The following is a 57,421-nucleotide window of genomic DNA, read 5'->3' on the forward strand; positions in this document are numbered from 1 at the left end:
CGGAAGCGTCGGCGCGGCGGACGAGTCGGGCGCCGGGTCCGGAGCCGGGCCGGTTCCAGGGCCGGAGCCCGGGTCGGGCGGCATCCCGGACTCGGCCCGGGGCACCGCCAGCCCGCGCAGCCCGGTGTCCAGCCGGGCCGCCGCGTCCTGCCAGTGGGCCGCGGCCGCGTCCCAGCGCTCGGTCGCCTCCCGCATCCCGTCGACGGCTTCGTTCGTACGCCCGGCGCTGTCCACCAGTGCCTGCGAGGCGCGCTCCGTGGCCTGCGCCACCGCCTCCGACTTCGTGGCCAGCGTCTGCTGGGCGGCGGCGAGCGCCTTGAGGGACGCCTCCACCGTGTCGCCCGCCGATTTGACGCGGTCGGCGATCCGGCCGGCCGCGGCCTGGTTCTCGGCACCCGCCCGCATGGTCGCCGCCTGACCGCCCCGTACGGCCGCCTCGATACGGTCCGCCACCGTGCCGAGCTTCGGCAGCTCGCCGGTCAGCGCGACGGCGGCGTTCTCCAGCGAGGTGGTCGCGTCCTCCAGCGCCTTCGCCGAGGTGACCAGCGAGTTGTGACTGCGGTCGGCGCGGGACGCCAGCGACTCCATCCGGGTGGCGGCCTTGCTCAGCCCCGCCGTGAACTGCTGGGGAGAAGCGGCGCGATGAGGCACGAGCGTCAGCTGGATCCGGGTGAGCAGGGACGCCAGCCGGCCGAGCAGATACTCCTGCTCCCCGTTCAGCTTCGCCTCCGCCCGGTCGCCGCGCGAGCGCGCGCGGGCGTGCCACACCGAGAGCACCACCAGCAGGCTGATCAGCACGACCGCCATCAGCGCCACGTTCTCGAACCGGCCCGACGAGGAGAGATGCCCGCCGAAGCCCGTCTGCCACAGCTGGAGGAACGGCCGGGTGGCTTCCTTCGGATTCTCCTGGCTCAACTCACCGTAGGCGCGCACCGCTTCCCGCAGTCCGAACCAGGTGATGAGCAGCGGGACGAACACCAGAACACCCAGCAGGGCCTCCAGGGAGCCCTCGCGGACGGGACGCCGGCGCATCTCCTCGCGCACCGTCCGTACGACTGCCTTGGCGCCGGACTTCGCCGCCAGTGTGGTCCGGAGCTGTGTGTGGAGCGGTGCGCGGTGGGCCGCGGGCGGCTGGGCCAGACTCTCCGGGCGTACGTAGGACCCCACCAGGTCCACGTCGGCCCAGCGGTCGAGGCGGGTCCGCTGCTCCAGGTCTTTCGCGAGGTCGATGAGTTCAGCACTGCGCAGTTCGAAGGCGGGCTCGGCGGCGAGAGTCCTCAGCTCCGCCGCCAGTTTCCTCTGCTCTGGGTCCGCCTGCGCCGTGTTGGGTGATACCTGTGCCAACCCTGTTTCCCCCTGAATCGGGTGTTCCCCGTGTACGTGCACCGTCGTACGGCCCGGCGGCCCACCTCGCCGCGACACCTCATGGGGGGACGCCCCCGAGGTGGCGGTGGTTCCTCGCGTTGTGGCTGGTCGTCGCGAAAGCGTATCGCCCAGGCCGAGTTGAGGATCCCACAGCCGTGATCTCCACCGTGCGCCCCTCCCGCCCTGCCGCCGTACCCGCCGTTGACAGCGGCACAGGGCGGACCTACTTTCTGACAGAAAGCGCTTACTCGGCTGGCCCGAAGGGGGAGTGTTGACGACGTACAGCACCGGCTCATCCGCACACACGGGTACAGGGGCAGCCGCGGACACCGGCGCGGGTGAGACCACCACCCCCGGTCCGGTCTCGGGTTTCGCCGGGCTGCCCGGCGCCGTCGCCGTGTCACATCTGACCGTGTACGACTGGGAGGCCGCCGACGGACTCGACGGTGGCACCCCGCATCTGCATCTGACGTGCTCCGAGGGGTATGTGGTGACCGCCGGACGGGGCGCGGTGCAGACCCTCACCGCCGAAGGGTTCGGGAGCACCGCGCTGGAGCCGGGCGCGCTGGTGTGGTTCACCCCGGGCACCATTCACCGGCTCGTCAACGAGGACGGTCTGCGGATCGTCGTACTGATGCAGAACAACGGGCTGCCCGAGGCGGGGGACGCCGTGCTGACCCTGCCGCCGGAACACCTGACCGACCCGGAGACCTACGGCCGCGCCGTACGGATCCCCGGGGGCACCGAGACGGAGCAGGCGGCGTTCGCACGGCGTCGGCGGGATCTGGCGGTCGAGGGGTTCGCGGTGCTGCGCGCGGCGTGGGACGCCGGGGACGAGAAGCCGCTGCTGGACTTCCACCGGGCGGCCGGGGCGCTGGTACGCCCGAGGCTCGACGACTGGCGGGCGCGCTGGGAGTCCGGCGCGGCGGAGGCCACGCGGCAGACCGGTGCCCAGCTCGGCCGGCTCGCCGAGGGGGACGTGTCCCACCTCGGCGACGCGCGGGTACACGCCCGACTGCCCGAGGCCCACGGCAAGTTCGGGATGTGCGGGCGGCTCGACACGTACGAGGTGTGAGAACGGCCGCGGGATGAACGGCCGCGGGTGAACGGACGGCGTGGAGCGGTCCGTGCGGAGAGTGGAGGACGGTGCGGTGCGCCGGTCGGGCCGGCGCACCGCACCGCGTCGGACGGATCAGTCCGCGTAGACCTCCAGTTCGGAGAGCTGCGCGGCCGGCCAGCCCGTATTGCCGGTCACGGTCACCCGTACGTACCGGGTCGACGTCCCGGGCAGGTCGACGGTGGCGGTGTTGGCGCTCGACGGGTTGAAGGTGACGCCCGCCGATGCCTTGAGTGAGGTGTAGGTCGAGTTGTTGGTGCTGCCCGAGACGCTGAGTGTCTGCGTGCGGGTCTGCCACGCCGCGGCCGGCGGAAGCTTCAGCACCAGCCGGTCGACGTTCTTCGCCGAGCCGAGATCCACGGTGATGGACTGCGGGAAGGCGTTGTTGGTGCTCTCCCAGTAGGTGTTGGCATTGCCGTCGACGGCGTTCCCGGGACCGTACGTCTGCGCCTGGCCGGTCGCGGTGACCGGACGGCCCTCGGCGAGGTTGCCCTCGTCACCCGGCGGGTCGGTGGGGGGATCGGTCGGCGGGTCCGTCGGGTCCTCGGGGTCCACCGGCCCGCCGGGCACACCGCCGTTGGTCCACTCCGGCGCGGGCCACACACCGGTGCAGGCTGGCGGATTGGAGTACCAGCCGGAGTTCCCGCCGCCGACCTGGGTGATCTGGAATCCGGCGCCCACACAGTTGTGGATCTTGTTGGACTGGGCGATGTTGGTGGCCTTCACGTTCTCGAAGGTGGCCCTGCCCGGTGCCTGGATCTGGAGCGCGTAGGTACCGGCGCCGTCGATCTTGATGTTCTTGAAGTTCAGCCCGTTCGTCGCACCCTCGATCAGATGGATCGCGGCGTAGGAGCTGTCGAGTATCTCGGTGTCGGTGATGTTGATCGTGGCGTTGTTGATGGGTTCGTTGAGCCCGCTGAACCACACCGCGCCGACACCGAACTGCCAGTTGAAGTCATTGTTCCCGGCCCGGATGAGCGTGTTGCGCGCGGCGGTGTGGGTGCCCGAAACAGCCGTGCCCTGACCGGAGTTGACACCCGGATAGCGGTTGGCGATGTGCAGGCCGCCGCCGTTGGTGATGGTGTCCGACATGACGTTGTCGGAGATGGTGATGTCCTTGCCGCCGTAGGTGACGATGTTGTTCGCCAGGATCGGCAGGATCACGGTGTTGAACGTGAACTTGTTGTTGACGTTGGGGATGTTCTCGGCCCACATCGCCAGACCGTCGTCACCGGTGTTGCGCACGAAGGTGTTGGTGACGGTGGAGTTGGTGACGCCGTAGTGGAAGTTCACACCGTCGGCCGTCTGGTCCAGGATGCGGCTGTTCTTGATGGTGAGGTTGTTCATCGGACCGTCCACCCAGACACCGCACTTGGTGTGCTGCATCCAGATGTTGTCGATGACGGAGTTGGACAGGGCGCCACCGATGGCGTTGACCTGGTCGTTGTCCACGCGCTCACGGATGTCGCCGATGATGGCGAAGTCCTTGAGGGTGACGTCGCTGCTGCCGCCCTGGTTCGCGTACTTGCCGTAGACGCCGACCGCCTTGCTGCGGTCGGTGGGGTGCCGGCCCTTCAGGACGCTGTACCAGGGTCCGGCGCCGGCCAGTGTCACCTTGTCGACCACGATGTGGTCGCGGATCTCGAAGTTGCCCTGCGGGATGTAGACGGTCCTGTTCTGCGCCTGCCCGGCGGCCACCGCCGCCTGGAACTTGGCGGTCGAGTCCGCGGCGCCCGTCGGGTCGGCGCCGAAGTCGGCCACGACGTCCAGCGCGCCGGAGGGCTTGCCGATCGGAGCGGCCACCTGCTCGAAGTCGGCGAGGTCGATGGTGAAGGTCGGTGACTGCGCGGTCGACGACACCTGGAGCCGGACCTTGGTACCGGTCGCCAGGGTGGAGCCGAACATGGTGCGCGTCTCGTCGTAGAAGTGGTGGGGGTTGGTGTCGCCGGGGTTGTTGTTGAACGGGTAACCGCCGTAGTACCAGCCGTACTTGGAGGTCACCGGCACGTTCTTCAGCTGGTTGCCGTTGACCCGCACGTCGATCCCGGCGTCCCGGCCGGTCCCCGCGGAGTTGTCGGGCAGCGAGTAGCGGAAGGTCATGGCGTTGGCCGGCCTGGTGAGGGTGAACTCCACGTACTCACCGACCGCGTCGAGTGTCACGGCCTGACGTCCGGAGGCCTCCGACGGAAGCGATCCGTACAGCCGGTTGGGGCCTATCAGGGTGCCGTTGGTGGCGGCGTACTCGGCCTCGTGCTCCACGAAGGGCACGGTGGCGCCTCGGCCGGGGATGCCGACGGGGGAGGGCGCGGGTACTCCGGCGGCGACGGCTGCCGGGGCGGCGGACATGACGACGGCGGCGGCCGTCCCGGCCACCGCCGTCGCGAGGGCCAGGGTGGCGGAGAGTGAGGCGGATATGCCGCGGCGGAGCAGGCGGCGTCTCGGGGGAGGTGTCACAGACATACGTCCTTGCGGCTCGTGGGGACTCTGCGGACGCGAAAAGGCTAGGAGTGGTTCCGCAGGAAGTCTATGAATCTGCGCAAGAAATGGATGCTTGGTCAGGATTCTTGTGCGCCTTCTACTGCTCTTTCCCTTTCATATATGCGCAAGTTGGCCTGGGGGTTGATCCAAGATCCGGTCAACTCTGGTGATCGCGGGGGTAGTTCGCGGTCCGCGCGACCGACGTCACGCCGCAAAACTCTTCCTGTTCGAAGCAAGAAGCAGAGTCACGGTATGCGTTCCGTCCGGCGCCCCGCGCACCTCTTGTGAGCCCTCCCGGATCGGCCCTACGATTCTTGACACGGGACATGAAACGATTCAATCAAAGGGGCTGGCATGGGCATGGGCTGGACACGAAGAGGTCTCCTGGGCACTTCCGTCGTGGGCGCCGGCGCCGGAATCGTCTCCATCGCCGCGGGCCCGGCGGCCTCGGCCGTCACCCCGGCGAAGGGCCACGAGTCTCCGCACGGCCGTGGGTTGCGGGTCGTCGCCGCGAAGGTCGAGTACGCCGAACACGTCCTCGGTACCGACAACCCCACCCCTCTCCTCTCCTGGGAGCTGACGGCCGACGGCCACGGCGCCGAGCAGCGCGCGTACCAGATCAGGGCCGCCACCGACCCGCGCGACCTCGCCAAAGGGCGCCAACTCCGTTGGGACACCGGCAAGGTGACCTCCGGCCGGAGCGTCGCCGTCCCCTACGCCGGTCCCGCGCTGCCGCCCCGGACCCGCTGCCACTGGCAGGTCCGCGTCTGGGACGGCTCCGGCGACGTCTCGCCCTGGAGTACGGCCGGCTGGTGGGAGACCGCACTCGGGGACGAGAAGTGGGGCGCCGCATGGATCGGCGCCGACGCCGGAGCCGATCCCCTCACCCTCGAAGGCGCCTCCTGGATCTGGACCGAGGGAGCGACCACCGGCGACGCCCCCGCCGGGCCGCGCTGGTTCCGTACCGCCCTCGACCTCCCCGCCGGCATCGGTATCGCGAACGCGGCCCTCGTCGCCACCGCCGACGACGACTTCACCCTCCACCTCGACGGCACACAGGTGGCCCACGCCCCCGAGCAGCAGGACGGCTGGCGCACCGGCAGGACCGCCGATGTCACCGAAGCCGTCAAAGCGGCCGGACAGCGCGTCGTACTCGCCGCCGTGGCCACCAACCGCGGCGGAGCCTCCGTCAACCCGGGCGGATTCATCGCCCGTCTCGTCGTCGAGACCACCGACGGGCAGACTCGTGAACTCGCCACCGGCGACAACTGGCTGACCTCCGAGACCGAACAACAGGGCTGGCAGCAGCGGGACTTCGACGACACCGGCTGGGCTCCCGCCACCGTTCTCGCCCCCTACGGCGAAGGCCCCTGGGGCGACGACGTCTCCGTCTCCCGGCCCGAGGCACCCGCGCCCCTGCTGCGCCGCGAGTTCGCCGTACGCAAACCGGTCACCCGCGCCCGCCTCTACATCAGCGGACTCGCCTACTACGTCGCGGAGTTGAACGGCGAACCCGTCGGCGAGCAGGTGCTCGACCCGGCCTTCACCGACTACGACGAGACCGTCATGTACGCCGTTCACGACGTGACGTCCCTGCTGCGCCGGGGCGACAACGCCATCGGTGTCACCCTGGGCCGCGGCTTCTACGGCATGACCACCCCCAACGTCTGGAACTGGCACCGGCCGCCGTGGCACGGCGAGCCCCGCCTCCTGTGCCGGCTGGAGGCCGAACACCCGGACGGCACCCGTACCACCGTCGTCTCCGACACCGACTGGCGCATGACCGAGGGCCCCACCCTCACCAACTCCCTCTACGCGGGCGAGACGTACGACGCCCGCCTGGCCCCCACCGGCTGGACACGACCGGGCTTCGACGACCGCGAGTGGCGCGCCCCGGGCGCCCAGCAGGCACCGAAGGGCGCTCTGCGCGCCCAGCCGCACGACCCCATCGAGATCATCGACACCATCACCCCCACCGGGATCAGCGAACTGCGCACCGGCGTCTACGTGGTCGACATGGGCCGCACCACCGCGGGCTGGTCCCGACTGACCGTCAAAGCGCCCGCGGGAACGGTCATTTCGCTCGTCCACGGTGAGAAACTCAAGGACGACGGCAGCGTCCACGCCGAGACCGGACATGTCCCCGGCCGCTTCCAGCGCGACGAGTACATCTGCGCGGGCGGCGGAGAGCCCGAGGTGTGGGAGCCGTCCTTCTCGTACAAGGGCTTCCGCTACGTCCAGATCGAGGGTCTGCCCGCCCGCCCCGAACCGTCCGACGTGCTCGGCCGTACCGTCCACACCAGGGTCGACGAGGTCAGCGCCTTCTCCTGCTCCGAGCCCTTCTACGAGAAGCTCGACAAGGCGATGCGCCGCACCCTGTTGAACAATCTGCACGGCATCCCGACCGACACCCCCATGTACGAGAAGAACGGCTGGACCGGCGACGCGCAGCTGGGCGCGCCCACCCTCGCGTACGGCTTCGGCGTCCACCGCTTCCTCGGCAAGTGGCTGGACGATCTGAAGGACAGTCAGAACGCCGACGGACAGCTGCCGGTGATCGTCCCGAGCGGCGGCTGGGGTTACGGCGATCTCGGCCCGTCACCGGAGTGGACCACGGTCTACCCGTTCCTGGTCCGCGAGATGTACCGGGTGTACGGCGACGACCGGATCGCCCGGCGGCACTGGCCGGTCGTCACCCGCTATCTGGACTGGGAGCTGGACCGTCTCGTCGACGGCCTCGCGATCACCGCCCTCGGTGACTATCTGCCGCCCGGCTACGGCGGCAACCCGCCCGAGGACACCCGCCTGACGGCCACCGCCTATCTGTACCGCGCGCTCGTGGGCACCGCCGAGATGGGCGAACTGCTGGGCCACGACGACGTCGCCGGGCGCTACCGCACGGCGGCGGCCGGGCTCAAGGACGCCCTGAACGCGGAATTCCTCAACGACGCCGGGCACTACAGCACCGCCAAGGACCCGGGCTACCGGCAGACCTCCAACGCGATCCCGCTCGCCTTCGGCCTGGTCCCCGCCGGCGCCCGCGCCTCCGTGGTGGACAGCCTGGTCGCCGACATCACCGAGCGCGGCAACCACCTCAACACCGGCGCGCTCGGCACCGGCGTGCTGCTGCGCGTGCTGTGCGCGCACGGCCACCCGGACGTCGCCCACGCCATCGCCACCCAGCGCACCTACCCGAGCTGGGGCTACTGGTTCGACAACGGCGCCGACACCATGTGGGAGATGTGGCAGCTCGACTCCCGCTCGCGCGACCACTATTTCCAGGGCACCGTCGCCCAGTGGCTGTACGAGAACGTGGCGGGCCTGCGCCCCGGGGACGACGGCTACCGCACCTTCACCGTCCGCCCCGACGCCCGCAGCGGGGTCAGCTGGGCGCGTACGTCGATCCGTACGGTGCGCGGGCCGGCCTCGGTGGCCTGGTCCAAGGTCGGCCGTGACCTGCGGCTGACGGTGAGGGTACCGGTCGGGGCGAGCGCCGAGATCCATGTACCCGCCGACCGCAAGGACAAGGTGACCGCACCGAAGGGCGCCACCTACCTCCGCACGGAGCCCGGCTTCCAGGTCTACCGCGCCGGGCACGGCGCGTGGGACTTCGTGGGCCGCGGCTGACACGCGCGGCTGACACGCGGCTGCTGACACACACGACTGACGCAGGCCGCGGACACACACCACGGGGCCCGGACCGCCCGGTCCGGGCCCACCGACGTCGAAGTGACGGGCCGTCAGCCGCGAGGCCCGTGGCCGCCGCCCGCGCGCGGCATCGAGGACTCCCGCACCACCAACTCCGGTTGCAGCACGATCCGTTGATGCCGGTGGTCGGCCGCCGACTCACCCGTCTCCTCGATCAGCAGCTCCGCCGCGAGCCGACCCATCTGCGAGGCCGGCTGGCGCACCGACGTGAGCGGCACCGCGGCGGCCGACGCGAACTCGATGTCGTCGTAGCCGACGAGCGCCATCTCGTCCGGTACGGCCACCCCCGCCCCGTACATCGACTGGAGCACCCCGAGCGCCAGCAGGTCGTTCGCGCAGAACACCGCGCTCGGCCTGATGTGCAGCCCCAGCAGCCGGGCCCCGGAGTCACGCCCCGCCGACACGTCCAGCCGCTCCGCCTCCACCACCCGCAGCCGGTCGGCCGGCAGCCCGGCCTCCTCCAGCGCCAGCAGCGCGCCCGCCCGCCGGTCCCGGCACTGCGCGAGATGCAGCGGACCGGACACGTACGCGATGTCGGTGTGCCCCTGGGCCAGCAGATGACGCATCGCGAGCGCCCCGCCCGTGACATCGTCCACCGACACCGAACAGCCCTCGTCGCTCGACACGACCCGGTCCACGAAGACGAACGGGATGTCCTGCCGCCGGAAGCTCTCCAGATTCCGGCCCGTCTCGTCCGTGGGTGTGATCAGCACACCGCGCACCCGCTGCTCGCTGAAGAGCCCCAGATACTCGGCCTCCTCGCTGCTGCTCTGCGCGCTGTTGCAGAGCATCACACCGAGCCCGGACTGCCGGGCCACCCGCTCGGCGCCGGTGGCGACGTCCACGAAGAACGGGTTGGCCATGTCGAGCACCAGCAGCGCGATGATGCGGCTGCGGCCTGCCCGCAGATGGCGGGCGGACTCGCTCCGTACGTAGCCCAGACGCTCGATGGTGGACAGCACCCTCGCCCGCGTCTCCTCGGCCACCGAGTCCGGCCGGTTGATCACGTTCGAGACCGTGCCGACGGAGACGCCCGCCACCCGGGCGACGTCCTTGATTCCCACCGATTGCGCCATCAGACAGTGACCTCCACCAGCTCCAGACCGCTCGGAACGGACAACGCGCGCAGCTCCGGAAATGTTGTCGCCGGTGGCTGGGGCCTGTCTCCGCGCCCAGTGGTGCCCCACTGCGCTCCCACGCCACGCGTCGGTCCACTCGCCCGGTTCACGGCCGAAGTCGACACGCGATGTGGTGTTGCCGATTTCCAGCAGCGGGCCTCGGACCACTTTACCCACCGCGGTGACCGGCCTGTAGCGACCGTCCCTGGACTGGCCGAGTCACGCGGCCGTCACCGGCTCCCACACCACCGTGGGGACCTCAGAAGTCGAAGTCGCCGATGTTCTTGGCGTCGAAGACCGTCGGCGGGCCGAGGATGATCTCGCCGTCCTTGCCGACCGTGTACTCGCCCAGGTCACCGGCCTTGAACTTCTCGCCCTCGGCCCCCGTGATCTGCCCGGACGCCAGCGCCGCCGCCGCATAAGTACCGAGGTAGCCCAGCTTCTTCGGGTCCCACAGCGAGAACTGGTCGAGCGTGCCGTTCTCGATGTACTTGCGCATCTGGTTGGGCGTGCCGAGCCCGTTCAGGACGACCTTCCCCTTGTAGGAGGAGTCGCCGATGTAGCGGGCCGCCGCCGCGATGCCGACCGTCGTGGGCGAGATGATCCCCTTGAGGTTCGGGTACGCCTTGAGGAGCCCCTGGGTCTCCTGGAAGGACTTCTGGTCCTGGTCGTCCCCGTACGCCACCTTGACCAGCTTCATGTCCTTGTACTCGGGCTTCGTCAGCTCGTCCTTCATGAACTGGATCCAGGTGTTCTGGTTCGTCGCGTTCTGCGTGGCCGACAGGATCGCGATCTCGCCCTTGTTGCCCAGCTGCTTCGCGATGTTGCGGACCTGGCTGCGGCCGATCTCCTCCGAACTGGCCTGGTTGATGAAGAGCTGGCGGCAGTCCTTGGCGGTGTCGGAGTCGTACGCGACGACCTTGATGTCCTGCCTCATCGCCTGCTTGAGCGGGCCGCACACCGCGTTGGGGTCGTTCGCCGCGATGAGGATCGCGTCCTGCTTCTGCTGGATGAGGGTGTTGATGTACGACACCTGGGAGGACGCCTTCGCGTTGGAGGGTCCGACCTCCTTGCCGGTGGCGCCGATCTCCCCGGCCGCCGCGATGCCGGCGTCGTCGACGATCTTCTCGTACGGGTTGTTGATCTGCTTGGGCAGGAAGGCGATCTTCAGGCCCTTCTTGAGCGGGGCGTCCGGATTCGCCTCCGCCTTCCCCGACTTGGCGGGGGTGTCGTCCTTCACGGAGTCCTTGGTGGTGCCCGAGCAGCCGGACACGGCGAGCGTCAGGGCACAGAGCGCGGCGGATGCGGTGACGACGGCATGGCGTCGGGAGCGGGCCTGCGACAGCATGGTGAGTGCCTTTCGGGGTCGGGGTGTCGGGAGTCGGGAGGTCGTGGCGGGGGGTCAGGGCGCGGCGGAGACCGGGACGGACTCCTCGGCCGCCGTACGCCGATGGCGGCGCTCGGAGACCACGGCGATGATCCGGGGTGTCAGCACGGAGGCGACGAGCAGCAGGCCGGTGACGATCACCTGGATCTCGTTGGAGATGTCGTTGAGGGTCAGCAGATTCGTCAGCAGCCCGATCAGCAGCACACCGGCGACGGCGCCGCCCAGCGTGCCCTTCCCGCCGTCGAAGTCCACACCGCCGAGCAACACCGAGGCGATGACGACCAGTTCGAGACCGAGCCCGTTGTCGGCGCGGGCGCTGCCGTAGCGCAGGGTGTAGATGATCCCGGCGAACGAGGCGACCAGACCGGACACCACGAACAGCACCAGCTTCAGCCGCTTCACGCGGATGCCCGCGAACCACGCGGCGTCCTCCTGGGCGCCGATCGCGAACAGCGAACGGCCGAAGCCCGTGCAGTGCAGCGCGATCGCGGTCCCCACGGCGAGCACCGCGAACAGCGCGACCGGATACGGCACGAAGGTGCCGGGCATCGTCTCCGTGTACGCCGCGTACTTGGCGTACGTCTCCGGGAAGTCGGCCACCGCCTCGTCGCCGAGGATGACGGACGCCAGCCCGCGGTAGAGCGTGAGGGTGCCGATGGTGACGGCCAGCGAGGGCAGACCGACCCGGGTGACGAGCCAGCCGTTCAGCAGTCCGCCGACCGCGCCCGCCAGCAGACAGACGGGGACGATCAGTTCGAAGGCGAAGCCCGCCTGCCAGAGCGAGCCGGCGAGCGCGCTGGACAGCCCCAGCATCGAGGCGACGGAGAGATCGACCTGACCCGCGACCACCAGCAGGGTCATCGGCAGCGCGATCAGCGCGATCTCGGAGACGTCGCCGAGCGCCGCCGACAGGTTGTCCGTGTTGGCGAACCCCTCGGTGGTGCCGGTGCCCGCCAGGAAGACCGCGATCAGCAGGATGCCGACGGCCGTGTCCCAGCGCAGATACCTCGTCAGTGTCGTCATCGTGGTCATCGCCGGCTCCTCTTCCTGAGCGCGCTGGTCGTACGCACCTGCAAGACGCGGTCGGTGGTGATCGCCGCGAGCAGCAGCACGCCGGTGATGGCCTGCTGCCAGAAGGAGTCGACCTTGAGGACCACCAGCGCGCTGCCGATGGTGGTGAGCAGGAGCGCGCCGAGCGCCGCGCCCCAGACGCTGCCCGTCCCGCCCGTGATGGCGACGCCGCCGACGACGACGGCGCTGACGACCGTCAGCTCCCAGCCGTTGGCCGCGTCGGCGACGACGGTCCCGAAGCGGGCGAGCCACAGTGCGCCGGCGAAGCCCGCGATCGCGCCGGAGAACGCGTACGCGGCCAGGATCCGGCGCCGTACGGGAATGCCCGCCAGCCGCGCGGCCTCCGGGCTCGACCCGATCGCGTACAGCTCACGGCCACTGCGGTAGGTACGCAGGAAGTAGCCCGTCGCGGCGAGTACGGCGGCGGAGATCAGCGGCAGATACGGGATGCCGAGGACGCTGCCCGAGCCGAGGGAGAGCACACCGTCGGGGACGTTGACGGCGTTGATCTGCTCGCCGTGCGCCCAGGCGTGGTCGATGCCCTGGATGATGTAGAGCATGCCGAGGGTCACCACGAGCGCGGGCACCCGGCCGAAGCTGACGAGCGCGCCGCTGACGAGCCCGCAGACGGTGCCGAGACCGATGCCGAGCAGGACGACCGTGAGCGCGCTGTGGTCGGTGCCGGAGACGAAGTGGCCGCAGGCGAAAGCCGTGAGACCCACGACCGAGCCGACCGACAGGTCGATGTTGCGGGTCATCACGACGACGGACTGACCGACGGCGAGCAGCACCAGGATCGAGGAGTTGAGAAGCAGGTCCTTGACGCCCTGGTCGTCGAGGAAGCCGGGGTTGGCGAGCCAGGTGCCGAGGATCAGCAGCGCGAGCGCGCCGCCGATCGCGATCTCCCGGGCGCGGAAGACCGCGTCGACGAGCGACCGCGCCGACCGGCCTTCCTCCGCCGGGGCTTCCGGGGTGGGTTTGTCGAGCGTGGTGGTCATGGCGTCGGCTCCTTCGCCGCCGTACGTTCCGTGCGGTCCGTGTCCGGCGCGCGACCGGTGGCCGCCGCCATCACGGTCTCCTCCGTCGCCCGCTCACGCGGTATCTCGGCGGTGAGCCGCCCCTCGTGCATCACGAGGATCCGGTCGGCCATGCGCAGCACCTCGGGGAGATCGGACGAGACCATCAGGACGGCGAGTCCGTCCGCGGCCAGTGACGAGAGCAGCCGGTGAACCTCGGCCTTCGTACCGACGTCGATGCCGCGCGTCGGCTCGTCGACGATCAGTACGGCCGGGTCGGTGGCCAGCCACTTCGCGAGGACGACCTTCTGCTGATTGCCGCCGGACAGGACGGACACCGGATCGGCGAGCCTGCTGTACTTGAGCTGGAGCTTCACCGCCCAGTCGGCGGCGCGCGCGTGTTCGAGCGCCCGGCTGACCAGCCCCCGGCGGCGCACGTCGCGCAGCCCCGTCAGACCGATGTTCCGCTCGATGGACATCTCCATCACCAGACCGCGCAGCCGCCGGTCCTCGGGGACGAGCGCGAGCCCGGCGTCCATCGCCGCCGTCGGTGAACCGGCGGTCAGGACACGGCCGTCGACCTTCACCTCGCCCGCGTCCGCGCGGTCCACACCGAAGACGGCCTGCGCGACCTCGCTGCGCCCCGCCCCCACCAGCCCGGCGAGGGCCACGATCTCACCACGCCGTACCTCGAACGACACGTCCCTGAAGACGCCTTCACGGGTCAGCCTGCTCACGGACAGCACGGTCGGGCCGGGCTCCGCCTCCGACTTGGGATACAGGTCGTCCAGATCGCGGCCGACCATACGGCGCACGAGGTCGTCCTCGGTGAGCCCGTCGAGCGGTTCGGAGGCGACGTGCCGGCCGTCGCGCAGGGTCGTGACGTGCGAGCAGAGGCCGAAGATCTCCTCCAGCCGGTGCGAGATGAACAGCACCGCCGCGCCTTCCGCCCGCAACGTCCTTACGACGGAGAACAGCCGGGCGGTCTCACTGCCGGTGAGCGCGGCCGTGGGCTCGTCCATGATCAGGACCCGTGCGTCGAAGGAGAGCGCCTTGGCGATCTCGACGATCTGCTGGTCCGCGATGGACAGTCCGCGCGCGGGCCGCCGGGGGTCGAGCGCGACGCCGAGCCTGCTCATCAGGTCGGCCGTCGCGCGGTGGACGGCCCTGCGGTCGATACGGCGGGCCGAGCGCCGTGGCTGACGGCCCATGAAGATGTTCTCCGCGATGGACAGATCGGGGAAGAGCGTCGGCTCCTGGTAGATGACCGCGATCCCGGCGTCCCTCGCGTCGGCGGGGCCGTGGAAGACGACGGGTTCGCCGGAGAGCAGGATCTTCCCCTCGTCGGGGTGGTGGACTCCGGCGAGAGTCTTGATCAGGGTGGACTTGCCCGCACCGTTCTCGCCGGCCAGGGCGTGGATCTCACCGGGCCGCAGATCCAGGGAGACGTCGTGCAGGGCCCGTACGGCTCCGAAGGTTTTGGAGACTCCCCTCAGCGCCAGGACAGGGGCAAGGCCCTTGTCGGGCTTTTCCATGGCGGGCTCCTCGGCGAGGCTGGTGTGGGCGGTTGTGTCGGTGGTGGTGTCGGTGACTCACCGACTCACTCATGAAAGGATTCAACTTTTCCGGAAGCTAGACGTCCCGAGCGGCTCGAGTCAATGGGCGTGCACCGGAAACCCTCGTCTTTTCGGTGTGGAGGGGCGGTGTGCACACTGCGGACAAGTCGGGGCCTTGACAGGCAGGTTGGCCCGGCTCATCATCGCCCTTGATGAATCGATTCACGGTCTGCTTGGTTGCTGAATGGAGCGTTGAGAGATGACGAGCCGCCGATCCGACATCTCCGCCGTGAAGGCGGCCCTCAAGACGCAGGCTGTCGAGACACCGTCGTGGGCGTACGCCAACAGCGGGACCCGGTTCAAGGTCTTCGCCCGGCCGGGCGTCCCCCGTACCCCCAGGGAGAAACTGGACGACGCGGCCCGCGTACACGCCCACACCGGCGTCGCGCCCACCGTCGCGCTCCACATCCCGTGGGACAAGGTCGACGACTACGGCGCGCTGGCCGCGTACGCCCAGGAGCGCGGACTGCGGCTCGGCACCATCAACGCCAATGTCTTCCAGGACGACGACTACAAGCTCGGCAGCGTCTGCCACCCGGATGCGGCGGTGCGCCGCAAGGCGCTCGGGCATCTGATGGAGTGCGTCGACATCATGGACGCGACGGGGTCGCGCGACCTCAAGCTCTGGTTCTCCGACGGCACCAACTACCCCGGCCAGGACGACATCCGCGCCCGCCAGGACCGTCTCTCCGAGGCGCTGGACGCCGTGTACGAGCGGCTCGGCGACCACCAGCGGATGCTGGTGGAGTACAAGCTCTTCGAGCCCGCCTTCTACGCCACCGACGTCCCGGACTGGGGCACGGCCTACGCCCACTGTCTGCGCCTCGGCGAGAAGGCCCAGGTCGTGGTCGACACCGGCCACCACGCGCCCGGCACGAACATCGAGTTCATCGTCGCGATCCTGCTGCGGGAGGGGAAGCTCGGGGGCTTCGACTTCAACTCCCGCTTCTACGCGGACGACGACCTGATGGCCGGCGCCGCCGACCCGTTCCAGCTCTTCCGGATCATGTACGAGGTGATCAGGGGCGGCGGGTTCACACCGGACATCGCCTTCATGCTCGACCAGTGCCACAACATCGAGGAGAAGGTCCCCGCGGTCATCCGCTCGGTGATGAACGTCCAGGAGGCGACGGCGAAGGCACTGCTGGTGGACGCCGAGGCCCTGGCCGCCGCCCAGCGCGACGGCGACGTGCTGGCGGCGAACGCGGCCCTGATGGACGCCTACAACACGGACGTACGCCCCTTGGTGGCCGAGATCCGCACCGAACTGGGCGCGGACGCCGACCCGGTGGCGGCGTACCACGAGTCGGGCTACGGAAAGAAGATCGTCACGGAACGGGTGGGCGGGGAACAGGCGGGGTGGGGCGCGTAGGCCCTCGTCCAGGTCCTCGTCCAACCCAACCGCACCACGCCACGCGGATGATCCGGGATCCACGTGGCGGGGTGGAGGTCTCGGCCGACAACACGAACGCCACCGCGCCCGGTTGGCAACGTACCCGCACCGTCCCCGTAGCCTCGTCCCATGCCCCACCCGCGCGTGCTCATCCTCGGCGGTACCGGTGAAGCCCGTCGGCTCGCCGGCGCGCTCGCCGTCGAAGCCCCCCAGACGCACGTCACCACCTCCCTCGCCGGGCGCGTCGCCAACCCGGCCGCGCCCGCCGCCGGGGACGTCCGCGTCGGGGGATTCGGGGGGCCCGACGCCCTCGCCGCGTGGCTGGTGGAGCACCGTATCGACGTTCTCGTCGACGCCACGCACCCCTTCGCCGCCACCATCAGCGAGCACGCGGCCCGTGCGGCGGCCATCTCCGGCACCCCGCTCTTCGCCCTGCGGCGACCCGGCTGGCCCGTCGACCCGCGTGACCGCAGACACCCCGCCCGCTCGCTCGCGGACGCCGCCGCGCGGCTCCCCGTACTCGGCGGCACGCGCGTCTTCCTCACCACCGGGCGTCAGGGGCTCGCCGCATTCGCCGGGCCCGAACTGGACGGGTCGCACTTCCTCGTACGCACCGTGGAGCCGCCCGAGCCGCCCCTGCCCCGCAGCACCCGCATCCTGCTCGACCGGGGCCCTTACACCGTCGAAGGCGAGACCGCGCTCCTCCTCGAACACCGCGTCGACGTCCTCGTCACCAAGGACAGCGGCGGCCCGGCCACCGCCGCGAAACTCACCGCCGCCCGCGAACTCGGCCTGCCCGTGGTCGTCGTCGAACGGCCGCCCACACCCGAGGGCGTACCCGAAGTCCCCGACGTACGGGCGGCGCTCGCCCGGCTCGGCCTCAGTCCCGCCGCAGCAGATACGTGTCCATGATCCAGCCCTTGCGGGCGCGGGCCTCCGCCCGTAGCTCCACGATCCGGTCCGCGACCTCCGAGAGCCGTCCTGAGACGAGGATCTCGTCCGCCGTCCCGACGTACGCGCCCCAGTGGATGACCGGGTCCTGCGCCAGGTAGTGGCGGAACGACTGGTGCCCGTCCAGCATCACCACCACGTCGTCCACCCCCTCCGGCCATGCCTCCGCCAGCCGCCGGCCCGTCGTGATCTGCACCGGGCGCGCCACCCTGTTCAGCCCCGTACGGTGCTTGGCGAGCAGCGCCGAGACGCTGCTGATGCCCGGGATCACCTCGTGCTCGAAGGCGACCGTGCCGCGTTCCAGGATCTCGTCCAGGATGCCGAGCGTGGAGTCGTACAGCGCGGGGTCGCCCCACACCAGGAACGCCCCGACCTGGTCGTCACCCAGCTCGTCGGCGATCATCCGCTCGTAGATGCCGGCGCGTTTGGTGCGCCAGTCGCCGACGGCGGGGGAGTAGTCGGCGCCGCCGGCCGTGCGGTCCCGTTCCGGGTCGCGCGCCTCCACCAGCCGGTACTCCCGGCCGTCCGTGATGTGCTCCGCCAGGATGTCGTGCCGCAGCCGGATCAGGTCGGCCTTCTCCGCGCCCTTGTCGAGGAGGAAGAACACGTCCACCCGGTTCAGCGCCTTGACCGCCTGGAGGGTCAGCTGGTCAGGGTCGCCCGCGCCGATGCCGATCACATAGATCTGTCTCACCGGGCCGAGTCTGCCTCATGCCCTCGCCAGCCCTTCAGCCACCGTCGATACATCGGATGACTGCGCGGGTCTTACGTTCGCCGCAGGTCACCGCATATGCTCCGGCCATGCGTGTCGCCCTCTTCGTCACCTGCGTCAACGACGCGGTGTATCCGTCCACCGGGATCGCGACCGTGCGGCTCCTCGAACGCCTCGGGGTGGAGGTCGACTTCCCCGAGGCGCAGACCTGCTGCGGGCAGCCCCAGTACAACACCGGCTACCGCGCCGAGACCGAGCCGCTCGTACGCCGTACCGCCGCCGCCTTCGAGGGGTACGAGTATGTGGTGACCCCCTCGGGATCCTGTGCCGCCATGGTCCGGCAGCACTACCCGAAGATCGGCGACGCCTCGGCCGCGTCCCTCGCCACCCGTACCTACGAGCTCACCGAGTTCCTCGTCGACGTCCTTGGAGTGACCGACGTCGGCGCGTACTTTCCGCACACGGTGACCTACCACCCCTCCTGCCACGGCCTGCGTCTCCTCGGCCTCGGCGACAGACCGCGCCGCCTCCTGGAGGCCGTCGAAGGACTGGAGCTGCGCGAGCTGCCCGGCGCCGACGAATGCTGTGGCTTCGGCGGCACCTTCGCCGTGAAGAACTCCGATGTATCGACCGCCATGGGCCAGGACAAGGTCAGCAACGCCGTCTCCACCGGTGCCGACGTCCTGTGCGGCGCCGACAACTCCTGCCTCATGCACATCGGGGGCGTTCTGCGCCGCGAGGAAGCACCGCTGCGCGCCCTGCATCTCGCCGACATCCTGGCGAGCACCCGAGAGGAGCCCCTCGTATGAGCGGGACGTTCGTCGGTATGCCGTCCTTCCCGCGCGCGGCCAAGGAGGCCGTGCACAACAAGACTCTGCGCGGCAATCTGCGCCACGCCACCCACACCATCCGCGACAAGCGCGCCAAGGCGGTGGCCGAACTCGCCGACTGGGCCGAGCTGCGCGAGGCCGGGAAGCAGATCAAGGACCACACGCTGCGCCATCTCGACCGCTATCTCCTCCAGTTGGAGGACCGGGTCGCCGCGGCGGGCGGCACCGTCCACTGGGCGGCCGACGCCGACGAGGCCAACCGGATCGTCACCGACCTGGTCAGGGCCACCGGTGAGACCGAGGTCGTCAAGGTCAAGTCGATGGCCACCCAGGAGATCGGACTCAACGAGGCCCTGGAGGCCGAAGGCATCGCGGCGTACGAGACCGACCTCGCCGAACTCATCGTCCAACTCGGCGACGACCGGCCCTCCCACATACTCGTCCCCGCCATCCACCGCAACCGCGGCGAGATCCGGGACATCTTCCGTACCAAGATGGGCGACTGGGGCCGCGCCGCGCCCAAGGGGCTCTCCGACACTCCCGCGGACCTCGCCGAGGCCGCACGGCTCCATCTCCGCGAGAAGTTCCTGCGCGCGAAGGTCGGCATCTCCGGCGCCAACTTCATGGTCGCCGAGACCGGCACGCTCGTCGTCTTCGAGTCCGAGGGCAACGGCCGGATGTGCCTGACGCTGCCCGAGACCCTGATTTCCGTCGTGGGCATCGAGAAGGTGGTGCCGACCTGGCGGGATCTGGAGGTCTTTCTCCAGACGCTGCCGCGCTCCTCGACCGCCGAGCGGATGAATCCGTACACGTCGACCTGGACGGGGACCGCCGACGGCGACGGGCCGCGGACCTTCCACCTCGTCCTCCTCGACAACGGACGCACCGACACCCTCGCCGACGAGGTCGGCCGCCAGGCGCTGCGCTGCATCCGCTGCTCGGCCTGTCTCAACGTCTGCCCGGTGTACGAGCGGGCCGGCGGGCACGCCTACGGCTCCGTCTACCCGGGGCCGATCGGGGCGATCCTCAGCCCCCAACTCCGGGGCATCCAGAGCGAGATCGACGCCTCACTGCCGTACGCCTCGTCGCTGTGCGGCGCCTGCTACGAGGTGTGCCCGGTCGCGATCGACATCCCGGAGGTACTGGTACACCTGCGGGAACGGGTCGCCGATCAGGGCGGCAAGGGGCACCGGCTCGAAAAGGCCGCGATGAAGGCCGCGGGATGGGTCCTCGACCATCCTGGTGTGCTGGGGGCGGGGGAGCGGGTCGCGTCGAAGACGCGCAAGCTGCACCCGTCGAAGCTGCCGGGCGCCGGCGCGTGGACGCGGAGCAGGGAACTGCCGGAGATGCCGGCGGAGCCGTTCCGGGACTGGTGGAAGAAGAACCGCGGAGAGTCGGGCACGACACCGAACACGGAGGGGAAGAAGCCCTGATGAGCACCAGCCCCGCAGCGGGCCCCGGGCCCGGCCCCGACTCGGCCTCGGGGGCGGCCCCCGGCTCGGCCTCCGGCTCCGGCTCCGGCTCGCGCGAGCGCATCCTCGCCAAGGTCCGCGCGGCCGTCGCCGACGCGCCCGACGCCCCGGAAGTCACCCGCGGCTATCTCGACACACACACCCCCGACGCCGGGATGGTCGACCTGCTGGCCGAGAACCTCGCCGACTACCGCGCCGTCGTCCACCGCACCGACTCCGCCGGGCTCACCGAACTGCTGATGCGCCTGCTCGCCGAGCACGGTTCCCGTACGGTCCTCGTGCCGCCGGGCCTGCCCCCGTCGTGGCTCGCCGCCGCCGATCCGACCCGGATCCATGACCGGGAGGCGTCGACCGCGGCGGAGTTGGACGAGGTCGACAGCGTCGTCACCGGCTGCGCCGTGGCCATCGCGGAGACCGGCACGATCGTCCTGGACGGCAGCCCCGACCAGGGCCGGCGCCGAATCTCGCTCATCCCGGACCACCACATCTGTGTCGTACGGGCGCCGGAACAGGTCGTCGCGTCCGTACCGCGGGCGCTGCCGCGACTCGACCCGACCCGACCGCTGACCTGGATCTCGGGGCCGTCGGCGACGAGCGACATCGAGCTGGACCGGGTCGAGGGCGTCCACGGCCCGCGCACCCTTGAGGTGGTCCTGGTCGAGGACTGACCAGGACGCCGAGCCCCGCCGCTCCCTACGCGTCCGGCACCCAACTGCCGTGGAATCCCAGCGGCACCCGGCCCGGCAGATGGATCCGCGCGACCGGCCGGCCGGTGAAGTCCTGCGCCGACAGGATGACGAGGTCGGACGCGCCGCGTTCCGGGTTGTGGACGTACGCCAGCGTGTAGCCGTCGTCCTCCGCCGCCGACGTGGACTCCGGGCGGGACGGCACGAAGACGGCCTCGGACGTCGCCGCGTCCTTCGGGAACCGATGCACCTGCGTGGTGCCGCGCAACATGTCGTGCTTGATGAGGGTGTTGCTGAAGGACCCGTCCGGCGGCACCCCGTCGACGGTGCCGTAGGCCCGCCACATCTCCGCGGCCGACGCCGAGTAGGCGTACCGGTGGCGGTGCGCGACCATGGCCTCGTTGACGCGCGGGAACTCCTGCGGCCGGTCGTCGAGCCGCTGGTGGCGCACCTTCCCGTGGGCCAGGTCGATGGTCCAGCGGTCGAGGGCCGGCGTCCCGTCCGCCGAAGGTCCTCCGTTGTCACGGCCCTCCACATGCATGGGGGCGGGCATGGACGTGAAGTCGACGACGATTCCGGGGCCCTGGTCGTGTGTGCGAGTAGTAGAGCGGATCGACCTCGAACCAGCGCACCGGCCCGCCGGAGCGGCGCATCACGCCGACGCGCATCGGATGCCGCTTGTTCCACTTGTACGGCACGGTGGCGCCGGCCTCGGCCCCCGCCATGTCGAACGTGATCGGCACGTCCACAATGACGACATGACGCTCCGTCAGGGCGAAGTCGTGCATCATCGGCGCGACCGGGATCTTCGTCACGCGCACCACCCTGCCGGTGTGGTCGATCACCAGATGCCGTACGTGGTCCCAGGTCGGGTAGTACGAGATGGCGTGCAACTCATCAGCCCTGGCGTCGTACTTGGTGTGCGCCGTGAACGCGCCTACGAGGGTGGAGCGGAAGTCGTACGGGCGCACCGTGTTGAGGTCGCCGTCGAGCTCGTACGGCAGCGGCCCGCTCTCCTGAAGGGCCAGGATGCGGCCCTTGTACGGGATGACGTGGGTGTTGGCCGGGAAGTCGTCGGGCGGCACCTCGCCCGGGTACGGCTCGCCCAGCTTCTCGGCGACGGAGGCGGAGCGGACCCAGCGGTTGCGGTACCACTCGGCGCGGCCGTTCCGCAGCCGGACGCCGTGCACCATGCCGTCGCCCTGCATCCAGTGGTGCGCCCGCGGATCCTCCAGACCGAGCACGTTCGGGCCGACCCGCAGATAGCGGCCGTTCAACTCGCGGGGTTCCGCCCCGTCACCGGCAGTCCGAAGGCCGTCAGTTCCTCCGTGACCGGCGCGAACGGGCCCTTGAGGAACGGGTACGAGACGCCGGCCCGCTCACGCGCCGTCGTCCCGGTGAGCCCACGGGCGGCGGCCTGGGCGACACCGACCTGACCGCCCGCGCCGTACGCCCCCACCACACTGCCCGCGGCTGCGACCGCCGCGCCCCGCAACACCCTGCGCCGTGTGTGACCACTCATCGCGCACTCTCTCCCCGCTGTCGAAGCCCCGAGGGGCGTATCCGATCGATAGGGAAGATCTTGCTGCGGACGGGCGCGCGGGTCAGGAGGGCTGAGGCCCGAACACAAGTGTAGCTGCCCCCTCTGTCCGGGAGTGTCGCCCGATCCCCGGCGGCTGCCGTCAGGGCCGGGCCGACCCAGTCAGACACGGGGCTTCGGCGGCGGGGTCCACCGGCCCGTCCCCGACACGTTCCGCCAGCTCACGCGCCCAGGCGGTCATCCCGGGGACATCGATCCCGTACGGCGCCCCGTACCCGGAGATCCGCTCCGCACCCCGCAGCAGCAACCGCGCCCCACCCGTCGGATTGCCCCGGGCGGCATGCGTCAGCCCCACCGCGAGCTGCGCCATCCCGCGCCACAGCGCCTCCTCCTCGTCGGGCCCGGACTTCCACGCGTCCTCGAACACCTCGTGCGCGTGGAACGGCATCCCGGCGTCCAGCAGCCGCTGCGCCTCCCGCACGGTCTCGCCGGGCGCCCGCACGACCCCCTCGGGCCCCCGCTCGACCCCGGGCGCTCCGTAAGGCAACGGCCGCCCCAGCCCATCCCGCGGCCGCGCGCTCCGCGCCCGCCCTTCGACGTCCCGATCCCGCCGCTTCTCCGTCATGCCCCGATTGTCTCCCGTCTCTGCCACCCCAGGGACGGGCGGCCGTCGGCCGACCGTGGGGTAATGTTCTCCATTGTGGCCGCAAGGGAACTCTTCCGGGCGGCGACGGGAACAGCGGGACGTGGCGCAGCTTGGTAGCGCACTTGACTGGGGGTCAAGGGGTCGCAGGTTCAAATCCTGTCGTCCCGACTCGTGAGAGTCGCGGTTCAGGGCCGGTTTCGGAGAGATCCGAAACCGGCCCTTGATCTTTTTTGGGGACCGGGTGGGGACCGGGGCCGGGCGACGGTGCGCAGGACCGCGTGGGACAGGGCTCTGTGGGAGACGTCGCGTTCGCCGACGCGGATGTTCCTGGTGATGCCGAGGTCTCCGCCGGTTTTCCAGCCTGCCTGCCGGCGTCCGCCCAGGCGGCGGGTGCGGCGGTGGCCGGTAGCGGCGAATGCGAGGGAACGGGCGGTCGAGGGCGGTTCCGACAGCGTCAGTGATCGTGGCGGTCATCGCTCGTGGCCATCCCCACCAGGGACCTCGGCCGTGCGGAAAGCGGCGATGTGCCCTGCTCGAACCGCACGGGGACATCGGTTGACGCGGCGCTTGCGAGCAGCAGGGGCCGACTTCCCGCCGACGGTCGCTCTCGGGGCCGGGGTTCAGCGCGCGGCTTGCCGGGGGATACGTGTGTCGGCCCACCGTGAGAGGTCTGGTTCGGCGAGCGAGGTGACCCACAGGTCGACCATTGTGGTGGTCGGCTCTCCGGGCCAGGGGCCTACCCCGAGCACCCGCATGCCGGCCCGCGACGCGGCTTCGACACCGCACAGGGAGTCCTCCACGGCGAGTGTGTCGGCCGGGTCCGTCCCGCAGTGGCGTGCGGCGGCCAGGTAGACGTCGGGCTGCGGTTTGGGCCGGATCCCGGCGTCGGGGACCACGATGTGGTCGAAGTAGTCTCGCAGGCCCGCCGTGTCCAGGCAGGACTCGACGACCTCGCGCGGGCAGTTGCTCGCCACGGCCAGCGGGGCGAACGTGGCGGCGGACGCCACCAGTTCACGGGCTCCGGGCATGGTCACGGGGTTCTCGGCGACCAGGTCGCGGAAGATCCGGAGCAGGCTGCCGGTCATCTCCCTGACGAGGCCGGGCCGTCCGGCCTCCTCGGCCATGAGCCGGCCGCACTGGGTGTAGTGAAGTCCCTTGGCCCGGTCCGCGAAGCCCGGGGCCGGGGTGAGGCCGAATTCGCCGAGCGCGTGTTCTCGCGCGTCCTGCCAGTGTCTTTCGGTGTCCATGAGGGTGCCGTCGCAGTCGAACACGATGGCCGAAGGGGTCCAGGAGAGGACTCGTTCAGAGGTCATGCGAGTTGTTCCGTTCCGCAGTGCCCGCGGAGGGCAGCACGCCAAGCGATGTGCCGTCAGGCACGGTTGGCGCGTAGGCCGCCGGATCCGGGGGCGGATCGGTTCTCGGTGGGCGGACATGAGGGAGGAAGGTTTCTCCGGACCCACCCAAGAACATAACGATCACTACGGTATGAAGCATCGCGAAAAGTAGTCAAGTAGTGACACATTGGTATGAAAATGTGCTTACCGGTACTCCATGGCGCCAAAAGCGACATATCGTCCCCCCTGTCGGACGCGGAAACCGCAGGTCCGGTGGTGCGGCACAGCCAGCACGTGGGCGGCGGGCGCGAATTCGGCAAACCTCAGGGCTTTCAGCCGACCGGCGGTAGGGCGCACACACCGGCCGTCGCTCGCGAGCGCGCCGGCCTGTCGCGCCGCCTCCAGCAGGACCATGCCAGGGACATGGTCCGAGGGGTGGTCGAAGAAGAAGGGGTGCCGCGGATCGGCCGGCCGCAGCCGCACGGCGCCGCCGTCGACCGCGATCATCACATCGCGCGCGTCGGTCACTCCGAGCCGACCGATGTCCGACCGGTTTCCGGGACGGGTCGGCGCGGGCGGAAGGGCGGCCGCTCCGGCACCGCGTATCGCGGCGTACTGCTCCGGGCTCAGGAAGCGCGCACCGCCCCCGGCCCGTGCGAAGACCCCGGAACCGGATCGGACTGAGATCTCCGTACGCAGTCCGGTGACAGTGCCGTCCTCCCCACGGCGTATGTCGGTCACTTGCGCGCGGCAGGTCACGTCCGTGGAATTGGAGGTGGCGCGGGGTTCCCTTTCCGGATCGATCCGGAAGAACAGATCGGTGATCAGCAGACGGGATTCGGGCGGCACCGCGTAATGGCGCAGCGGCAGATAGATCCCGAGCTGACGCAGCGTTTCGACAACGATCAGCGGACTGTGCAGGTCCGCACCGTCCCGGGGAAACGTGGGATGTGATCTCGGCCAGGAGGCCGCCGCGTCGAATACGCCTCTCCGCTTTCCGGGGCGTACGTCGGTGAGCAGCACCTCTGCCGCCGACCTGCGGTGCACCAGTTCACGGGGCACGGTCCGTGACCAGCTCAGCCGGGATGCGCCGGTGAATACACCCACCGAATTATCCATATGACCAGAAGAACTCATCTCCTTCGGATCCGCACTCCGTCTCTTCGATCGCGACGGCTTCATGGGCTAGATTTCCGTGCTGTATCGGGACGGCGCGGCATCGGGGTGCATGTGCAGGGACGGGCAAAGGCAACACGGCGTTCTCTTCTGGAAGCTGCTGCGCAACTGTTCGAGGAACGGGGCTACGCGGGCACGAGTATCAGCGACATCAGCACCCTTTCCGGCAGGACGAGCGGTGCGATCTACTTCCATTACGCGTGCAAGGAGAATCTCGCCCTCGCGGTGATGGAGGAAGTGTTCGACACGTGGCCCGCACTCGTCAGACGCCACCGCGAGGCGGACCTTCCGGCCCTGGAGAAGCTTGTCGCGCTGAGTTTCTCGGTCGCCCGCGCCTTCCGGGACGATGTCGTCGTACGAGGCGGCGCACGGCTCTGGGCCGAACGCAAGTCCGTCAGCGCGTCCTTCCCCTCACCGTTCGAAGGCTGGATCGAGACCGTGGTCAGCCTGCTGGAGGAGGCCCGTCGCGAAGGTGTACTCACCCCGTCCGTGATCCCTCGCAAGGCGGGGAATGCCGTCGTCTACGCCTTCTTCGGACTGCACACCGTCTCAGACGCGTTGGACGGCCGGGCACACATCGAGGAGAGGCTGCACGACCTCTGGCTCCTCCTGCTTCCCGCACTCCAGGCGCACCCCCGGCCCAGCCCGCTTCTCGACCGCGCTTTGCTCTTCTCGAACGGGTGACCCCGGTCCCGGAAACACGACCCCTTGCGGATTCGCGGGCGCGCCCTCACATCAGCGCGAGCACACAAAGCTTTTGGCACTGTCAGGATCTCCGGCGCGGTATTTCGGCCAGAGGGGGTATTGGCACAGAGGCCGGGTCCTGCCGTTGCTCGCATCGGTTACGACTGGGGCGGCTGGTTCCCGATTCCGCTCCACCCACTGCTCGATCGCGGTGAGCGAGTCCCAACTGGCGGCGAACGCGGGCGTGCCGAAGTTCGCGTGGTTGGCACCCGGCACGAGGTAGTACCGCATGAACTCTCCGGTCTCGTGCGGCCCTACCGTGTCGGCCACTCGCTCGTAGTAGTCGTTCGTCGAGCGATGCGAGACCAGTTCGTCGGCCGTGCCATGGATGAGCAGTAGCTTGCCACCGGATCGCGCGAACGGACGGAGGTCCGCGTTGTTGAGGTCCTGAACGCCCGAGAGGTGGCTGATCCGGGCGAGCCACTGGCCTGGCTGCCTCGGGTCGACCGTCAACGGGGTGTGGTTGGGGTCGCGAGTCAGGAAGTACTTGACCCATTGGTCCCAGTACTGCATTCCGTAGCCGCTTGTCAGTGGCATCGGATTCGAAGGCGCGGTCGTCCCGAACCCCAGAAGCGGTGTTCTCATGTCGGCGCCGGAGAGGAAGGGAAATCCGGGGTACCCCTTCTCACCGCTGGCGATCTTGTACGGCCAGGCCCATGGGGATGAGACGGCCGCGATCGAGGCGATCTGGCGGTCCGAGAGGCATGCCGGGCCCGAGTCGCCGCCACCGGGGCATCGCAGCTCGCGAGGGTCGAAGTGGCAGGATCTCGGGTGAGAGATGACCTTGTCGATCAGCCCGTCCAGACCGTCGCAGGCCTGAATGACGCTGTTGTAGAGCAGGGTCTGCTTCTCGGGGCCGGGGAAGGCGCCGGGCTTCGCCAGTGATTGCGTCGCGTATCCCAGGTAGAGCACCGCGGCGAGATTGTTCCAGGCCGGATACGCCGAGATCACGCCGTCGAAGGCCTGGGGCCATCGCTGTGTCACAGCCAGTGCTTCGCGGCCGCCGGTCGATCCGCCGGCGAAGTACGTGCGTTCGGTCTTCGCCCGATAACCCTGCCGGATCAGGAACTGGGCCGCGTCGTGGGTCTTCTTGAGCGCGTCGCCGGCGGAGAAGTTCCGGAGCGCCTCGTCGTTCATGGCGAAAGAGCCGTCCAGTGACGGAACGGGGTGACTGGTGAGGTCCGCCTGGTGCCCGGAGTCGCTCCCGTACGTCGCATATCCGCGCTCCAGCGGAGAGGGACGATCCGCAGGCCCGAAGGGGACGTTCGCCCTGACGTCAGGAATGGTGCCGTTGTAGCCACCACCGCCGAACATCATGGACCTGCCGTTCCAATCGAAGGGCAGAGCGACGCGTATCTCGATGACCGGTGCGGAGCGGTCGACCGGAAGGAGCGACCCATCGACCCGGCAGTAGGTGACGCTCCGGCCGCCGATGGTCTCCGTCACCCTCGACGCGGACTCCACCAGGCCACCGTTGGTGGGCAGGGAGAGCACGGCGGCGGGGATTCTGGTGCCCGCCAACGCCTCGCACGTCACAACGGTGCTCATGGAGGCAGCCCCGGCCACGGCCGGACGTGTATTCGTCAGGGCGCCCACCAGCGCGATGACAGCGGCGAATACGGCACCCGCGCGCGTCTTCGGCTTTCCTTTGGTCCGCGAGCTCATGGCGGTGCTCCTTCTGGTCGCCCGGGCGTTGGTCCGCTGTTCGGCCAGCCGGTGGGGATCCGGACATGGTCTGAAGTCCCTCCTCCGGCAGGGACATTCAGGGCAGTACCTCCGAGTCCTTTTCGATGGCCGGGGCCGGGGCCGGGGCCGTAGTCGCGGTCGTGGTCGCGGTACCGGCGGTCCTCCGGTCCTCCTGTCGCAGGGCCCGGCGCAAGGCCACCGCGAGTCCGCCGCCGATGAGGGACACGACGATCACGATGTAGAAGCCGGATGCCGGATCGCCGGAATCGGATTCCGCGAGGCCGAACAGGTACGGCCCGACGAATCCGCCGGTCAGGCCGACCGTGTTGATGAAGGCCAGCCCGGCGGCCGCCACGATTCCCGACATCCGAGCCATGGCGACCGACCAGAAGACCGGCAGCGTGCCGAGGGTGAGCACGGACATGAGACCGATCAGTGCGATGCGCGCGACAGGCGAGGAGACCGCCAGGAAGACGGCGGCGACCACGGCGGGGGCCACCGCCAGCACACCGATGGTGAAGGACTCGCGCGGGACGCGGCGGAAGACCGCCGGTATCAGCAGTACGCCGATCGTTCCTCCGATACCGGTTACTCCGCTGAGCAGTCCGACCAGGAACGCCCCGCTCACGTCCAGCGATTCGATGATCGACGGCACGTTGAAGGTCACACCGTTCATGGTGATCTGGTTGAGGAAGTAGATGAACCCGATGAGCAGGATGAACGGACGGCCGAACGCCTTCCCCAGGTTGTTCTTGAGGGTGAGCCCGCCGTGTGTCTCGGATCCTCGCGCGGCCTGCTCGCTCAGCGCCGCCGCCTCGTCCGCGGTCAGCCATTTCGCGTCGGCCGGCCGCTCGGGGAGGAGAGCCAGGACGACCAGCCCGACGACCATGGTGATCAGGCCCTCGATCAGGAACATCCACTGCCAGCCGTGGAATCCGTACAGGTCGTCCAGCTCCATCAACGCGCCGCCGAGCGGGCCTCCGAGGAGCAGGCCGAGCGAGGGCGCGAGGTAGATGAACCCGGTCACGGTGACCCGGTCCTTCTGCGCGAACCACTGGGTGACCATGTACATCATCGCCGGGTAGAGGCCGGCCTCGGCCGCACCGAGCGCCATCCGCCCGATGTAGAAGGTGACGTCGTCGTCGATGAACATCATGAGCGATGTGACCGCGCCCCAGGTCAGAGCGATCCGTGCGATCCAACGTCGCGGCCCCACCCGGTACATGACCAGGTTGCTCGGGACTTCGAGCAGTGCGTACGTGACGAAGAAGAGGCCCGCACCGAGGCCGAAGGCGGCCACGCTGATGCCGACGTCCGCCTGCAGGTGGGTCTTCGCCAGCGCGATGTTCGTCCGGTCGACGTAGGACATGAAGTAGGCGAGGCACAGGATCGGCAGCAGCCGCAGCATCGCCTTCCGGGTCGCGACGGCGTGTGGGCCGCCGACGGCGGGAATCGGCATACTCGTCCCTCCAGGGAAGATCAAGCCCGGACGTGAGCGCGTGCGTGGTCGGCCGGCTCGGTAGGGGCTGTCGTGCGGCGCGCCCCGCGAGAGGCGGGCGCGAGAGCGTACGACGGTCCGCCCCCACCCTCGGCACCTGTGGCGATCGTGGTCCCGCCCATGGGATGGAACTCCACCTGTGGTGCTCCTCGCTCGAATCGTCCCCTGTCGAGTGGCAGATGACCGCGAGACGCTTCACAGCCATCTGTCGTGGGGTGAGGTTAGAGCGGCTTACAGGCTCCGCAGGATGGAAAGTACATACACTCATGGCGATGTCATGGTGTATGAATTCACCACCTCGGTCCTGCGCGGGAGCATTGATGGGACAACCCGGTTCGGGTACGGCCGATGCCGTCGGCGAAGGGGAACTGGCCTCGTACAGGCTGCGGCGCGAACGCGAACTCAGCAGCCTGTACACCACGGCTCGTTCGCTGACAGCGCTCGGCGAGGTCGGTGAGGTTCTGCGTTCGATCGTCAGACACGCCCATGAGCTGATCGGCTGCGACTTCGCTTATCTGTCGCTTCTGGACGAGGACGGGTATCTCACACTGAGAGCGTCGGCGGGCACGATCTCGCCGGAGTTCTCGTCGGCCCGGATGCCGCCCGGGGCAGGCCTGGGCGGGCGCGTGATCGAGTCCAGAGCCCCCTTCTGGGTCAGCAACTACCACGAGGCCCAAGTCCTCCGCCACGACTCCAGGTTCGATCTGCTCGTGCCCAGCGAGGGACTCATGGCGCTGCTGGGTGTACCGCTCTTGGTGGGTGAGGAAGCGGTCGGTGTCCTGTTCGCCGCCGACCGAACCGAGCGTCCCTTCGAGACGGACGAGGTGGCGCTGTTCAGCGCTTTCGCCGGTCATGCCGCGGTCGCCCTCAACAACGCGCGGCTCTACGAGGAGAGCCGTGTCTCGCTGCGGCGGCTCACGGACGCCTATCGCACGATCGAAGACCAGGTCGCCACGATGGAACGGGCCGCGGCGGTGCATGAGGCCCTGACCCATGTGGTGCTGACCGGAGGAGGGCCCGGCGACATCGCGCAGCTGCTGGTCGAGCATTTGCGGGGCACGGTGACCGTCCAGGACCGGGACGACAAGGTCATCGCGGTCCGAGGGGGGCGGGACGAGCACGCCGACCAGGACCTGGCCCGGGACCTGCGCGAGGAGGCCCGAAGGACCGGGCGGTGCGCCTCCTCGCGGGATGAGGGCGGTGCTGCCCTCAGCGTGGTGGCCGTCGGGGCGGGCGGCAGTCCCTTCGGCTTCCTGTCCCTGTCGGGCCACGCCGCCCCGGAACCGGCGGACGTCCGCATGCTTGAGCGCTCGGCCCAGATCATGGGCCTGCTCATCCTCATGCGCGATGCGCGCGTCGAGGCAGAGAAGCGGGTCCGGGGCGAGCTGCTCATGGAACTGCTGTCCCGCCGACCACTGCATCCCGCCCAGCGCGAGAGGGCTGTCGCCCTGGGGGTGGACGTCGACCACCTCGACGTCCTCGTCGTGGCCGACTGCCCCGAAAGGCCCACGAGCGACATCGTCCGGCAGTTGAGGCCACTCTCGTCCGAGTGGTCCGGACTGGCCGGCGAGTATCTCGGCCAGGCGACGATGTTGCTGCGCGCCGACGACGTGGACGATGTCGCGAGCGCACTGCACCACACACTGCGCCGTACGCTCGGCGCGCCGACGCTCGTGGTCGCCGACCGGATCGCGGGGCAGGAGCGGTCCCGCTCGTTCACCCTGACGCAGCGCTGCATCAAGGTGATGCGCTCACTGGGAGACAACGACCGTGGGGCGAGTACACACCAGTACGGGATGTACTCCCTCGTCTTCGACCCCGAACGCGCCCACGACCTCGACCGGTTCCTCACCGACTGTCTCGGCACGCTGCTCGAGTACGACCAACGACGGTCGACCGACCTCGTGGCCACGACGGCCGCCTACTTCGCCCACTCCGGGCACCTGAGCCGGACGGCTCGCTCCCTGCACGTACACATGAACACGCTGCTCAAGCGCTTGGACAGGATCGGGGTCCTGCTCGGCGACGACTGGCGCTCCCCGGACTCCGCGCTGCGCCTTCACCTGGCGGTACGTCTCCACGAGTTGAGGGCCGCGGTCGACGGGCCCGCCCCGGACGCCACCGGCTGAGCCTGCTCCCGGCCGGCGCGGTCGACGGCGGGGACCGTGCCGGTTTTCTGGGTTCACGCTCGTCGTCCCCAGGCGCTTTCATGGGGCCGGACAGCTACCGTCGGCGCGGAGGAAGCCGGCGGTCTTCAGGCTGGGCGTGTCCAAGTCAGAGGTATCCGGCCCTCGGTCCACGCCGGCAGGTGTTTGGCGAGTTTCCCCAGCGACGGACCTCGCACGTGATGCAAATGCACCGAGATCGGTGTGCCGAACAGCATCCTGAAATAGTTCGCGAGGCCTGGCCCGGTACCGCTCCACATCTCGCTGACTGGGATATCGGGTGCCGGTAGCTCATGAAGCGGGTACACACACAGGGCCTGACGGCCCTCGACCGGCCCGGGCAGGACCGCGACCGCACGGACTTCCGTCCACCTCAGCCGAGTGGTCGGTCCATGTCCGTACAGCTCGTGATATTCCACCCCATTGGGGTCGAAAGCCACCGCCGGGTCATCCTTGCGGCTCGGCGTCGGCCCGCCCAAGTACGCGCCGACGGTGCTCCATAGGGGGTTTCTCGGCCGATAGAACAATTTGTCGCCCACCGCGCAACTCCTTCGCAAAGCCCGCCCGTCGAGTCTAGGGCTTGTCCCGTAAGCGGGCGGCTGTGGAGCGCCAGGGGTGACCCGGCCCCGTGAATCACTCGGGGAAGCACAATACTCAAGCGCGCACGCCGGGACGAGCGGGGACGGCACGCCGCCGCTGATCGTCTCACCCCCGGTGGTGGCGCCCGGCTCGCCGGTCTGCTGGAGCGGGTGCCGAGGAGCGATGGAGATTTTTTCGGAGTCCGGTCGTCTGAGGATGTCGAAAACGTGCCACCGGCTCCGTCCCAGGCACAGCAGCGGCCAACCACCGGCCGCACGAGAACGAAGGAGAAACCAGCATGGCGATTCAGCGGATGGACAATGTCGGCATCGTCGTCGAGGACCTGGACGCCGCCATCGCGTTCTTCGTGGAACTCGGCATGGAACTGGAGGGCAAGGCGGAGGTCGAGGGCCTTGTCGCCGACCAGTGCACCGGACTCGACGGCGTCCGCTGTGACATCGCGATGGTCCGGACCCCGGACGGTCACAGCCGGCTCGAACTGGCGAAGTACCGCAGCCCCGCGGTGATCGACGCCGGGCCGCCGCGCAACCGGCCGCACAACATTCTGGGCACGCACCGCGTCATGTTCGCCGTCGACGACATCAAGGACACCGTTGCCCGCCTGCGCCCGCACGGCGCCGAACTTGTCGGCGAGATCGCCCGGTTCGAGGACAGCTATCTGCTCTGCTACCTCCGCGGCCCGGAGGGCATCATCGTCGGGCTGGCCGAGCAACTGAGCTGAGAATGCGCTCCGGGCCCGGGTCTGTACGGTGGGCCGGGTGACGACGACTTCCCAGACTCAGCTCGTGGTGCTGCGAGGTAACAGCGCCACCGGCAAGAGCTCGGTCGCCGCCGGGGTGCGCAGGCGCTACGGGCGTGGCATTGCCGTGGTCGGTCAGGACATCTTGCGTCGCAACGTCCTGCGGGAGCGGGACATCCCCGGCGGCGCGAACGTCGGCTTGATCGACCTCACCGTCCGGTACGCCTTGGAGCACGGCTTCCACACGGTGCTGGAGGGCATCCTCTACGTCGCCCACTACGGTGACATGCTTGCCGGGCTGGTCGCCGACTACCCGCGGCGCAGCCACTGCTTCTACCTCGACGTGCCGTTCCAGCAGACCCTGGAACGGCACGCGACCAAACCGATCGCCCGGGAGGTCGGCGAGGCGCAGCTCCGCGAGTGGTATCGACCGCTGGATCTGCTGCCTGGCGGAATCGAGACCACGATCTCCGCGAGAAGCTCCCTGGACGAGACGGTCGACCAGGTGATGCGTGCGTCAGGCCTGGCCGCGATGCCCCGGCAGTGGGGATGCTCAGACGGCCGGGGTGTTCAGGACGTACTCCCGTGAGGCGTGGACCTCGCTGCGCAGGGTCGACAGGTCGACGTCGAGTACTGTCCCGTTCCATTTGCGGGGCTCGCCGTTGACGAGGACGGCGCTGATGTTGCGGGCGTCGGAGCCCAGGACGACCGTGCCGATCGGATCGTTGAGGGGCATGTTGTTGAGGTCCTCGGCCCGGATGACCAACAGGTCGGCCTTCTTGCCCGGGGTGAGTGAACCGGTGACGCGGGCCAGGCCGTTGGTGTGGGCGCCCTGGAGGGTGGCGAAGTCGAGGACGTCGTGGGTGGTGAGGCGGGAGGGCTGCTGGTCGGTGCCGTAGGCGGCGTTGACCGCGAGCATCCGCTGGATGGCGTGCAGGGTTCGCATCTGGGTGAACATGTCACTGGCCAGGGCGACTTCGACGTCGATGCTCAGTCCGGGGCGGATGCCGACGGACAGGGCCTCGTCGACGGCGGGGATCGCGGTCTCCAGGCCGATCTGGGCGTCGGACGTGGGGGCGAGCGCCACGGTGGTGCCGGTCCCGCCCATCGCCTTCCATGCCTCGGAGGTCAGTCCGGTGGAGTGGATGAGCGTGACGTCGGGGCTCAGGATCCCGTGCTTGGCCCACCGCATGACTGCCTCGGACGAGGCCGTCCCGAAGACGGCGTCCACGCTCACTCCGATGCCCAATTCCTGTGCGAGAAGGGCGAGTTCAGGGCCGTATGCGAGCGCCGGTCCGGCGATCTCGTCGGTCGCGAGGGTTGCCAGGCGCAGGGTCAGCAGTTGTTCGTCGCTGCTGAAGTACCGGTCCTTGACGCGGGTCAGATCGCCGGGCCACTGCCGGTCCCACGTACCGAAGTGCGGTCCCATGGACGCGTGGACGCCTCGGATGCCGGTGTCGAGGAGGGCCTCGATCGCCGCGTCCGAGTGGTCACGTGTGCGGGAGTTGTGGGAGAAGTCGAGCATGGTCGTGATGCCGCTGTCGATCGCGGTGAGGGCGGCCAGCCGGGTGCCGATGTACATGTCCTCGGGCCGGTAGACCGTGGCGTATCCGGCGAGGGTGGTCATGACATAGCCGCCGAGGTCGTCGACGTCGGGCATGATCCGCCGCAGCTGGGCCTCCCAGGCGTGCCGATGGGTGTCGACGAAGCCGGGGGTGAGGATCGTGCCGGTGGCGTCGACGACCACGGCGTCGCCCGCTCCGAGGTCGCGGCCGACGGCGGTGATCGTGTCGCCCTCGACGAGGAGGTCGCCGTTGTCGATGACGCCGAGGTCCGGGTCCATGGTGACGACGGTCGCGCCGGTGAACAGGACGCGCCGCCGGTCGGCGGGCCGCCGGCGGAGCTCTTCGAGCACGGCGGCGCTGGTGGTGTCGTTGGCGTTCATGAGTGGTCTTCTTCTTTCTGTACGGCGGGGAGGCCGGGGCGCCGGGGGAGGAGAGGTCAGCCGAGCTTCATGACGTAGCCCGCGTGGTGCAGTTCGTCGCTCCGGAACTCGCCGTAGGCCCAGAAGCCGAGGTCGTCCAGGTAGTCGATGCGGTCGCCGTCGATCCAGTACCGGCCCTGGTAGGCGTGCGGGCGCCCGCCCCGCGTCTCGTCGTAGCGGCCGTCGGGGGTGAGTACCTGGTGCAGGAAGTCGTTCCTGTCGATCCAGACGCCGACGCGCGGACTGCCGGTCAGGTCCTCGGCGGCCGGGATGCCCACCTCGGGGGCGGTGGACCGGCCGGGGACGTCGGTGCCGGCCCACAGGACCGGCCGACCCGCCACGACGAGTGCGCGGACCTGCCGCGGACGGGTCATGAGTGTGGCCACCGCGTCCGGCACGTCGGCGGCGAGTTCGTCGGGCACCACCAGGAAGTCGGTGGTGTTGCCCGGGGTAAGCGTCGCGACGTACTCGGTGCGTCGGCGGCGCCCGCCGACCAGCGCCACGGTGTCCACGACGGCGGGGGCGACGGTCATGCCGGTGCAGTTGACGACGATGGCGTTGTCGTCCTGAGCCGCGGTGACGATGCCGGGGCCGACCCCCACGATCAGGGAGCCGACGAGCAGGAGGTCGGCGCCGGTCATGGTCCCGATCAGCGGGTCCGTCGTCAGGATGCGGGCGTCGGTGAACAGGACGGGGCGCCCCTCCTCGTTCGAGAGGATCTCGCCGAGGGTCTCGGCGTTCCAGGGCGGGTTGTCGGTGGTGCTCATGGTGCTCCTTCCATGGGATTCGGCCCACTGGCCGCTCGGGCCGCAGTTCTGTTCGGTGAGCTCGCCGCGCGCGGTGTGCGCCGGGGCTCAGCCCTCCGCCTGGATGCCACCGCTTCTACGAGAGCGGGTGCGTTCGGGATCAGATCGCCCGGGCGGTCGGCATGATGGTGATCTCGGTGAGGTTGACGTGGCGTGGCACGGCAGCCATGAAGGCGACGGTCTCTGCTATGTCCTCGGACTTCAGGCAGTCGATGTCGTGGACCAGTCCCGCCATCAGCGCACTGGCGTCCGGGTCTTCGACGTGGTCCGGAGGTTCGGTCTCGACCATGCCGGGTTCGATCGTGGCCACGCGGACCATCTCCGGGCCGAGTTCGACGCGCGGAAGCCGCGTGAGGTGGCTGATGCAGGCCTTGGTACCGGAGTAGATCGAGAACTTCTCCAGGATGCGGGTGGCGGCGATCGACGAGGTGTTGATCAGGTCGGAGGGCCGGCCCTGGGCGGCGGCCGAGGTGAGGGTGGGGAAGGAACGCGGGGATGGCGTTCATGACGCCGCTGTTGACCAGTACGTCGATCCCGCCGAAGCGGCCGACAGCGGCATAGACGGCCGCGGGAATGCTCGCGGTGTCGGTCACGTCCAGGGCGACGGCGAGAAACCGGTCGCAATCCCTGAAGTCCTGTGGAATCCGTGCCGGATCGCGGACCGCGATCACGACGTCGTTGCCGTCGGCGCACGCGGCACGCGCAATTTCCGCGCCGAGGCCCCGAGATGCGCCGGTGATGAACCAAGTAGCCATGACAATGCCTCTCTTCCGCGTTTCCAGTCGGTGTTCGCCGGCTCTCAGTCCCGGTGAATTCGACTCTGCCCGTGGACGTCGGAAGCAGGAAGGCAGGGAGTTTCCTGGGAGAAAAACTCCTAGGCTGCACGGCTCCTCGTCGAGGCGCGCGCCCAACGAAGCCGTCCGGGTCGGGGCGCGGCGCGAGGAGAGCGGATCGGACCATGCCCTGTGGCCGGGTCGTGGAGCGGAACCTGACACGCTGTGGGCGTTGCGGAACTCGCGGGTTCGTACGCTCGTTTCCCACTCGCACAGCCGGAGAGTTGTCGAGGGGACCTCCATGGCCCTGCCCGGGGGAGGGATGCCGAAGTGGAGACGGATCCGGAGGCGCCGCGCGGGTACGAGGCGCTGGTGCATGACAGGGGATCGCCGGCCGCGGCCGGAGCCGGCAGGAGCGGGCAGGCCCAGTTGGAGTTCGCCTCCGGCACAGGGCTGCTGGAACTGATCGAGACGCTGCGATACGTCTTCGCCACCGACCCCGTGCTGGACAGGGTGCTCCTCGTCCCCGACGGGCGGCCCGTCGGCTCGACCGCGCGGGTCCGCTTCGAGCAGCAGGTGCTCGGTGCGGACCCGCGCGACGGAGACCCTCCACGGCGTGGCGGACTGGGCCTTGGGGACCACGCCACACTCCCTGGCAGCCCCACGAGCTTCACCGCGTACTGCTACCGGTGCGGGCAGTGTGGACGGGCCACCTACCGGATCGCCGCCGACGAGGCGCCCCCCGTGTGCCCGGTGGCCGGCCACGGCGCGATGGTGATCGCGCGGTGAGCCTTTCCGCGATCGGTGGGCCGCCCACCGGTGCGCTGGGCGGCCGGTTCTTCGTGATCGGTTACGTGCCGGTGTGCGCCTGCTTTCTCTTCGTGCTGCTGCTTGTCTGGGCGGGGGCGCCGGGGGCCGCCCTGGACTGGGATGCCGCCTGGCGGCGTGTCGGCACACTGGGCGCGGGCGGGGCCGTGCTGCTGGTGTTCGCGACGCTCGTGGTGGCATTGGCGCTCCACCCGCTCCAACTGCCGCTCGTCAGGCTGCTTGAGGGCTACTGGCCCTCCTGGTGCGGCGCGCTGACGCGGCGGGGCGTACGTGGTCAGGAGCGTCGTCGGCAGCGGCTGATACGCGCCGCGGAACTGCCCGGCGACCAACCTCCCGCCCCGGCAGCCGTCCACGTGGCGGGGCTGGCCGACAGCGCGCTGCGCGCCCGCTTCCCGCGGCAGCCGCACCTGCTGCGCCCCACCCGGCTCGGCAACGCGCTCGCCGCCGCCGAGGACCGATGCGGCGCCCCGTACGGGTGGGACGGGCCGACCGCGTGGCCGCGCCTGCACGCGGTCCTCGGCGGCGTGGCCAAGGAGACCGTCGAGGACCGGCGCGACGCACTCGACGCCGCATGCCGCGTCAGCGTTGTCTCGGCTCTGTGCGCCGCGGTCAGCGCCGTCCTGCTGGCCCGCACCGGCTGGTGGCTGCTGCTCGCGCTGGCGCCGCTGCTGCTGTCGGCTCTCGCCTACCACGCCGCCGTGCACGCCGCGCCGGCCTATGGGCAGGCCGTGCGTGTCTGCTTCGACCTGCACCGTTTCGATCTGTATCCGGCGCTGCACCTTCCACTGCCCGACGACCCGGAGCAGGAGCGCCGGATGAACACCGACCTGTCGGCCTTCTGGCGGCAGGGCAGAGCGCTGGAGGCGGGTTACGAGCACCCGGAGCCCGCGCAGGAACGCTGCTGCCGCGGTCCGTGCCGAGGGCAACCGCCCGATGGAGCAGGACGTGGAGACACGCGGTGACGCACGGGAACCGGGGCAGGGCGATCTTCGGGGGGCGTGGAGGAGATGGGGCTGGACGACCTCGCCGTCGAGGCGTTGGCCGCCTACGAGCAGGCCAGGGTACGACGGGAGCTGCCCGCGGTGGAGCGGGCCCTGACGCTGGTGAACGCGCTTCGCGCGGCTCTGTCGGCGGAGGACCCGGGACAGCGGGCGGTCGCCTCCTACCTCGCCTCTGTCCTGTTCCTGCTCCGTGCCGATTTGGAGGGCGGCTCGGCGCGGGCCGATCTCGACCGTGCGCTGGACGAAGCGGGACTGGCGGTGCGGCTGCGCGAACGGGCGGGCGCCCATCCCGGCCTGCCCTCGGTCGCGCAGATCCTCGCCCTCGCGGCCGAGGTACGGCGGGTCCGCCTCCGGCTCACCGGTGACGCACGCGAACTGGACGGTGCGATCGACGCGGCACGGGCCGCCGCGGGACACCCTGACACCACAAGGCCGGAACGCGCCGCAGCACTGGCCGACCTGTGCGGCCTTCTCGGCGAACGACATCTCCTCACCGGGGCTCCGGCCGACCTGGACGAATCGATCAGGGCGGGCCGGGAGGCCGTCGGAGCGGTGGACCCCGAGCACGGGTCGTACGCGATGGCCCGCAACAACCTGGCGGTGGCGCTGCGCAATCGGTACGAGCGTACGGGGAACCGGGCCGACTTGGACATGGCCGTGGTTCACGCGCGCGACGGAGCGGAGGCCGCCGCCGACGGATCTCCGCGCGCCACGTGCTCGAGCACGCTCATCGGTGCGCTGGTCGCGCAGTACGCCTACCAGAGCGATCCGCGCACCCTTGACGAATCCATCGCGGCGGGGCGAGCCGCACTCTCGGCCATGGGCCTGTGCTTACCCGCCCCGATCACGGATCCGGACGATGCCGACACCGACGGGGCCGAGCCTCCGCTGCCGGACGCCGCCGGAGCCGTGCTGCTCAACATGGCCACGGCGTTGTGCTTCCGGCACGAACGATCCGGCGGTCTCCGTGATCTCGACGAGTCCCTCGCCGCCACCCGACGCGCCCTGCGTGTCTCGCCGCCACGCGGCGTCGACCACGCGACCGGCCTGGGCCAGCTGGCCAACGTGCTCCAGCGCTGTTATGAGCTGACAGGCGACACCCGGGACTTGAACGAGGCGATCGACGCCGCCCGCAAGGCGCTCCGGCGCTGTCCCTCCCGGCACTTGTCGCGTGTGATGCATCTCAGAAGCCTCGCCCGTGCTCTGCGACTGCGGTTCGAGCGCGAGGGCGATGCCGTGGACCTCGACGAGGCGATCGCGGCTGTCCGTCAGGGGCTGCGCGCCGTGACTCCCGAGGATGTCGGACGCGCACTGCTTCTGGAGCAGTTGAGCGGTCTGACCCTGCTGCGCAACCGGCTCGCCGGCGACCCCGTCGACCTCGACACGGCGGTCGCCGCCGCCGCCGAGGCCGTGAAGGAGACCACCCTGGGCCACTCCTACCAGGGCATGTACTTGAACAACCTTGGCATCGCCCATCAGGAGCGGTTCACCACCCACGGCGACCCCGCCGACCTGGACGCGGCCGTCCACGCCGGTCGGAGGGCCGCACACGCCACCCCGCGAGATCATCCGCTGTATGCGACATGCCAGCAGAACCTGGGCAACACCCTCCTCACCCGCTGGCTCTGGGCGCTCGTACACGGCGACGGCGGCGGACCGGAACGACCCAGGGGAGAGGTGCTTCAGGGCGAGGCGGCGGATCCGGCCGATCTGGTGGACGCCATCGCGGCCCACCGTGCGGCCCTGGACGCGACGGTGGGGGTGGCCGAGCGGTCGGTGTGCACGGGCAATCTGGGTACGGCGCTGCGCTGGCGGTACCAGCAGAGGGGAGATGCCCGCGACGCACGGGAGGCGGAGTCTCTCCTGCGGGACGCGGTGCGTGCCGGCCCGGTCGGCAGCCCCACGCACGGCCGTCATCTGTCCTCACTGGCGGAGCTGTTGAGCGCGCGCCACCGGCGCACCGGCGATCGGGGCAGCGCGGCCGAGGCCATCGCGAGCTGGCGGCGCGCGGCCCAACTACCCGGCGCCGCGGCGGGCGAACGCATCGCGTGGGCCACCGCGTGGGGCGGGCTGGCGATAGACCTCGACGACTTCCCGCAGGCCATGGAAGGCATGGCCACGGCCGTGGACCTGCTGCCGCTGCTCGTCTGGCGCGGCCTGGACCGCGCGGAACGCGAACGGCTTCTCGCCGACTGCGCCGGACTCGCCCAGGACGCCGCCGCGGCCGCGATCGCCGCGGGCCGGCCGGAAGAGGCCGTCGAACTCCTCGAACGCGGACGGTCCGTACTGTGGTCGCAGCTGCTCGAACAGAACACCGAACTCGACGCCCTGCGTGCCGCCGCGCCCGCGCTGGCGGCCCGCCTGGACCAGGTCCGCTCCGTGCTGGACGCGACCGGCGGTACGGGAGCCGCCGTCCTGCCGCCGGTGGGCCCCTTCACCCGCGGCACCAGGGCAGGTTCGTCTCCACCGGCCGGCGCGTCGCCCCCCGTCTGGCTCGACCACCACGACGCCGCGGAGCGCCGTACGGCTCCGGCCGGTGAGTGGACAGATCTGGTCCAAGAGGTACGGGGCCTGCCCGGCTTCGGGAACTTCCTGCGCCGGCCCGGTCTGCGCGAACTGCGGTCGGCGCTGCCCGGACCGGTGGTCCTGGTCAACGTCAGCGTTCTGCGCTGCGATGCCCTGATCGTGATGGGCGACGCGGTGCGCGTGGTGCCGCTGCCCAGGCTGACCGCCAGTGAGGCGCACGCGCGCGCGAACCGGTTCCTCACCGTGCTCGACGAGGCCGACAGTGGTGTCGGCGCCGTCGGCATGGCCGCACGCCTGGTCCGTGAACAGACCCTCCTGGACATACTGGAGTGGCTGTGGGAAGCCGTCGCCGCTCCCGTGCTGGACGCGCTGCACCTCATCTCACCGGTACCGTCACACGGTCCCTGGACCCGGCTGTGGTGGTGTCCCACCGGCCCGCTCACCCTGCTGCCCCTCCACGCGGCGGGCCGTCCCGCCGATCCGGACTCGGACGGGCCCCGGCCCGGCGACAGCGTCCTGGACCGCGTCGTCAGCTCGTACACTCCGACGCTGCGCAGCCTGGCCCAGGCGTCCACTCGGGCCGGCGGCCGGCGCGGGGACCGTGGCGCGGGTGGAAACCGACTGCTCGCCGTCGCGGTCGCCGAGGCGCCCAGGCTGCCCGTCCTTCATGGCGTACGCCGTGAAGCCGAGGCTGTGACACGCCTCTTCCCCGGCGGGCTCCACACGCTGCTCGACGGACCGAGCGCCACCCGCGAGGCCGTTCGCGCCGCGCTCGGCCGGCACGCCTGGGCACACATCGCCTGCCACGGCAGCCAGAACCTCACGGCTCCGTCCCGCGCCGGACTCCATCTGCACGACGGCCTGCTGACGGTGGCCGAGCTCAGCGCGGTCCGGCCCGAGGAGCCTCGGGAACTCGTCTATCTGTCCGCGTGCGAGACCGCCATGGGAGGGGCCGTCATCCCTGATGAGGCGATCACACTCGCCCACGCCCTTCAGTTCACCGGCTACCGGCAGGTGGTCGCCACCTTGTGGAGCGTCGAGGACGGGGTGGCGGTACAGGCGGCCGAGGACTTCTACACCCGCATGGACAGCGCCGTCGGCCCGGAGCCGACGCCGGCTGCTGAAGCCCTCCACCACTCGGTCCGCGCCTTGCGTGCGCGGATGCCCCACGCACCCGGCCGGTGGGCCTCGTACGTGCACGTGGGGGCTTGAATCCGCGCCCGGTCAGGACACGGACTTCCGCCGGGGCCGTCGTCCGGGGGAACAGCGTCGACCACTTCTGGGAGGACGCCCACCGCTGCAAGGTCAGCGGCTGCCTGCTGGAGTACAACTCGGCGGTCAACAGCTACGCGGTCGTACCGGCGGGCACGGAGAACGACCCGCCGCACCGTGACATGTTCCAGAGCTTCCGCGGCGACGGCAGCTTCACCCCGGTCAACGACGTCGTCCTGCGCGGGAACGTCTTCACCAGCCGCAAGGGCACCCGTTACGGCAAGATCCCCTTCCAGTACAACGGCAAGTACACGATCCAGGGCATCGGCGCCTTCGACGGCCCTTACCGGAACTGGACCATCGAGAACAACGTCGTCCAGGTGGAAGTCGGCCTCGCGATGGGCCTGTACGGCATGAACGACAGCAGGATCGTCAACAACACCGTCGTCCCGCGCGACCCGGCCACGGCCAGCGAGATCCGGCTCACCAATCAGAAGGACGGAACGCCGTCGAGCGGTGACATCATCCGCAACAACCTGGCACGCACCTTCAACACCGGCGCCGCGGTCAACACCCAGCACTCCAACAACATCACCGTGGGGACGGACTACGCCAGGTACTTCGCCGACCACCCCGGTGGCGATCTCCACCTGAAGCCGGGATCCCCGGCGATCAACGGCGGGACCGACAGGAACGCCCCCACCGTCGACGCCGACCGCAAACAGCGGTCCGCGCCGTTCGACGTAGGCGCCTACGAGTTCTGACCCTTCGACCTCACCCCTTGCCCGCTGCTCGCGCCGGTTCGACCGGCACGAGCAGCGGATGCCGGGAGGTCGCGCTACGCGACGGCCGTCCCTTCGAGCTCGACCATCAGGGTGGGAATGGCCAGCCGTGTCACGCCGAGCATCGTGGTGGTGGGCGCCACTCCGGCGGTGCCCAACCGCGCCGCCAGCCCGCCGTAGTGCTGGAACAGCAGATCGACGTCGGTGGTGTAGACGTTGAGCCGGACGAGACTCGCGAGCGACATGCCGGCCCCGCCGAGTACCGCCTCCAGGTTGTCGAGGCTCAGCGCCAACTGCGCCGCCATGTCACCGTCGTGCTGGGGCTTGCCGTCGTCGCTCATCGCGGTCTGCCCCGAGATGTAAAGGGTCCGGGTCTGCCCGGAGACAAGCTCACCCTGGTGGTAACCCAACTCCACCGACCACGGCACCGGGTTGACCGCCGTTCGCTCCACAGCCACATCAGCTCCATTCGCTTCAACGACGCAGTTACGTCCGCCGGCTCGGCAGCCGTCCGTTCTGACGTCGTGTCGAGGAGCCTCGCGCACAAATCACGACACCCTTCGTCATGTATTCGGGGTAGCGTTTTCGTATGCGCGCCGACCGGTTGGTCTCGCTGGTACTGCTGCTGCGCCAACGGGGTCGGCTGTCCGCGGCCACGCTGGCCCGTGAGTTGGAGGTATCCACCCGCACCGTGCTGCGCGACATCGACGCGCTGTCGGCGGTCGGCGTTCCGGTGTACGCCGAACGCGGCAGGAACGGCGGGTTCGCGTTGTTGCCCGGTTTCCAGACGGAGCTCACCGGACTGAACCACGACGAGGCACTCGCCCTGCTGGTCGCCGGATCACGGCGCGGCGCGCAGGCGTTCGGCCTCGGCTCGGCACTCGCCTCCGCCATGCTCAAGGTGGTCGACGCGCTGCCCGAAAGCCATCGGGACACCGCGGCCGGAGTGGCCGAGCGACTGCTCATCGACCCGGAGACCGACCTTCTCTCGCGCCGCGTGGTCGCCGAGGAAGTACCCGACGCCGTGGTGGCCGAGGTCCGGCGCGCGGTGTTCGCCGGACACAAGCTGCGCATCCGCTACGCGGCCACGGGCCGGCTGCCACAGTGGCGCACGGTGGACCCGATCGGCCTGGTCACCGTACGGGACCAGGGCTACTTGCTGGCGACGAGGTCCGGCGAGGACCGCACCTACCGGCTGTCCCGGGTGTCGGCGGCCGAGGAACTCCCCGAACCCGCACAGCGGGCGGACCGGGTCGATCTGGACCGAGCCTGGCAGGAACGCGGCACGCGGTTCCGGACCGGCGGCGACCAAGTCGCCGTGCTGGTACGGGTGAACCCGGCGCGCCGGGAGGAACTGGTGGGCACCGCGCTGGCCGTCCGCTCCGAAGAGACCGACGCGGACGGCCGGCTGCGGCTGGAGGTGACCTTCCAGGACGCACGACACGCCGAGTGGGCGCTCTGGCAGCTCGCCACGAACGCGGAAGCCCTGGCCCCGCAGTGGCTCCGCACCTCCCTGCGTGACCGCGCCGCGGCGACAGCCACGTACTACGGAGCGCCGGCCTGAGAGCCACCACCGTCTGCGGACGGCCCCCTGAGCCGTCCCCCGCAGTGCGCTGTCCGCTCGCCTCACCGCTCGGCCACGGCCCTCCGGCACCACGGCCATGAACAGGCCCAACTGCGGTTCTGTACAAGGGGAGTTCGTATGATGCCGACCATGGCGAGTCACGGGGATCTCATAGCGGGGCGCTACCGCATCACCACACCGCTCGGACGCGGCGGTATGGGCACGGTCTGGCGGGCGACCGACGAACTGCTCGGCCGGGCCGTCGCCGTGAAGGAGTTGCACGTCGACGAGCGGCTCTCGCACGCGCAAGCGGAGAGCCGACGCGAGCGCACGATGCGCGAGGCACGCTCGGTCGCGCAGGTGAAGCACCCCGGCGTCCTCGTCCTCCACGACGTCGTCCAGCACGACGCGCAGCCCTGGCTCGTGATGGAGCTGATCGACGGCAAGTCGCTCGCCGACCGGATCGCCCTGGACGGCCCGGTACCGCCCGCCGAGGCCGCCCGTATCGGCCTCGCCCTGCTGGCCGCGCTGCGCGCCGCGCACTCGGCCGGAGTGCTGCACCGCGACCTCAAGCCCGCGAACGTGCTCCTGGAGGCGGCCACGGGCCGCGTGGTGCTGTCGGACTTCGGGATCGCGCAGGTCGACGGGCAGACGACGCTGACAGAGACGGGCGCGTTCGTCGGCTCCCCGGAGTACACCGCCCCGGAGCGGATGTCGGGCACGCGAACAGGCCCGGAGTCCGACCTGTGGTCGCTCGGGGTGCTCCTCTGCGCCGCCGTCGAGGGCGAGTCGCCGTTCCGCCGCGACTCGGTGGTGGGGGTGCTGCATGCCGTGGTGATGGACGAGGTCAAGGTGCCCGACTCGGCCGGTCCGCTGCTTCCCGTCCTGAACGGTCTCCTTGAGCGAGATCCCGCGCGGCGGCTCGGCGCGGACGAGGTGGAGCAAGCTCTACGCGCTTTTCTGACGCAGGAGCGGATGCCGACCGTGCCCCACACACCGATGGCCCCAGCACCCTCCGACGAACCGGTTCCGCCCGCCGCCGCTCCCGCACGGACTTCCGCGCAGGCCGGAGGCCCCCGGATCCGCAGGGCGCTTCTCGTCGGCGCCCTGACCGTCGTCCTCGCGGCGGGCGGCACCGGCGCGTGGGTCATGACGAGGGACGACTCCGCGACGACGGAGGCGACCGGGAAGCCCTCCACGAGCCCGGACCAGCCGAAGAACTCCGGCAAGAACGCTTCCGACGCTCCCAAACCGCTCGGCGACGGCACGGGCAAGGCCGATCCCACACCGTCCGCGGACTCCGCCGACGCCCCGGCCCCCGCGGGCTACCGGAAGGTCTCCGACCCGACGGGCTTCACGATGGCGACGCCCACCGGCTTCATCCGCACGGACGAATCGCCCCGAGTCTTCTACAACTCGGCGGACAACGCCTTCCGCATCGGCGTCCATCCCCAGCCCCTGGATCCGAACGGCCCCGCAGAGGTCATGCGGCAGGCACACGAGGCCGGCCCGTCGGACTACCCCGGCTACCGGGACGGCTCGGTCCGCGAGACCACGCACAACGGCTTCCCCGCAGCAGTCTGGGAGTTCACCTGGGACGGCGGCGCCCAGGACGGCGGCCCGCGCCGCACGTACGACCTGAGCTGGAACGAGGGCGGCAAGATGTACGACCTGTGGGTCTCCGCCCCCGCCGATCAGGCGGCGGCGGCCGAGCGCCACTTCATCGAGGCACACAGGTCCTTCGCGCGATCGGGCTCCTGACACGAGGGACCTTCGTGTGCGGCACACCATGCCCCTGCTACGGGCGGCGGCCGAAGAACTCCGCCTCCGCCAGGGCGATCCGGCGGTCCTTCCCCGTGCCGTACGCCGAGTCGACCGTGAGTCTCGCCCGTACGGTGTCGGAGCCCCGCAGGTCGAAGGTCTGCTCGCCCGCCTGGTCCCGTAGGCGGATGGAGCGGGTCGTCAACTCGCCTTCCTGGGAGGTCAGTCGCACGGTGATCCGGGCGGGGCGGGCCTGGGTGAGGAATTCGTCCTTGCGGGCCGATGTGCCCGAGAACACCAGCAGCTTCATCACCCGCACCGGCTCGGCGAAGTCGCACTCAAGGAATTCACCGATGCCGTCCCCGGTCTCCTTCGGCGCCCAGTAGCGGTTGTTGAATCCGTCGACCGCGGCGGCGGCCGGATGGCCCGACTGCGCACTGGACGCGCGGCACTCCGTCGGCGGCACCGATTCGGGCTTTCCCGTCTCCTCCTTCGCGAGGCCGAACAGTCCGGACATGTGGGGGAGCGCGAACCAGATCCCAACCGCCAGCAGGATCAGCACGATCGGCAGCCCGACCCGCGGCCTCCGCCACCCTCGCCGCGGCCGGGTGCCCGCGACGGGGGACTGCCGTGGGCCGCGGTTGAGGATCCGGCGCCACCACGGCGGGCGGATCGCGGGGGGCGGGCCCGGGTCCAGGAGGAGGGCGCAGCGGACGCAGAGCGTGCGGTCCGGGGTGTTCTCCGTGCGGCAGTGGGGGCAGACGATCGGCGTCCCGCTGGTGGCCGGCGGTGTCGTCGGCTCGGGGGCGGGCGCGGGAGCGCCCGAGTCGGGCCATGCGTCGGGGCCCGGCGCGGCTTGGTCCGCGTTCTCGCCGGGGCGTCGCGGCGCGGCGGTGGGCGGGGGCGGTTGCGGGGGAGGGGCGTCCGGTTGCGCGGGCGTGGGGGTCGCGGGAGTGGGCGGGGTCGGCGCGGGCGGGTCCGGGGCCGCGGGCTCCGGTGGTGGCGGCGACGTTCCCTCTTCCGGCTCCCACGCCAGGAACGCCTCGCAGGAAGCGCAGAACTCCCGCCCCGGCGCGTTCCGGTGGCCGCAACTCTCGCAGATCACTCCGCACCACCTCCGCCACTCGTCGGCAGTAGTTCGAGCGTGAACCCCACATGCGCGGGGATCTCCGTCGCGATCAGTTCCTCCAGGCGCACCCGGTCGAGCCGTTGACCCTCGCCCGCCCTGAGCCGGATCGTCACCCAGGGGACGGCGTCACCCGGCAGCGCGGTGTCGGGAGTTGTCGACCAGATGGCGCCGCCGCTCTCGACGATCTCCGGCTCCGTGCCGCCGGTCTCCAGCCGGAGTGCCTCCGCCAGCCCGCCGACCGTCCCGCGCCGCGCATGTCTGGCCACGGCTCCCCGCACCTCGGCCCGCCGTTGGGCGTCGGGGCTGTCCTCGTGGGGCTCCACCGCCACCCACCCCGCCAGCCAGGCCAGAAAGTCGTCGGGGGCGCTGCGGTGGTCCAGATACGCGGGCAGGTTGTCGATCGTCAGCAGCACTGGGGCTAGCACATCGTCCAGCGCCGCGAGAAAGCGCCGCAGGAAGTCCTGTTCCAGATAGACGGCGGGCAGTTGCTCGATCAGGGGGTGCGGCGTCGGCAGGCCGGGAACGTCGGCACGCATCGGGTCAGGCTCCTCTCACCCGGAGCTGGTGTTCGTAGCTGAAGACGAGCGCGTGCCTGTCCAGCGGGATCTTCGTGGTCGCGTCGGTGCGTTCCCCGGTGACCGGGTCGGCGCGGTAGAGCCGTACGTCCTCCACCAGGTCCACCCCGGGCACCCGCTGGAGCACGGCGAACGCCTCGCCCGACTGCACCGGCCGGCCGAACGGCCAGCCCTGGCCGCCCGGCCCGCCGGTGAGCGGGTTGAAGTACCCGTACAGAGCCGCCAGTGCCGTCTCCCGTACCTTCTCCGCGACCGCCCCGCGCTCGGTCTGGACCGACGCGACGACGGTGACGCCCTGGTAGAACGGCGGTTCGACGACCAGCCGGGTGCCGATCGGCCGCCGGGCGTTCAGGTGTTCGCGGATCGGACCGAGCGTCTGCTCGGGCGGGACGAGTTCGTCGAACTCGATCCGGCCCTGCGCGTCGCCGCGTCCCGCGGGCACGATGAGCAGCCGTACCCCGCCCGCGTCGGACTCGTCGTCGGTACCACCGGCCGCCCGGATGCAGTGCACGCGCGCCGCGTCCGGCGCGATCTCGCGCGCGAGGAGTTCGTAGTCGTGCGGCACGACCGCACGGTGCAGGGTCCGCAGCGTCATCGGTCCGCGCACCCGCGCGCTGGCGACGCTCTCGCCGTCGACCCCGCCGAGCGCCGGCCGGCGGTTCTCGACCCTGGCCACGTACGGGATCGCGCCACGCAGGACCCGCAGCGTGGAGCGGGCGACGTTGCCGCGCAGCCCGCCACCGGTGCGGTACGACCGCACGCGGACGGTGGCGCCCTTGGCCGGGACGCGGCCGTAGTAGCGGATTCCGCCGTCCCGTTCGCGTACGGCGGGACCGAACTCGACCCGCCCGGAATTCGCGTCCAGCGTGACGTGCCGGTCCTCGGGGCCGGAGTGCGCGAAGTCGTCGACCCGGGTCCACCGTTCGGCGTCCGCCCCCGGCCCCGGACCGGTCACCTCGACCACGAACTCACCGGGCACGACCGGTGGCCGGGCCAGCCCGAACGCCTGGCCGGGCACCCCCTCCGCCTGTCCCAGCACCTCGTCGGTGACGGTCTCCGCGTGCTCGGCGGGCACGGTCGCACCGATCGTGAACGCGGTGACCCCGCGGACCACGGGCGGCGCCATGTACGTCGGCTGGCCCGGCTCCGCGTCGATCAGACGGCACCGCAGCCAGCCCCCGGTACGCCGTACGACCGCCGCCGGGGAGTGGGTCTTCGGCAGATGCAGGATCAGCTCGCCCGACCGGTTGAAGCCGCCGGTGTCGTCCTTCTCGATCTCGCAGACGGTCCAGGCCGTGCCGTCCCACGCCTCCCACAGCACCGGCGGCCGACGCGGGTCGACACCGACGCCCTCCACCGTGCAGTCCAGCCGCAGTACGAGAACGCCCGCCGGGACGGCGGTGGACAGGCCCACGTACAGGCAGTCCCCGACGGTGGGCGTGGCCCCGAAGCAGGGCACGTCCCGGCCGAGCGTCAGCTCCTCGGTCCGGTCGACGGCCTCCCCCGAAGACGGCCAGGTGGCGAGATGGGCGAAGGCGCAGGGCACGATCGACAGCGGCTCGGAGGTCGTGAAGACGACCGCCTCCTCCGTCTCCGTACGGACCGTGGCGATCTCCGTCCCCGCGCGCACCACCACCGGGTCCGGGCGCGGCGCGCTCAGCCGGAACGTCACGTCGGTGTGCGCGGCCGTGGGCGGGTGGAGCCGAACGCCGATCAGATCGAGGAAGGCCAGATAGTTCTTCTCCGGCACCCGGTTCACCCGGTAGACGAGCTGGTCGACCATGCTCGCGAACGCCTCGATGAGCGTCACCCCGGGGTCCGACACATTGTGGTCGGTCCACTCCGGGCAACGTTGCTGCACGCGGCGTTTGGCCTCGTCCACCAGGCCCTGGAAGGTGCGGTCGTCCAGATGCGGACCGGGCAGCGTCACGCGCCCGCCTCCTCGTCGTCGGCCGATTCCTCGGCGTGCTGCGGGATCACGTAGAACGGGAAGACGAGGTTGCGCGGGTCGTTCGCGCCCCGCACGGTGTAGCCGATGTCGATGTAGAGCACCCCGTTGTCGGCCTCGTCGAACCGGACGACGACCTCGGTCACGTCGATGCGGGGCTCCCAGCGCTCCAGCGCCAGCCGCACCTCGTACGCGAGTTGGCCGGCCGTGCCCGCGTCGGCGGGGGCGAACACGTAGTCGTTGATGGCGCAGCCGAACTCCGGCCGCATCGGCCGCTCGCCCGGCGATGTCGCCAGGATCAGCCTGATCGACTCCTCCAGCGCATGCCGGCCACGCACCAGGGCGATGGAGCCGGTCGCGTCCGTACGCGGCGGGAACGCCCAGCCCGCACCGATGAATTGCTGTCCCATCCGGCCGCTCACCCCCCGATCAGTACCGTCGCGCAGCCCGACACCACCGGTGAGCCGCAGCCCGCCAGATCGCCGACCCGGGCGGCCGGGCTGCCGCCGATCAGTACGCTCGAACTGCCCGGCGGCGCGATCGCCGACGGCGGATGTGCGGCGGGCGACGCGCAGTTGTGTACGGTGCCGACCGTCGCGGCGGGCTTTCCGCCGATCAGCACGGACGGCACGCCGGGCGGTCCGACCGCGCCGGGGTGCCCGGTGGGGTCGCCGACCCGCGCGGCCGCGGCTGCTGCTGCCGACATGCGGTCCACTCCTGTCCGTCGTTCTTGTCCGCCGTCTATGACGCTTCGTCAGTTAAGCTTGATCATCGGGGCGTTGACCGACACCGAACTGCCGCTCTTGATGTCCGTGCGGCGCGTGCCGTCGACCGTGACCTGGCCGCCGCGCACCTCCACCGAACCGCCGCTGGAGAGAGCGACCTTGCCGTTCCCGCCGTCCACCGCGACACCGCTGCGGGACGTCAACGTGACGCTGTCCCCGGCGAGTTCGAGTGCTCCGCGGCCGGCGTCCAGCGCGACGCCGCCGGGCGCCTTGATGGAGACCCGCTCCTTGGCCTCGATCGTCACGCTGCCGTCGCTGTTGATGACGATGGCGGTTTTCGTGCGGTCGAGGTCGATCGTGAGCTTGCCGTCACCCGTGCGGAGCCGTACGCCCTGCGGGCCGTTCGCCGCGTCCAGCAGCTCCAGTTGGTTGCCGCTCCGGGACGCGAAGGCGCGCCGGTTCACGGCGCCGCTGGTCGGGTCGACCAACTCGCCCCCACCGCCGGCCGCGCTGCCGCCGCCCGGCGCACCGGGAGCATCTCCGCCGCCACCCGAACCTGCGGCACCGGGACCTGCACCTTCACCGGCACCGCCGCCGCCGCCCGGCCGGTCCTTCCCGTTGTACAACCCCGCCAAAACGAACGGCCGGTCCAGATGCCCGTGCTCGAAGCCGACCAGCACCTCGTCCCCGACCTCCGGGATGAACGCCTCGCCCCCGCTCGTTCCGCCCGACTGCGCCGTGCGCGCCCAGTCGCTCGCGTACTCGTCCGACAGCCACGGGAAGCGGACCTTCACCCGCCCCGACCCCTCCGGATCCTGCGTGTCCGTCACCGTCCCGCTGACCAGCCCCGCACACCGGCCGCCCGCACCCGCGCCACCGGATCCCGGAGCACCGCCGGTCAGGCCGAACAGCGATCGCTCCTGCTGCCCGGAGACCGTGATCCACGTCTCGTACCCGCGTACGGCGTCGAAGACATGGCGCGACGACGTCACGGTGTACCGGCCCTCGAACGGCGCGCCCACCGCGTTCAACGCCACCGCGCTGCCGGCCCGGACCGCCGGATTCCCGCGGATCACCGCCTCCAGCTCCGCGAACGACCCGGCGATCCGTTCCGCCAGGGCCTTGGCCGCCTGGTCCACCTGGGCCTGCGTCCCGTACGCCGCGTCGGTCACGACGAACCGCGCCTCGCCGAACGGGGCGGACACCTCCGCCGCCGACACCCCCAGCTCCAGCGTCGAGGACGTCCCCGCCGGGGCCTTGCCCACCAGCGGCTCCTTGGCCTGGACGTCCCAGCCCCGCACCTCCACCTCGGAGACCTGCTCGGCGGCCGACACCCCGGCCCGGCAGCGCAGCAGATTGCCGCCCAGCTCCAGGACGAGGGGATTTCGGTCGGCGCGCGCCGCGCCGTCCGGCGCCGAACTCGCCTCCGCGGGGCGGGTGATGTGCAGCTGTCCTTCGCGTACGTATGCCTGGGCACCGGCCTCCTCGGCGAGCCCGCGCACGAACTCCCAGTCCGTGATGTTGGGTTGGGCCATGTGTTCGATCACGGGCCCGGCGATGTCCACCTTCCCCGGCTTGAGCCCCGCGCGCTGCGCGACCTGGCCGCAGATGTCGGCGAGCGTCATGTTCTGGTAGCTGGCCACCCGCCGCCCCCGGAACAGCCGGTGCGACTCGTCCAGCCCTCGTACGACGGTGAACGTGCCCGTCTCGTCCAGCTCCACCTCCAGAGCCGTGACCACACCGTCGAGCAGCGGTTTCGGAGCCGAGTCCCCGCCCGCGCGGGCCAGCAGCCGGGCCTCGCCGCCGATCTTCAGGCCCGTCTGCTCCAGCAGTACCCGGTCGGGGTCGCGGAAGCGCAGCAGGAACAGGTCCGGCAGCGTACGGCTGTCGTCCACGTACCCCTCGACCAGCGTGTTCGCGAACTTCGCCGGCAGCCGTGTGCCGCCGAACTCGACCACCAGCGCGGTGGCGACGCCCTGTTGGGACATCAGCCCCGCCTCCCGGCGCCCGACGCCACGGAGACGGTGCCGCCGTACCCGGCCCGATCGCGGTCCGTACCGTCCTGGAGCCGCTTCAGCTCGTCCAGGGCCGGCAGCAGGAGCTGGGTGCCCGGAGCGAGGCGCATCGGGTCGTCGATGCCGTTCGCCTCGGCGATCACGCGCCAGGCGCCCGCGTCGCCGTACTCCCGGTGGGCCAGCGACGGCAGCGAGTCCCCGGCGTCGACCCGGTGCACACGACGGGCGGCCAGTGCGCCGGAGGTCGGGTTCTGCCCCGGAGTCTCCCCGCTGATCTCCTCCATCGTGACTTGGCAGACCGCCCGGATCGGCACCCCGGAGGTGGTGAACAGCGTGTATTTCGCGGCCACTTGGCTGACGTAGCCGGGAAATCCCGTGAGCCCTCCCCAGTGGAAGACGACCCACGGCGGCGAGGCCCGCTGCTGCTGCCGCGTCTCGTTCGTCGGCACACAGCACGCGAACAACTGCTCCACCGAGGTCACCACACGGGTGTCCTGGGTGTCGCTGGCGTCGAAGAACATCTCGACGGTGAGCTTGCTGGGCTGCGAGCCCTGGTACTCCGGCGGGCCCGAGCTCTTCGCACCCTTGGCCGGAGTCCGCTTCCACGACGCGGCCTTGGTGAGGCTCAACTCCTTCGGGTTGAACTGGAAGTCGATCCGGCCGCACGGGCCGCCCGGTGTGAGACCACCGCCGGTGGGCGGCGTCCGCAGCTCCAGATAGGCGTGCTCCAGCTTGGGCCGGGCCGATCCGCCCTTCGCGGCCGAGGCGACCCCGGACGTACCGGCGGCGCTGAAGGCGATGGGTCCCGCCCCGCTCATGACGCTCAGCCCTCCATCACATAGCCGTGATGGGCGATCTCGATCGTCTCCATCGCGACCTTCGGCGACTCGGGTGTGAACGAGGGCCCGGTCCACCGGACGGGTACGACCTCCAGCAGCCCCCACCGGGCCACCTTCCGCCCGTCACCGGTACGCGCCTCGATGTGCGCCGTCTTACGGCTGAACCCCGTCGTCATGGTGGCGAACCAGCGCGCGACCTTCTCGGTCTCCCGGGTGAGCGGCCGGGACAGCTTCACGTTGGAGTACTTCAGACGCGTCGGCAGCTGCCACACGTGCCCGTTGTTGCCGCCCTCCTCGCGGGCTTCGAGCACCACTTCGCAGCCCAGCCCGTCACAGGTGTTGAACGATCCGAGTTCGATGTCGTCGATCGTCACGACGAAGCAGACGCTGACGGCGGGATCAATGTCCGGGGCGGTGGCCATGACACGTACCTCTCAGTGGCGGGTGCTTCAGTGGCGGGTGTTGATCAGTGGCGGGTGTTGATCAGGAATCCGGCGCGTTCGCGGTCCAGCCGGAGGTCGGCCTTGAGAAGTCGGCTGAGCGGCGCGTACAGGGCCCGGACCAGTTCGTCGGTGACGACGGGCGCTCCGGACCGGCCGGGCGTGGCGCCGGCGCCCGCGGCGGCGCTCGCACCGGGCGGCGGAGAGCCGTCCTCGTTCGTGGGTTCGGATATCGGTTCGCTGTCCGGTGCGAGGTCGGGCGCGGGATCCGGTGGCGGCGGTTCCTCGCTGAGTTCGGCCTCGCGCTGGACGACGGGCCCCGAGGTGCCGGCCGACGCAGAGGCCGACGAGGAGCCGAAGACGACGCTCCCGTCGGGCATCCGCTGGGCCACCCCGGCGGCCACGGCGAAGGCACCCGCTGTGGGAATCCCGGCGCCTCTGTCGGTACGGCTCACGGATCCGGGCACCGGTGGAGCAGGACCCCGGGCGACGACGGCCGACCGTTGCACGGGCACGGGCACGGGCACGGACACGGGTACGGATACGGAGGCCGAACGGGACGGCGGCGGTGATGAGCCCGGGGCGGACGTGGTCCACCGCACTGGCACCGGGGGAGGGGCAAGCTCGGGTACGGGCGGAGCCGCCGTATGCCGAGCTTCCCCCTCACCCCTCGCGTCGCGCTGGACGGCCGTACGGGGGGTCAGCGGCCGGTCGCCGAGCAGCGGGACGGTCGGCGACGCGACGGTACGCGGAGACGGCGGCCCCGGAGGAGGCGCGGGAAGAGAGGGTGGTGGCGGCCCGGCGCCGACGACGGACCGTTGGACAGGCACATCGAGCGGCGAAGCCGCGCCTTCGCCTTCGCCTTCGTTCCCGGGCCCGGACACCGCACCCACTAGCGGATCGTCGCCGAGCAACGGGGCGACCGGTGCCTCTGCCACCTCCGAAAGGGGCCCGGGCTCGTCCGGAGCCGCGGCGGCCTCCGGCCGTACCAGACTCGACGACGCCTCCGGCCTTCCGCTCCCCGGCACGGACGCGGCGGCCTGCCTCTGAGCCGTCGGCGGCAACCCGGCCAGCGGTGCGCCGAGTCCGGGCGTGCGACGTGTTGGCGGCTCCGGCCCTGGCCTCGGCTCAGGTGCTGGCTCCACGACCTCCTGCGGGGGAGCGGACACCGGCAAGAGGGACTGCTCGCCTACGAGTTGACGTACAGGCAGGTCGGGGACGGCCGACGTACCGGTGGAGGTCATGGCGGAGGACGCGCGCTGTACGGGAACAGCCCCGGGTACGGACAGGGAAGCGGGCGCGGCAGAACCGGATGCCGCAGAACCGGATGCGCTAGAAGCGGGGCCGACGGCTGCGAGCGCGGCAGGCATCGCGGCAGCAGACCCGCCCGATCCCACAGGCTCGCCTCTGCCTCCCGGCGTCCTCCGCGACGGCATCTCGACCCACCGCTGAGCCGGCGGTACGGGGCCGGCCTGGGCGGCACTGGTGATCCCGTGCAGTACTCCGGTAGGCGCGTCAGGGCTCACCAGATGCCCGAGCGGCGTACCGAGCGCGGTCGTCTGCCGGGTGGACAACGCCCCTTGAAACCCAGTGGGGTTGATGACGAGATCCTGCTCGGTCACGGTCCGCTGCATGGGCGCGAGCCGACGCACATCGACCCGGTCGCCCCGGTCGCCCCGGTCGCCCGGCTCCGGCACGGCGTCACCGGGGCGCGCGACCGTGTCCTCGCCCACCGAACGGCCGCCGCGCAGCCAGGACATCAGCCCCATGGATCTCCGTCCTCCCCCGCACCGCGTGATGGCGTAACTCGTCTGCTCGCGCCGCGCGTCACCCCCCGTTGAGGCGGGCGACCTGTGCGACGAACCTCAGACGTTCCGGATGTTCCAGGTCCAGCAGGTCGTCCAGCGGCCAGTGGAAGTGATAGGCGAGGTACGCGACTTCCTCGTACAGCAGGTCGGTCGCGTACGTCACGATTCCCCCAGGCGGCCACCGGCGAGATCCACCGTGAACTCCTCTTGGCAGGAAGGGCAGTTGACGGCGGCGCGGGTGTGTCCCTCCGCGTTGATCCGGCGGTAGAAGTCCTGGAGGAATGCCAGGTCGGAGGCGAACAGCTCCTCGATGACGCCCGGGTGGATGTCCTCGATGGTGCCGATCCTGGTCACGACCCGGGAGATGAGCACGACCGACAGATACGCGGAGTTCTCGCGCACCCGGTCGTCCCGCAACGGCACCAGTTCGTCCCGCGCGGTCGCCAGCCGCATCACGCCGTTACGGTGCACGGTGCCCGACTCGTCCACGTACCCGCGCGGCAGCTCGAAGCCGAACTCGGTCCGCAGCGGGTCGGGTTGGCGAGGCTGCCCCTGCCCGCCGGTGCCGCTGGTCCCGTGCGCGTCCCGCTCGGGAGCCTGGAAGTGAACGGTGCGGCGCATCAGCCGAGTTCCATGCTCTCGTACGTGATCGCCAGCTTCTCCGTCAGGACCGAGGTGTCACCGGCCTTGAGCGTCCCGATCTCCAGCGACTTCGGCCAGGCGTTGATCAGCGTGTAGCGCTTGATCGGGATGCCCTCGTAGTCGTAGACGATGACCGCGCCGTTTCGGCGGGCGTCCGTCATACGGCCGAACCGGGAGTCCCTGATCCAGCGTTCGAAGCTGTTGTCCTCCGTGAGCCCTCGGGTCACGGTGACCTCACCTGCCTTGGGGCGGCCGGGCAGCTTCTTGATGGCGTACTTGCCGTCGGCGGTGTTCTGCTTCAGCTCGATGACGTCCTGCTCCATCTTCAGACCACTGACCTCGGTGATCTGCTTGATGATGACGCTGTCGAATTCGAGACCGAAGGAATGCCCGACGGAACTGTCGAGATCGGGAAGTGGCACAACAGACTCCTTACGCCGTGCTCAGAAACGGACCGGGCGGGCGGGGCGTACCGGGCGGACCCGGGCGGACGGGTTCGGACCCGGGCCGGACCGGGCGGATCATTCGTCGATCCCGCCGCTGCCGCCGGTCAGTTGGGCGAGCCGGAACACCACGAACTCGGCAGGCTTGACCGGCGCGACCCCGATCTCGCAGACGACCTGACCGGCGTCGATGCTCTCGGGCGGGTTCGTCTCCCGGTCGCACTTCACATAGAACGCCTCTTCCGGCGTGAGCCCGAACAGCGAGCCCTTTCGCCATTCGTTCACCAGGAACGCCGAGACGGTGCGCCGGACACGGGCCCACAGTGCGTCGTCGTTCGGCTCGAAGACGACCCACTGCGTTCCGGCGAGGATCGACTCCTCCAGGTAGTTGAAGAGCCGCCGCACATTCAGGTACCGCCAGGCCGGATCCGAGGCGAGCGTCCGCGCGCCCCACACCCGGATGCCGCGTCCGGGGAAGGAACGAATGCAGTTCAGCCCGATCGGGTTGAGCAGATCGTGCTCGCCCTTGGTGAGCTGGGTCTGGAGCGTGACCGCGCCCCGTACGACCTCGT

General features: G+C 70.4%; 50 protein-coding genes, 1 tRNA gene and 1 pseudogene (2 of these 52 only partly in view). 18 read left to right on the forward strand and 34 right to left on the reverse strand.

The window, feature by feature from the left end:
* Window positions 1–1,344: the 5' portion of a hypothetical protein gene (locus IEY79_RS17225; protein ID WP_189108382.1), read on the reverse strand. Its footprint begins 222 nt before the window's first position; the window shows 1,344 of its 1,566 coding nt (coding positions 1–1,344); its start codon is at window positions 1,342–1,344; its stop codon lies off the left edge, out of view.
* A gap of 400 nt (window positions 1,345–1,744) precedes the next feature.
* Here IEY79_RS17225 and IEY79_RS17230 point away from each other — a divergent pair, with 400 nt between their 5' ends.
* Complete coding sequence (locus IEY79_RS17230; protein ID WP_189108537.1) at window positions 1,745–2,440, forward strand: cupin domain-containing protein; 696 nt, start codon at window positions 1,745–1,747, stop codon at window positions 2,438–2,440.
* A 117-nt stretch (window positions 2,441–2,557) separates the two neighbouring features.
* Here the strand turns inward: IEY79_RS17230 and IEY79_RS17235 are convergent, their stop codons facing one another.
* Window positions 2,558–4,936 carry a discoidin domain-containing protein gene (locus IEY79_RS17235; RefSeq protein WP_189108538.1) on the reverse strand — a complete coding sequence of 793 codons (2,379 nt, stop codon included), beginning with the start codon at window positions 4,934–4,936 and terminating at the stop codon, window positions 2,558–2,560.
* Window positions 4,937–5,320: 384 nt separating this feature from the next.
* Here IEY79_RS17235 and IEY79_RS17240 point away from each other — a divergent pair, with 384 nt between their 5' ends.
* Complete coding sequence (locus IEY79_RS17240) at window positions 5,321–8,587, forward strand: family 78 glycoside hydrolase catalytic domain (protein WP_229700927.1); 3,267 nt, start codon at window positions 5,321–5,323, stop codon at window positions 8,585–8,587.
* Window positions 8,588–8,700: 113 nt separating this feature from the next.
* Here IEY79_RS17240 and IEY79_RS17245 read toward each other — a convergent pair whose 3' ends face one another.
* The 5 genes from IEY79_RS17245 to IEY79_RS17265 form a co-directional block, all read right to left on the reverse strand.
* Entirely contained in the window at window positions 8,701–9,744 is a 1,044-nt protein-coding gene (locus IEY79_RS17245) for a LacI family DNA-binding transcriptional regulator (RefSeq protein WP_189108384.1), read from the reverse strand.
* Between the two features lie 301 nt (window positions 9,745–10,045).
* Window positions 10,046–11,134 (reverse strand): rhamnose ABC transporter substrate-binding protein, encoded by a 1,089-nt coding sequence (gene rhaS, locus IEY79_RS17250; RefSeq protein ID WP_189108385.1) that lies wholly within the window; start codon window positions 11,132–11,134, stop codon window positions 10,046–10,048.
* A gap of 54 nt (window positions 11,135–11,188) precedes the next feature.
* On the reverse strand, window positions 11,189–12,196 hold the full coding sequence (locus tag IEY79_RS17255; protein WP_189108539.1) for an ABC transporter permease: 1,008 nt from the start codon (window positions 12,194–12,196) through the stop codon (window positions 11,189–11,191).
* A 5-nt stretch (window positions 12,197–12,201) separates the two neighbouring features.
* Window positions 12,202–13,242, reverse strand: coding sequence for an ABC transporter permease (locus tag IEY79_RS17260; RefSeq protein WP_189108386.1), 1,041 nt, complete (start codon window positions 13,240–13,242; stop codon window positions 12,202–12,204).
* Window positions 13,239–14,795: a sugar ABC transporter ATP-binding protein gene (locus IEY79_RS17265; RefSeq protein ID WP_189108387.1), complete on the reverse strand. Its 1,557-nt coding sequence runs from the start codon at window positions 14,793–14,795 to the stop codon at window positions 13,239–13,241. The genes IEY79_RS17260 and IEY79_RS17265 overlap by 4 nt, the downstream gene beginning before the upstream one ends.
* A 280-nt stretch (window positions 14,796–15,075) precedes the next feature.
* On the opposite strand from IEY79_RS17265, the gene rhaI reads away from it, so the two are divergent.
* Window positions 15,076–16,248, forward strand: coding sequence for an L-rhamnose isomerase (rhaI, locus tag IEY79_RS17270; protein ID WP_189108388.1), 1,173 nt, complete (start codon window positions 15,076–15,078; stop codon window positions 16,246–16,248).
* A 150-nt stretch (window positions 16,249–16,398) separates the two neighbouring features.
* Window positions 16,399–17,181 (forward strand): cobalt-precorrin-6A reductase, encoded by a 783-nt coding sequence (locus tag IEY79_RS17275; RefSeq protein ID WP_189108389.1) that lies wholly within the window; start codon window positions 16,399–16,401, stop codon window positions 17,179–17,181.
* Here the strand turns inward: IEY79_RS17275 and cobF are convergent.
* A complete protein-coding gene (cobF, locus tag IEY79_RS17280) occupies window positions 17,150–17,914 on the reverse strand; it encodes a precorrin-6A synthase (deacetylating) (protein ID WP_189108390.1) in 765 nt (254 codons plus the stop codon). The two genes, IEY79_RS17275 and cobF, sit on opposite strands and share 32 nt — an antisense overlap.
* A gap of 107 nt (window positions 17,915–18,021) precedes the next feature.
* Here cobF and IEY79_RS17285 point away from each other — a divergent pair, with 107 nt between their 5' ends.
* Genes IEY79_RS17285 through IEY79_RS17295 form a run of 3 tightly spaced genes read left to right on the forward strand, consistent with a single transcriptional unit; the run spans window position 18,022 to window position 20,902 of the window.
* Window positions 18,022–18,741, forward strand: a complete 720-nt coding sequence (locus IEY79_RS17285; protein ID WP_189108391.1) for a (Fe-S)-binding protein — start codon at window positions 18,022–18,024, stop codon at window positions 18,739–18,741.
* The gene (locus tag IEY79_RS17290; protein WP_189108392.1) at window positions 18,738–20,195 is read left to right on the forward strand and encodes a LutB/LldF family L-lactate oxidation iron-sulfur protein; all 1,458 of its coding nucleotides are present in this window, start codon (window positions 18,738–18,740) and stop codon (window positions 20,193–20,195) included. Before IEY79_RS17285 ends, IEY79_RS17290 begins: the two co-directional genes overlap by 4 nt.
* On the forward strand, window positions 20,195–20,902 hold the full coding sequence (locus IEY79_RS17295) for a LutC/YkgG family protein (RefSeq protein WP_189108393.1): 708 nt from the start codon (window positions 20,195–20,197) through the stop codon (window positions 20,900–20,902). The genes IEY79_RS17290 and IEY79_RS17295 overlap by 1 nt, the downstream gene beginning before the upstream one ends.
* A gap of 25 nt (window positions 20,903–20,927) precedes the next feature.
* Here the strand turns inward: IEY79_RS17295 and IEY79_RS38385 are convergent, their stop codons facing one another.
* The 4 genes from IEY79_RS38385 to IEY79_RS17305 form a co-directional block, all read right to left on the reverse strand.
* Window positions 20,928–21,473: a carotenoid oxygenase family protein gene (locus IEY79_RS38385; protein WP_373292562.1), complete on the reverse strand. Its 546-nt coding sequence runs from the start codon at window positions 21,471–21,473 to the stop codon at window positions 20,928–20,930.
* Window positions 21,442–22,197, reverse strand: coding sequence for a carotenoid oxygenase family protein (locus IEY79_RS38390; RefSeq protein ID WP_373292564.1), 756 nt, complete (start codon window positions 22,195–22,197; stop codon window positions 21,442–21,444). Before IEY79_RS38390 ends, IEY79_RS38385 begins: the two co-directional genes overlap by 32 nt.
* On the reverse strand, window positions 22,194–22,442 hold the full coding sequence (locus IEY79_RS38395; RefSeq protein WP_373292565.1) for a hypothetical protein: 249 nt from the start codon (window positions 22,440–22,442) through the stop codon (window positions 22,194–22,196). Before IEY79_RS38395 ends, IEY79_RS38390 begins: the two co-directional genes overlap by 4 nt.
* Window positions 22,443–22,602: 160 nt before the next feature.
* Window positions 22,603–23,085, reverse strand: a complete 483-nt coding sequence (locus IEY79_RS17305; RefSeq protein WP_189108394.1) for a DUF309 domain-containing protein — start codon at window positions 23,083–23,085, stop codon at window positions 22,603–22,605.
* A gap of 115 nt (window positions 23,086–23,200) precedes the next feature.
* On the opposite strand from IEY79_RS17305, the gene IEY79_RS17310 reads away from it, so the two are divergent.
* A tRNA-Pro gene (locus tag IEY79_RS17310) sits at window positions 23,201–23,274 on the forward strand.
* A 452-nt stretch (window positions 23,275–23,726) separates the two neighbouring features.
* Here the strand turns inward: IEY79_RS17310 and IEY79_RS17315 are convergent.
* Window positions 23,727–24,419, reverse strand: a complete 693-nt coding sequence (locus IEY79_RS17315) for an HAD family hydrolase (RefSeq protein WP_189108395.1) — start codon at window positions 24,417–24,419, stop codon at window positions 23,727–23,729.
* Between the two features lie 225 nt (window positions 24,420–24,644).
* Window positions 24,645–25,547, reverse strand: coding sequence for a ScbA/BarX family gamma-butyrolactone biosynthesis protein (locus IEY79_RS17320; RefSeq protein ID WP_229700928.1), 903 nt, complete (start codon window positions 25,545–25,547; stop codon window positions 24,645–24,647).
* Window positions 25,548–25,670: 123 nt separating this feature from the next.
* Here IEY79_RS17320 and IEY79_RS17325 point away from each other — a divergent pair, with 123 nt between their 5' ends.
* The gene (locus IEY79_RS17325) at window positions 25,671–26,300 is read left to right on the forward strand and encodes a ScbR family autoregulator-binding transcription factor (protein ID WP_189108397.1); all 630 of its coding nucleotides are present in this window, start codon (window positions 25,671–25,673) and stop codon (window positions 26,298–26,300) included.
* A gap of 51 nt (window positions 26,301–26,351) precedes the next feature.
* On the opposite strand, the gene IEY79_RS17330 is transcribed toward IEY79_RS17325, so the two are convergent.
* Both IEY79_RS17330 and IEY79_RS17335 read right to left on the reverse strand, forming a co-directional pair.
* A complete protein-coding gene (locus tag IEY79_RS17330) occupies window positions 26,352–28,025 on the reverse strand; it encodes a tannase/feruloyl esterase family alpha/beta hydrolase (protein ID WP_229700929.1) in 1,674 nt (557 codons plus the stop codon).
* A 97-nt stretch (window positions 28,026–28,122) separates the two neighbouring features.
* Entirely contained in the window at window positions 28,123–29,505 is a 1,383-nt protein-coding gene (locus IEY79_RS17335; protein ID WP_229700930.1) for an MFS transporter, read from the reverse strand.
* A gap of 359 nt (window positions 29,506–29,864) precedes the next feature.
* Between IEY79_RS17335 and IEY79_RS17340 the strand changes: the two genes are divergently transcribed.
* From IEY79_RS17340 to IEY79_RS17350, 3 genes are all read left to right on the forward strand, one after another.
* A complete protein-coding gene (locus IEY79_RS17340; protein WP_189108398.1) occupies window positions 29,865–31,673 on the forward strand; it encodes a helix-turn-helix domain-containing protein in 1,809 nt (602 codons plus the stop codon).
* A 913-nt stretch (window positions 31,674–32,586) separates the two neighbouring features.
* A complete protein-coding gene (locus IEY79_RS17345) occupies window positions 32,587–33,030 on the forward strand; it encodes a VOC family protein (RefSeq protein ID WP_189108399.1) in 444 nt (147 codons plus the stop codon).
* A 37-nt stretch (window positions 33,031–33,067) separates the two neighbouring features.
* Window positions 33,068–33,637 (forward strand): P-loop NTPase family protein, encoded by a 570-nt coding sequence (locus tag IEY79_RS17350; protein ID WP_189108400.1) that lies wholly within the window; start codon window positions 33,068–33,070, stop codon window positions 33,635–33,637.
* Here the strand turns inward: IEY79_RS17350 and IEY79_RS17355 are convergent.
* From IEY79_RS17355 to IEY79_RS38405, 4 genes and pseudogenes are all read right to left on the reverse strand, one after another.
* A complete protein-coding gene (locus IEY79_RS17355) occupies window positions 33,602–34,993 on the reverse strand; it encodes an amidohydrolase family protein (RefSeq protein ID WP_189108401.1) in 1,392 nt (463 codons plus the stop codon). The two genes, IEY79_RS17350 and IEY79_RS17355, sit on opposite strands and share 36 nt — an antisense overlap.
* 56 nt (window positions 34,994–35,049) lie before the next feature.
* Window positions 35,050–35,799, reverse strand: a complete 750-nt coding sequence (locus tag IEY79_RS17360) for an Atu4866 domain-containing protein (RefSeq protein ID WP_189108402.1) — start codon at window positions 35,797–35,799, stop codon at window positions 35,050–35,052.
* Window positions 35,800–35,938: 139 nt separating this feature from the next.
* Window positions 35,939–36,277 (reverse strand): SDR family oxidoreductase, encoded by a 339-nt coding sequence (locus IEY79_RS38400; protein ID WP_373292571.1) that lies wholly within the window; start codon window positions 36,275–36,277, stop codon window positions 35,939–35,941.
* A 130-nt stretch (window positions 36,278–36,407) separates the two neighbouring features.
* Window positions 36,408–36,989: pseudogene (locus IEY79_RS38405) on the reverse strand (SDR family NAD(P)-dependent oxidoreductase); the annotation flags it as partial.
* Here IEY79_RS38405 and IEY79_RS17370 point away from each other — a divergent pair.
* The 4 genes from IEY79_RS17370 to IEY79_RS17385 are packed head-to-tail and all read left to right on the forward strand — an operon-like array spanning window position 36,942 to window position 42,942.
* Window positions 36,942–37,400: a hypothetical protein gene (locus IEY79_RS17370; RefSeq protein WP_189108403.1), complete on the forward strand. Its 459-nt coding sequence runs from the start codon at window positions 36,942–36,944 to the stop codon at window positions 37,398–37,400. The pseudogene IEY79_RS38405 and the gene IEY79_RS17370 overlap by 48 nt on opposite strands.
* Complete coding sequence (locus IEY79_RS17375; RefSeq protein ID WP_189108404.1) at window positions 37,397–38,401, forward strand: hypothetical protein; 1,005 nt, start codon at window positions 37,397–37,399, stop codon at window positions 38,399–38,401. Before IEY79_RS17370 ends, IEY79_RS17375 begins: the two co-directional genes overlap by 4 nt.
* Before the next feature lie 45 nt (window positions 38,402–38,446).
* Window positions 38,447–42,178, forward strand: a complete 3,732-nt coding sequence (locus tag IEY79_RS17380) for a CHAT domain-containing protein (protein ID WP_229700941.1) — start codon at window positions 38,447–38,449, stop codon at window positions 42,176–42,178.
* Window positions 42,175–42,942: a choice-of-anchor Q domain-containing protein gene (locus IEY79_RS17385; protein WP_189108406.1), complete on the forward strand. Its 768-nt coding sequence runs from the start codon at window positions 42,175–42,177 to the stop codon at window positions 42,940–42,942. Before IEY79_RS17380 ends, IEY79_RS17385 begins: the two co-directional genes overlap by 4 nt.
* Window positions 42,943–43,016: 74 nt before the next feature.
* Here the strand turns inward: IEY79_RS17385 and IEY79_RS17390 are convergent, their stop codons facing one another.
* Window positions 43,017–43,412 (reverse strand): RidA family protein, encoded by a 396-nt coding sequence (locus IEY79_RS17390; RefSeq protein ID WP_189108542.1) that lies wholly within the window; start codon window positions 43,410–43,412, stop codon window positions 43,017–43,019.
* 137 nt (window positions 43,413–43,549) lie between these two features.
* Between IEY79_RS17390 and IEY79_RS17395 the strand changes: the two genes are divergently transcribed.
* Together IEY79_RS17395 and IEY79_RS17400 are read left to right on the forward strand one after the other, a co-directional pair.
* Window positions 43,550–44,524, forward strand: a complete 975-nt coding sequence (locus IEY79_RS17395; RefSeq protein ID WP_189108407.1) for a helix-turn-helix transcriptional regulator — start codon at window positions 43,550–43,552, stop codon at window positions 44,522–44,524.
* A gap of 150 nt (window positions 44,525–44,674) precedes the next feature.
* On the forward strand, window positions 44,675–46,285 hold the full coding sequence (locus IEY79_RS17400; protein WP_229700931.1) for a serine/threonine-protein kinase: 1,611 nt from the start codon (window positions 44,675–44,677) through the stop codon (window positions 46,283–46,285).
* Window positions 46,286–46,322: 37 nt separating this feature from the next.
* Here the strand turns inward: IEY79_RS17400 and IEY79_RS37395 are convergent, their stop codons facing one another.
* The 13 genes from IEY79_RS37395 to IEY79_RS17465 form a co-directional block, all read right to left on the reverse strand.
* Entirely contained in the window at window positions 46,323–47,390 is a 1,068-nt protein-coding gene (locus IEY79_RS37395) for a discoidin domain-containing protein (protein ID WP_229700947.1), read from the reverse strand.
* Window positions 47,387–47,950, reverse strand: a complete 564-nt coding sequence (locus IEY79_RS17410; RefSeq protein ID WP_189108408.1) for a phage tail protein — start codon at window positions 47,948–47,950, stop codon at window positions 47,387–47,389. Before IEY79_RS17410 ends, IEY79_RS37395 begins: the two co-directional genes overlap by 4 nt.
* Before the next feature lie 4 nt (window positions 47,951–47,954).
* On the reverse strand, window positions 47,955–49,919 hold the full coding sequence (locus IEY79_RS17415; protein ID WP_189108409.1) for a putative baseplate assembly protein: 1,965 nt from the start codon (window positions 49,917–49,919) through the stop codon (window positions 47,955–47,957).
* Entirely contained in the window at window positions 49,916–50,347 is a 432-nt protein-coding gene (locus IEY79_RS17420) for a GPW/gp25 family protein (protein ID WP_023537129.1), read from the reverse strand. The genes IEY79_RS17415 and IEY79_RS17420 overlap by 4 nt, the downstream gene beginning before the upstream one ends.
* An 8-nt stretch (window positions 50,348–50,355) precedes the next feature.
* The gene (locus IEY79_RS17425) at window positions 50,356–50,643 is read right to left on the reverse strand and encodes a PAAR domain-containing protein (protein WP_189108410.1); all 288 of its coding nucleotides are present in this window, start codon (window positions 50,641–50,643) and stop codon (window positions 50,356–50,358) included.
* A gap of 48 nt (window positions 50,644–50,691) precedes the next feature.
* Entirely contained in the window at window positions 50,692–52,650 is a 1,959-nt protein-coding gene (locus IEY79_RS17430) for a VgrG-related protein (protein ID WP_189108411.1), read from the reverse strand.
* Complete coding sequence (locus IEY79_RS17435; protein ID WP_189108412.1) at window positions 52,650–53,495, reverse strand: CIS tube protein; 846 nt, start codon at window positions 53,493–53,495, stop codon at window positions 52,650–52,652. Before IEY79_RS17435 ends, IEY79_RS17430 begins: the two co-directional genes overlap by 1 nt.
* A gap of 5 nt (window positions 53,496–53,500) precedes the next feature.
* Entirely contained in the window at window positions 53,501–53,938 is a 438-nt protein-coding gene (locus IEY79_RS17440) for a phage tail protein (protein WP_189108413.1), read from the reverse strand.
* A gap of 44 nt (window positions 53,939–53,982) precedes the next feature.
* On the reverse strand, window positions 53,983–54,411 hold the full coding sequence (locus IEY79_RS17445) for a hypothetical protein (protein WP_189108414.1): 429 nt from the start codon (window positions 54,409–54,411) through the stop codon (window positions 53,983–53,985).
* A gap of 1,372 nt (window positions 54,412–55,783) precedes the next feature.
* Window positions 55,784–55,927, reverse strand: coding sequence for a DUF6760 family protein (locus IEY79_RS17450; RefSeq protein ID WP_189108415.1), 144 nt, complete (start codon window positions 55,925–55,927; stop codon window positions 55,784–55,786).
* Window positions 55,924–56,385: a hypothetical protein gene (locus tag IEY79_RS17455; protein WP_189108416.1), complete on the reverse strand. Its 462-nt coding sequence runs from the start codon at window positions 56,383–56,385 to the stop codon at window positions 55,924–55,926. The genes IEY79_RS17450 and IEY79_RS17455 overlap by 4 nt, the downstream gene beginning before the upstream one ends.
* The gene (locus IEY79_RS17460) at window positions 56,385–56,828 is read right to left on the reverse strand and encodes a phage tail protein (protein ID WP_189108417.1); all 444 of its coding nucleotides are present in this window, start codon (window positions 56,826–56,828) and stop codon (window positions 56,385–56,387) included. The genes IEY79_RS17455 and IEY79_RS17460 overlap by 1 nt, the downstream gene beginning before the upstream one ends.
* A 99-nt stretch (window positions 56,829–56,927) precedes the next feature.
* On the reverse strand, window positions 56,928–57,421 hold the 3' end of the coding sequence (locus IEY79_RS17465; protein WP_189108418.1) for a phage tail sheath family protein. 1,054 nt of this gene lie beyond the right edge of the window; the window shows 494 of its 1,548 coding nt (coding positions 1,055–1,548); the start codon falls outside the window, past its right edge; its stop codon occupies window positions 56,928–56,930.

This window comes from Streptomyces camponoticapitis, assembly GCF_014646115.1.
GTDB lineage: Bacteria > Actinomycetota > Actinomycetes > Streptomycetales > Streptomycetaceae > Streptomyces > Streptomyces camponoticapitis.

What these genes read in the sequence shown, in the direction of transcription:
- IEY79_RS17285 (WP_189108391.1), top strand. Translation starts at nt 18,022, where the DNA reads ATGCGTGTCGCCCTCTTCGTCACCTGCGTCAACGACGCGGTGTATCCG.
- IEY79_RS17430 (WP_189108411.1), bottom strand. Translation starts at nt 52,650, where the DNA reads ATGTCCCAACAGGGCGTCGCCACCGCGCTGGTGGTCGAGTTCGGCGGC.
- IEY79_RS17255 (WP_189108539.1), bottom strand. Translation starts at nt 12,196, where the DNA reads ATGACGACACTGACGAGGTATCTGCGCTGGGACACGGCCGTCGGCATC.
- IEY79_RS17290 (WP_189108392.1), top strand. Translation starts at nt 18,738, where the DNA reads ATGAGCGGGACGTTCGTCGGTATGCCGTCCTTCCCGCGCGCGGCCAAG.
- IEY79_RS17295 (WP_189108393.1), top strand. Translation starts at nt 20,195, where the DNA reads ATGAGCACCAGCCCCGCAGCGGGCCCCGGGCCCGGCCCCGACTCGGCC.
- IEY79_RS17315 (WP_189108395.1), bottom strand. Translation starts at nt 24,419, where the DNA reads ATGACCTCTGAACGAGTCCTCTCCTGGACCCCTTCGGCCATCGTGTTC.
- IEY79_RS17410 (WP_189108408.1), bottom strand. Translation starts at nt 47,950, where the DNA reads ATGCGTGCCGACGTTCCCGGCCTGCCGACGCCGCACCCCCTGATCGAG.
- IEY79_RS38385 (WP_373292562.1), bottom strand. Translation starts at nt 21,473, where the DNA reads ATGCCCGCCCCCATGCATGTGGAGGGCCGTGACAACGGAGGACCTTCG.
- IEY79_RS38395 (WP_373292565.1), bottom strand. Translation starts at nt 22,442, where the DNA reads ATGAGTGGTCACACACGGCGCAGGGTGTTGCGGGGCGCGGCGGTCGCA.
- IEY79_RS17340 (WP_189108398.1), top strand. Translation starts at nt 29,865, where the DNA reads ATGGGACAACCCGGTTCGGGTACGGCCGATGCCGTCGGCGAAGGGGAA.
- IEY79_RS17435 (WP_189108412.1), bottom strand. Translation starts at nt 53,495, where the DNA reads ATGAGCGGGGCGGGACCCATCGCCTTCAGCGCCGCCGGTACGTCCGGG.
- IEY79_RS17425 (WP_189108410.1), bottom strand. Translation starts at nt 50,643, where the DNA reads ATGTCGGCAGCAGCAGCCGCGGCCGCGCGGGTCGGCGACCCCACCGGG.
- IEY79_RS17245 (WP_189108384.1), bottom strand. Translation starts at nt 9,744, where the DNA reads ATGGCGCAATCGGTGGGAATCAAGGACGTCGCCCGGGTGGCGGGCGTC.
- IEY79_RS17345 (WP_189108399.1), top strand. Translation starts at nt 32,587, where the DNA reads ATGGCGATTCAGCGGATGGACAATGTCGGCATCGTCGTCGAGGACCTG.
- rhaI (WP_189108388.1), top strand. Translation starts at nt 15,076, where the DNA reads ATGACGAGCCGCCGATCCGACATCTCCGCCGTGAAGGCGGCCCTCAAG.
- IEY79_RS17420 (WP_023537129.1), bottom strand. Translation starts at nt 50,347, where the DNA reads ATGGGACAGCAATTCATCGGTGCGGGCTGGGCGTTCCCGCCGCGTACG.
- rhaS (WP_189108385.1), bottom strand. Translation starts at nt 11,134, where the DNA reads ATGCTGTCGCAGGCCCGCTCCCGACGCCATGCCGTCGTCACCGCATCC.
- IEY79_RS17305 (WP_189108394.1), bottom strand. Translation starts at nt 23,085, where the DNA reads ATGACGGAGAAGCGGCGGGATCGGGACGTCGAAGGGCGGGCGCGGAGC.
- IEY79_RS17240 (WP_229700927.1), top strand. Translation starts at nt 5,321, where the DNA reads ATGGGCTGGACACGAAGAGGTCTCCTGGGCACTTCCGTCGTGGGCGCC.
- IEY79_RS17260 (WP_189108386.1), bottom strand. Translation starts at nt 13,242, where the DNA reads ATGACCACCACGCTCGACAAACCCACCCCGGAAGCCCCGGCGGAGGAA.
- IEY79_RS17330 (WP_229700929.1), bottom strand. Translation starts at nt 28,025, where the DNA reads ATGAGCTCGCGGACCAAAGGAAAGCCGAAGACGCGCGCGGGTGCCGTA.
- IEY79_RS17380 (WP_229700941.1), top strand. Translation starts at nt 38,447, where the DNA reads ATGGGGCTGGACGACCTCGCCGTCGAGGCGTTGGCCGCCTACGAGCAG.
- IEY79_RS17265 (WP_189108387.1), bottom strand. Translation starts at nt 14,795, where the DNA reads ATGGAAAAGCCCGACAAGGGCCTTGCCCCTGTCCTGGCGCTGAGGGGA.
- IEY79_RS17395 (WP_189108407.1), top strand. Translation starts at nt 43,550, where the DNA reads ATGCGCGCCGACCGGTTGGTCTCGCTGGTACTGCTGCTGCGCCAACGG.
- IEY79_RS17275 (WP_189108389.1), top strand. Translation starts at nt 16,399, where the DNA reads ATGCCCCACCCGCGCGTGCTCATCCTCGGCGGTACCGGTGAAGCCCGT.
- IEY79_RS17355 (WP_189108401.1), bottom strand. Translation starts at nt 34,993, where the DNA reads ATGAACGCCAACGACACCACCAGCGCCGCCGTGCTCGAAGAGCTCCGC.
- IEY79_RS17335 (WP_229700930.1), bottom strand. Translation starts at nt 29,505, where the DNA reads ATGCCGATTCCCGCCGTCGGCGGCCCACACGCCGTCGCGACCCGGAAG.
- IEY79_RS17360 (WP_189108402.1), bottom strand. Translation starts at nt 35,799, where the DNA reads ATGAGCACCACCGACAACCCGCCCTGGAACGCCGAGACCCTCGGCGAG.
- IEY79_RS17455 (WP_189108416.1), bottom strand. Translation starts at nt 56,385, where the DNA reads ATGCGCCGCACCGTTCACTTCCAGGCTCCCGAGCGGGACGCGCACGGG.
- IEY79_RS17440 (WP_189108413.1), bottom strand. Translation starts at nt 53,938, where the DNA reads ATGGCCACCGCCCCGGACATTGATCCCGCCGTCAGCGTCTGCTTCGTC.
- IEY79_RS17400 (WP_229700931.1), top strand. Translation starts at nt 44,675, where the DNA reads ATGGCGAGTCACGGGGATCTCATAGCGGGGCGCTACCGCATCACCACA.